Source organism: Streptomyces sp. WZ.A104 (genome assembly GCF_002382885.1).
In the GTDB taxonomy this organism is placed as follows: Bacteria; Actinomycetota; Actinomycetes; order Streptomycetales; family Streptomycetaceae; genus Streptomyces.
Genome location: NZ_NWVL01000023.1, coordinates 57,173 through 102,871 on the forward strand (window position 1 = coordinate 57,173; position 45,699 = coordinate 102,871).

Annotated in this window: 46 protein-coding genes, 1 pseudogene and 1 riboswitch (1 of these 48 running past the window's edge); of the genes and pseudogenes, 27 read left to right on the top strand and 20 right to left on the bottom strand. The window is 72.7% G+C overall.

Annotated features, from left to right (window positions below):
- From CIB93_RS14915 to CIB93_RS14930, 4 genes are all read right to left on the bottom strand, one after another.
- Positions 1 to 279, bottom strand: partial view of an isochorismatase family protein gene (locus CIB93_RS14915; protein WP_096627297.1) — the 5' portion only. The gene continues 300 nt to the left of window position 1, outside the view; the window shows 279 of its 579 coding nt (coding positions 1–279); the start codon lies at positions 277 to 279; its stop codon lies beyond the left edge, outside the window.
- Positions 280 to 414: 135 nt separating this feature from the next.
- Positions 415 to 1,464 (bottom strand): polyprenyl synthetase family protein, encoded by a 1,050-nt coding sequence (locus CIB93_RS14920; RefSeq protein ID WP_096627298.1) that lies wholly within the window; start codon positions 1,462 to 1,464, stop codon positions 415 to 417.
- The gene (locus CIB93_RS14925) at positions 1,461 to 2,519 is read right to left on the bottom strand and encodes a tetratricopeptide repeat protein (RefSeq protein WP_096627299.1); all 1,059 of its coding nucleotides are present in this window, start codon (positions 2,517 to 2,519) and stop codon (positions 1,461 to 1,463) included. The genes CIB93_RS14920 and CIB93_RS14925 overlap by 4 nt, the downstream gene beginning before the upstream one ends.
- Before the next feature lie 221 nt (positions 2,520 to 2,740).
- Complete coding sequence (locus tag CIB93_RS14930) at positions 2,741 to 3,106, bottom strand: VOC family protein (protein WP_096627300.1); 366 nt, start codon at positions 3,104 to 3,106, stop codon at positions 2,741 to 2,743.
- Between the two features lie 210 nt (positions 3,107 to 3,316).
- Between CIB93_RS14930 and CIB93_RS14935 the strand changes: the two genes are divergently transcribed.
- The 3 genes from CIB93_RS14935 to CIB93_RS14945 are packed head-to-tail and all read left to right on the top strand — an operon-like array spanning position 3,317 to position 5,647.
- Positions 3,317 to 3,994, top strand: a complete 678-nt coding sequence (locus tag CIB93_RS14935; RefSeq protein ID WP_096627301.1) for an ABC transporter permease — start codon at positions 3,317 to 3,319, stop codon at positions 3,992 to 3,994.
- Positions 3,995 to 4,022: 28 nt separating this feature from the next.
- The gene (locus CIB93_RS14940) at positions 4,023 to 4,694 is read left to right on the top strand and encodes an ABC transporter permease (RefSeq protein ID WP_096627302.1); all 672 of its coding nucleotides are present in this window, start codon (positions 4,023 to 4,025) and stop codon (positions 4,692 to 4,694) included.
- Entirely contained in the window at positions 4,691 to 5,647 is a 957-nt protein-coding gene (locus CIB93_RS14945; protein WP_096627303.1) for an ABC transporter substrate-binding protein, read from the top strand. The genes CIB93_RS14940 and CIB93_RS14945 overlap by 4 nt, the downstream gene beginning before the upstream one ends.
- Positions 5,648 to 5,660: 13 nt before the next feature.
- On the opposite strand, the gene CIB93_RS14950 is transcribed toward CIB93_RS14945, so the two are convergent.
- A complete protein-coding gene (locus CIB93_RS14950; RefSeq protein WP_096627304.1) occupies positions 5,661 to 6,575 on the bottom strand; it encodes a nitroreductase/quinone reductase family protein in 915 nt (304 codons plus the stop codon).
- Positions 6,576 to 6,957: 382 nt separating this feature from the next.
- Between CIB93_RS14950 and CIB93_RS14955 the strand changes: the two genes are divergently transcribed.
- Positions 6,958 to 7,263, top strand: a complete 306-nt coding sequence (locus CIB93_RS14955) for a DUF2087 domain-containing protein (protein ID WP_179500118.1) — start codon at positions 6,958 to 6,960, stop codon at positions 7,261 to 7,263.
- Between the two features lie 119 nt (positions 7,264 to 7,382).
- Here the strand turns inward: CIB93_RS14955 and CIB93_RS14960 are convergent, their stop codons facing one another.
- Positions 7,383 to 8,546 (bottom strand): ABC transporter ATP-binding protein, encoded by a 1,164-nt coding sequence (locus CIB93_RS14960; RefSeq protein ID WP_096627305.1) that lies wholly within the window; start codon positions 8,544 to 8,546, stop codon positions 7,383 to 7,385.
- A gap of 261 nt (positions 8,547 to 8,807) precedes the next feature.
- Between CIB93_RS14960 and CIB93_RS14965 the strand changes: the two genes are divergently transcribed.
- Entirely contained in the window at positions 8,808 to 10,103 is a 1,296-nt protein-coding gene (locus CIB93_RS14965; RefSeq protein WP_096627306.1) for an alpha/beta fold hydrolase, read from the top strand.
- Between the two features lie 47 nt (positions 10,104 to 10,150).
- Here the strand turns inward: CIB93_RS14965 and CIB93_RS14970 are convergent, their stop codons facing one another.
- On the bottom strand, positions 10,151 to 10,723 hold the full coding sequence (locus CIB93_RS14970; protein ID WP_096627307.1) for a rhodanese-like domain-containing protein: 573 nt from the start codon (positions 10,721 to 10,723) through the stop codon (positions 10,151 to 10,153).
- A 192-nt stretch (positions 10,724 to 10,915) separates the two neighbouring features.
- On the opposite strand from CIB93_RS14970, the gene CIB93_RS14975 reads away from it, so the two are divergent.
- The 15 genes from CIB93_RS14975 to CIB93_RS15045 all read left to right on the top strand — a co-directional run bounded on the left by CIB93_RS14975 (position 10,916) and on the right by CIB93_RS15045 (position 24,110).
- Positions 10,916 to 11,650, top strand: a complete 735-nt coding sequence (locus CIB93_RS14975) for a PIG-L deacetylase family protein (RefSeq protein WP_096627308.1) — start codon at positions 10,916 to 10,918, stop codon at positions 11,648 to 11,650.
- Between the two features lie 60 nt (positions 11,651 to 11,710).
- Positions 11,711 to 12,316 carry a helix-turn-helix domain-containing protein gene (locus CIB93_RS14980; protein WP_096627309.1) on the top strand — a complete coding sequence of 202 codons (606 nt, stop codon included), beginning with the start codon at positions 11,711 to 11,713 and terminating at the stop codon, positions 12,314 to 12,316.
- Positions 12,317 to 12,442: 126 nt separating this feature from the next.
- Positions 12,443 to 13,408 (top strand): NADPH:quinone oxidoreductase family protein, encoded by a 966-nt coding sequence (locus CIB93_RS14985; protein WP_096627310.1) that lies wholly within the window; start codon positions 12,443 to 12,445, stop codon positions 13,406 to 13,408.
- Entirely contained in the window at positions 13,405 to 14,595 is a 1,191-nt protein-coding gene (locus CIB93_RS14990) for an acyl-CoA dehydrogenase family protein (protein ID WP_096627311.1), read from the top strand. The genes CIB93_RS14985 and CIB93_RS14990 overlap by 4 nt, the downstream gene beginning before the upstream one ends.
- Positions 14,592 to 15,710, top strand: coding sequence for an acyl-CoA dehydrogenase family protein (locus CIB93_RS14995; RefSeq protein WP_096627312.1), 1,119 nt, complete (start codon positions 14,592 to 14,594; stop codon positions 15,708 to 15,710). Before CIB93_RS14990 ends, CIB93_RS14995 begins: the two co-directional genes overlap by 4 nt.
- Positions 15,711 to 15,857: 147 nt before the next feature.
- Complete coding sequence (locus CIB93_RS15000) at positions 15,858 to 17,474, top strand: ABC transporter substrate-binding protein (RefSeq protein ID WP_096627313.1); 1,617 nt, start codon at positions 15,858 to 15,860, stop codon at positions 17,472 to 17,474.
- Positions 17,475 to 17,497: 23 nt separating this feature from the next.
- On the top strand, positions 17,498 to 18,463 hold the full coding sequence (locus CIB93_RS15005; protein ID WP_096627314.1) for an ABC transporter permease: 966 nt from the start codon (positions 17,498 to 17,500) through the stop codon (positions 18,461 to 18,463).
- On the top strand, positions 18,456 to 19,313 hold the full coding sequence (locus CIB93_RS15010; RefSeq protein WP_096627315.1) for an ABC transporter permease: 858 nt from the start codon (positions 18,456 to 18,458) through the stop codon (positions 19,311 to 19,313). The genes CIB93_RS15005 and CIB93_RS15010 overlap by 8 nt, the downstream gene beginning before the upstream one ends.
- Positions 19,310 to 20,311, top strand: a complete 1,002-nt coding sequence (locus CIB93_RS15015) for an ABC transporter ATP-binding protein (RefSeq protein ID WP_096627316.1) — start codon at positions 19,310 to 19,312, stop codon at positions 20,309 to 20,311. Before CIB93_RS15010 ends, CIB93_RS15015 begins: the two co-directional genes overlap by 4 nt.
- Positions 20,304 to 20,978, top strand: coding sequence for an ABC transporter ATP-binding protein (locus CIB93_RS15020; RefSeq protein ID WP_096627317.1), 675 nt, complete (start codon positions 20,304 to 20,306; stop codon positions 20,976 to 20,978). Before CIB93_RS15015 ends, CIB93_RS15020 begins: the two co-directional genes overlap by 8 nt.
- A 326-nt stretch (positions 20,979 to 21,304) precedes the next feature.
- A complete protein-coding gene (locus CIB93_RS15025) occupies positions 21,305 to 22,183 on the top strand; it encodes a phosphatidylinositol-specific phospholipase C/glycerophosphodiester phosphodiesterase family protein (RefSeq protein ID WP_096627318.1) in 879 nt (292 codons plus the stop codon).
- Positions 22,184 to 22,300: 117 nt separating this feature from the next.
- Positions 22,301 to 22,495 (top strand): hypothetical protein, encoded by a 195-nt coding sequence (locus CIB93_RS15030; protein WP_096627319.1) that lies wholly within the window; start codon positions 22,301 to 22,303, stop codon positions 22,493 to 22,495.
- A 70-nt stretch (positions 22,496 to 22,565) separates the two neighbouring features.
- A complete protein-coding gene (locus CIB93_RS15035) occupies positions 22,566 to 23,306 on the top strand; it encodes a hypothetical protein (protein ID WP_096627320.1) in 741 nt (246 codons plus the stop codon).
- 146 nt (positions 23,307 to 23,452) lie between these two features.
- Positions 23,453 to 23,842, top strand: coding sequence for a hypothetical protein (locus tag CIB93_RS15040; RefSeq protein ID WP_096627321.1), 390 nt, complete (start codon positions 23,453 to 23,455; stop codon positions 23,840 to 23,842).
- Between the two features lie 88 nt (positions 23,843 to 23,930).
- Positions 23,931 to 24,110, top strand: a complete 180-nt coding sequence (locus CIB93_RS15045) for a hypothetical protein (protein WP_096627322.1) — start codon at positions 23,931 to 23,933, stop codon at positions 24,108 to 24,110.
- A 116-nt stretch (positions 24,111 to 24,226) separates the two neighbouring features.
- Here the strand turns inward: CIB93_RS15045 and CIB93_RS15050 are convergent, their stop codons facing one another.
- Together CIB93_RS15050 and CIB93_RS15055 are read right to left on the bottom strand one after the other, a co-directional pair.
- Positions 24,227 to 24,895, bottom strand: a complete 669-nt coding sequence (locus tag CIB93_RS15050) for an endonuclease (RefSeq protein ID WP_096627323.1) — start codon at positions 24,893 to 24,895, stop codon at positions 24,227 to 24,229.
- Complete coding sequence (locus CIB93_RS15055; RefSeq protein WP_096627324.1) at positions 24,892 to 25,086, bottom strand: DUF6480 family protein; 195 nt, start codon at positions 25,084 to 25,086, stop codon at positions 24,892 to 24,894. The genes CIB93_RS15050 and CIB93_RS15055 overlap by 4 nt, the downstream gene beginning before the upstream one ends.
- Before the next feature lie 116 nt (positions 25,087 to 25,202).
- Here CIB93_RS15055 and CIB93_RS15060 point away from each other — a divergent pair, with 116 nt between their 5' ends.
- Complete coding sequence (locus CIB93_RS15060; RefSeq protein WP_096627325.1) at positions 25,203 to 26,408, top strand: aromatic acid exporter family protein; 1,206 nt, start codon at positions 25,203 to 25,205, stop codon at positions 26,406 to 26,408.
- Between the two features lie 134 nt (positions 26,409 to 26,542).
- The gene (locus CIB93_RS15065; protein WP_096627326.1) at positions 26,543 to 26,740 is read left to right on the top strand and encodes a DUF6381 family protein; all 198 of its coding nucleotides are present in this window, start codon (positions 26,543 to 26,545) and stop codon (positions 26,738 to 26,740) included.
- Positions 26,741 to 26,748: 8 nt separating this feature from the next.
- Here CIB93_RS15065 and CIB93_RS15070 read toward each other — a convergent pair.
- The 5 genes and pseudogenes from CIB93_RS15070 to CIB93_RS15090 all read right to left on the bottom strand — a co-directional run.
- A pseudogene (locus tag CIB93_RS15070) lies at positions 26,749 to 26,871 on the bottom strand (hypothetical protein); the annotation flags it as partial.
- 105 nt (positions 26,872 to 26,976) lie between these two features.
- Complete coding sequence (locus CIB93_RS15075; RefSeq protein WP_096627327.1) at positions 26,977 to 27,465, bottom strand: hypothetical protein; 489 nt, start codon at positions 27,463 to 27,465, stop codon at positions 26,977 to 26,979.
- Between the two features lie 233 nt (positions 27,466 to 27,698).
- Positions 27,699 to 28,487, bottom strand: a complete 789-nt coding sequence (locus CIB93_RS15080; protein WP_257002200.1) for a hypothetical protein — start codon at positions 28,485 to 28,487, stop codon at positions 27,699 to 27,701.
- Positions 28,488 to 28,983: 496 nt separating this feature from the next.
- Positions 28,984 to 29,991 carry a PHP domain-containing protein gene (locus CIB93_RS15085; RefSeq protein ID WP_096627329.1) on the bottom strand — a complete coding sequence of 336 codons (1,008 nt, stop codon included), beginning with the start codon at positions 29,989 to 29,991 and terminating at the stop codon, positions 28,984 to 28,986.
- An 89-nt stretch (positions 29,992 to 30,080) separates the two neighbouring features.
- Positions 30,081 to 31,646: a transcriptional regulator gene (locus tag CIB93_RS15090; RefSeq protein WP_096627330.1), complete on the bottom strand. Its 1,566-nt coding sequence runs from the start codon at positions 31,644 to 31,646 to the stop codon at positions 30,081 to 30,083.
- A gap of 200 nt (positions 31,647 to 31,846) precedes the next feature.
- On the opposite strand from CIB93_RS15090, the gene CIB93_RS15095 reads away from it, so the two are divergent.
- Complete coding sequence (locus CIB93_RS15095; protein WP_096627331.1) at positions 31,847 to 32,461, top strand: hypothetical protein; 615 nt, start codon at positions 31,847 to 31,849, stop codon at positions 32,459 to 32,461.
- 87 nt (positions 32,462 to 32,548) lie between these two features.
- Entirely contained in the window at positions 32,549 to 35,224 is a 2,676-nt protein-coding gene (locus tag CIB93_RS15100) for a SpoIIE family protein phosphatase (RefSeq protein ID WP_257002201.1), read from the top strand.
- Positions 35,225 to 35,308: 84 nt separating this feature from the next.
- On the opposite strand, the gene CIB93_RS15105 is transcribed toward CIB93_RS15100, so the two are convergent.
- Positions 35,309 to 36,670 (bottom strand): FAD-dependent oxidoreductase, encoded by a 1,362-nt coding sequence (locus tag CIB93_RS15105; RefSeq protein ID WP_096627332.1) that lies wholly within the window; start codon positions 36,668 to 36,670, stop codon positions 35,309 to 35,311.
- A 451-nt stretch (positions 36,671 to 37,121) separates the two neighbouring features.
- Positions 37,122 to 37,311, top strand: a riboswitch (cyclic di-AMP (ydaO/yuaA leader).
- Positions 37,312 to 37,314: 3 nt separating this feature from the next.
- Between CIB93_RS15105 and CIB93_RS15110 the strand changes: the two genes are divergently transcribed.
- A complete protein-coding gene (locus CIB93_RS15110; RefSeq protein ID WP_096627333.1) occupies positions 37,315 to 38,169 on the top strand; it encodes a transglycosylase SLT domain-containing protein in 855 nt (284 codons plus the stop codon).
- A gap of 77 nt (positions 38,170 to 38,246) precedes the next feature.
- Here the strand turns inward: CIB93_RS15110 and CIB93_RS15115 are convergent, their stop codons facing one another.
- From CIB93_RS15115 to CIB93_RS15125, 3 genes are all read right to left on the bottom strand, one after another.
- Positions 38,247 to 39,758 (bottom strand): PucR family transcriptional regulator, encoded by a 1,512-nt coding sequence (locus CIB93_RS15115; RefSeq protein ID WP_096627334.1) that lies wholly within the window; start codon positions 39,756 to 39,758, stop codon positions 38,247 to 38,249.
- Between the two features lie 76 nt (positions 39,759 to 39,834).
- Complete coding sequence (locus CIB93_RS15120) at positions 39,835 to 40,641, bottom strand: SAM-dependent methyltransferase (protein WP_096627335.1); 807 nt, start codon at positions 40,639 to 40,641, stop codon at positions 39,835 to 39,837.
- On the bottom strand, positions 40,616 to 41,485 hold the full coding sequence (locus CIB93_RS15125) for a helix-turn-helix transcriptional regulator (protein WP_096627336.1): 870 nt from the start codon (positions 41,483 to 41,485) through the stop codon (positions 40,616 to 40,618). Before CIB93_RS15125 ends, CIB93_RS15120 begins: the two co-directional genes overlap by 26 nt.
- Positions 41,486 to 41,622: 137 nt before the next feature.
- On the opposite strand from CIB93_RS15125, the gene CIB93_RS15130 reads away from it, so the two are divergent.
- Positions 41,623 to 41,994, top strand: a complete 372-nt coding sequence (locus tag CIB93_RS15130; protein WP_373558754.1) for a hypothetical protein — start codon at positions 41,623 to 41,625, stop codon at positions 41,992 to 41,994.
- A 146-nt stretch (positions 41,995 to 42,140) separates the two neighbouring features.
- Complete coding sequence (locus tag CIB93_RS15135) at positions 42,141 to 43,784, top strand: GMC oxidoreductase (RefSeq protein ID WP_179500117.1); 1,644 nt, start codon at positions 42,141 to 42,143, stop codon at positions 43,782 to 43,784.
- A 76-nt stretch (positions 43,785 to 43,860) separates the two neighbouring features.
- Here CIB93_RS15135 and CIB93_RS15140 read toward each other — a convergent pair whose 3' ends face one another.
- Both CIB93_RS15140 and CIB93_RS15145 read right to left on the bottom strand, forming a co-directional pair.
- A complete protein-coding gene (locus CIB93_RS15140; RefSeq protein ID WP_096627337.1) occupies positions 43,861 to 44,340 on the bottom strand; it encodes a carboxymuconolactone decarboxylase family protein in 480 nt (159 codons plus the stop codon).
- Positions 44,337 to 45,416 (bottom strand): dihydrodipicolinate reductase, encoded by a 1,080-nt coding sequence (locus CIB93_RS15145; RefSeq protein WP_096627338.1) that lies wholly within the window; start codon positions 45,414 to 45,416, stop codon positions 44,337 to 44,339. Before CIB93_RS15145 ends, CIB93_RS15140 begins: the two co-directional genes overlap by 4 nt.
- Between the last annotated feature and the right edge of the window lie 283 nt (positions 45,417 to 45,699).

Below are 45,699 nucleotides of genomic sequence, written 5' to 3' on the forward strand. Positions count from 1 at the left end.
GCCGTCGTCCTCCTCCTTGCGGATCACGCTCTCGGCAGGGCCCGGGCGGACCGGAAGGTGCAGCTCCCACCCCGGGGTGTGCGGCTCGTCCGGCGCCCCGGCCGGTCCGTCGTTCTGGAGGTGCACCACGAGCGCCCCGGCCTCCCGGGCCCCGGCGACCAGATCCGTCACCCGGTCCAGCAGCCGGGGCGCGTCGGGCACGGCGTTCTTCCCGGTGACGAACGCCGACTGGACGTCGATGACGAGCAGCGCCTGCACGGGAGCGGGGAGAGCGGTCATATCGGGGGAGGGACTTCCGTCGGGGCGTACGCGGACGGACAGCCCCAAGGGCTGTCCGGACACGACCTGGCCCGCCCATCCTCCCAGGCGACGACCGGGGGCCGTCCACCGGTTTGCGCCGGTGGACGGCCCGGGTCAGCCGGTGCGGTCGAGGAGATACGGGATCAGCGTGAGCAGGTCTCCGCGCGCCTCCTCGGCGAGCTCCACCCGGTCCAGGCAGTCGTGGGCGGCGGTCAGGTGCTCCTGGGCCTCGGCCGCCGTGGCGCGGCGCCCCCCGGCGGCGTCGATCAGTTCGGCCGCCCGGCGGGCCGCCGGGCCGTCGAGGGGATCGGCGGAGGTGAGGAGGGCCTCCAGGCTCCGGGCCGCCGGGTGGTCGGCCGCGAGGGCCGCCAGAACCGGGTACGTCTTCTTGAGCCGCCGCAGATCGCTGTGCACCGGCTTGCCCGTGACCTGCGGATCACCCCAGATACCGAGCAGGTCGTCCACCGCCTGGAACGCCACCCCCAGATGGCGCCCCGCCCGGTCCAGCGCCTCGGTCGTGCTCGGCGGGGCGCCCGCGAGCACTGCGCCCACGGCGGCCGCGCAGCCGAGGAGGGAACCCGTCTTGTGCGTGGCCATCGCCCGGTACTCCTGTGGCAGGACGGCGTCGGGACCGGTCCACGGCCGGGACTCGAACAACAGGTCCTGCGCCTGACCGTGCACCAGTTCGCCCAGAGTGCCCGCCAGTTGCCGCACCGCCGCCGGACCGCCGGGCCCGGGAGACTCCGCGAGCGTCGAGACGGCCAGCGCGAACAGGGCGTCCCCCGCGAGGACCGCCGGGCCGGTGCCGTACGCCTTCCACAGGGCCGGGCGGCGGCGGCGTGTCTCGTCGCCGTCCATGATGTCGTCGTGGATCAGGGAGAAGGTGTGGATCAGCTCGACGGCGACCGCGCCGGGCACCGCGTCCGCCCCGGAGCCCCCGGCGGCCTCCGCGCCGAGCACCGCGAGGGCCTGGCGCACGCCCTTGCCCTGCGAGCCGGACACCGGGTCACCGCCGACCCCGCTCCAGCCCAGCGAGAAGGCCGCCGTCTCCGCATGCCAGGGATGCAGTCGGCGCACCGACTCCACCAGCGCCGGGCGGACGAGCTCGCGGCACCGGTCCAGTACGCGTGGTGCGCTCGTCCGGCGGGTCGTGGAGGGCGTCATCGTCGGCCGTTCCCCTCGTCCACCAGGGCCGGTTCCACGCCCAGTTCGGCGTACGCCTTCTCGACCATCTCGCGGGCGTTCAGCAGACCGATCCGGTCCAGCCGGACACGCAGCCCGTCCAGCTCGGCCGCCGTGGCCGCGCGGTCCCGGCCGAGCATGGCCCGCGCCTTGACCAGGCCGAGCGATGCCAGTGCCTCGCCGCGGAGCTCGTCCATCGCCCGGAACTCGCCGAGCGCCTGCTCGTAGACCGCGCGGGCCTCCTCGTAACGCCCGGCCCGGAACAGCACGTTGGCCCGCATCTTGTGGTTGTACGCCAGCGCGCTGGAGAGGTTCATCGCGCGGCAGGCGGCTTCGGCCTCGGAGAGCAGATCGAGTGCGCGCCCGGTCGCGCCGTCCCGGAGGGAAACGATGTCAGCGATGCCGCGCAGTGCCCAGGCCCGGCCGCGCCGGTCGTCCGCGTCGCCCGCCAGGGCGGCCGCCTCCTCGAACATCTCCAGCGCGGTGTCCAGGGAGCCGGTGTTGCGGTGGATCTGCGCTATTCCCTCCAGGGCCCACACCGTGTGCCGCGCCTCGCCCCGGGCGCGTGCCTCGGCCAGCAGCTGTTCGTGCAGCGTCGCGACCGTCGCGTAGTCGCCCTGGATACGGCCGGTCTCCGCGAGACCGGCCAGGGAGTAGCCCCGGGCGACCACGTCGCCGCCCCGCTTCCCCAGCTCCGCGGCGAGCCCCAGCAGCCGGAACGCCAGGCGCAGCGCCCCTCGCTGGCGCGCCAGCGTGCCGCCGCTCCACAGCGCCCAGGCCATCGCCCCGGTGTTCCCGGCCGCCCGCGCGGCCCGGTAGCTGGCCTTCCAGGCCCGGTCCGCCTCTGCCACCTGCCCCAGCCTGCGGTGTGCCTCGGCCACGGCGAGACCGGAACGCGCCACTTCCTCCTGCGATCCGGAGAGCTCGGCCTGCTTCAGATGATGTAGGCCCTCGGCCAGTACGTCGGTGAGGGAGGCGTTCACCGACATCTTGGTGAGAGCGCCCTGGTACTCGGGCGCCAGTGCCTTGGTCTGCATGGGTGCCTTCCGCGCGGTGCCGGGCCCGTACCCGGGGCGACTATACGCCCTGCGTATACAGGGAGCGTATAGTCAGCCGGTCGTCCGAGCCCGGAACATGTGGGGGTGGACGCCGCTGAACACCTGCGGCGAACCGTCCTGTCGTGGATCAAGACGGCAGCGGGACGGGGAGGGTTGCTCGCCCGGCCCAGGTCGTTCCGCTTTCGCTCGGCGGTCCCGCGTCAGACGGCTGTCGGCGGCTCGTGCAGGCCGAACGGCGATCCCTGGTCGTCACGGCAGAGCCGGAAGCGTCCGAACCGGGCGGCCGACTCCTCGTCGTCACCCGGGGACGCGTCGTCCACCGTGCCGCCGAGCTCGCGGACCTTCGCCACGGCGGCACCCAGGTCGTCGACCCAGAAGAAGACGTACGGTCCGGCTCCTCGGTCACCGCCGTGCACCCCGCCCGGAGTCCCGGGGGTCGTGATCGCGAAGCCGCCGCCGTCCGAGGGGCCCGGCTCGAAGGTCCAGCCGAACAGTTCGCCGTAGAAGGCGCACGCCCGCTCCGGGTCCTCCACGCCGAGCTCGAAGAAGGAGATCTCACCGGCCATCGCGGGTACCTGCCGTTCGTCCGGGGCCCGTACTCACGCCGCCACTCCACCGTACGTCGGCCGCCGGGCGCCCGCCCCCGGCCGCCCCTCCCCGTCCGCCGCAGCCGATGGTGCACGCCCTGAGCCTCGTGGGGTTGTCCGCCCCGCCCGCGCACCCCGAACGGCCGCCCCCGACCTGCGACGGCGCCACGGACACGCTCGAATGAACGGATGACGGCGCCCCCGGACGACTGCCTCGCCCGCAACGAGTGGATCTGCGGCGCCTATCTCTCCACCCGCCGCGAGATCCTGGTGGACGCGGTGATCCAGCACCTCCAGCTGACGGCCGCCGCGGTGGCCATCGCCCTGGTGCTCGCCGTTCCCCTCGCGCTGGCGGCCCGCCGGTGGCGCTGGGCGGCCGGGCCGGTGCTCGGACTGACGACGATCCTCTACACCATCCCGTCGCTGGCGATGTTCTCGCTGCTCCTGCCGGTGTACGGGCTCTCCGCCGCACTCGTCGTCGCGGGTCTCGTCCTCTACTCCCTGACGCTGCTCGTCCGCAACATCCTGGCCGGACTCCGGGCCGTCCCCGAGGAGACCCGGCAGGCCGCGCGCGGCATGGGCTACGGGCCGCTGCGCCTGCTGCTCGCCGTGGAGCTCCCGCTCGCGCTGCCCGCGGCGGTGGCCGGGCTGCGCATCGCCACCGTCTCCGCGGTCTCCTTGGTCACCGTCGGCGCGATCGTCGGCCACGGCGGACTCGGCAACCTCATCTACTCCGGCATGAACACGTACTTCAAGGCCCAGGTGCTCACCGCGTCCGTACTGTGCGTCATCATCGCCGTCGCCGCCGACCTGCTGCTCCTGGGAGCCGGACGGCTGCTGACGCCCTGGACCCGGAGGCGGGCATGAGGACGCGACCCGCGGCACGGAGGCCGGGATGAACACGCTTGCCGACACCTGGTCCTGGCTCACCACGGCCACCCACTGGTCCGGCCCGGACGGTGTCTGGCACCGGCTCGGCGAACACCTCTTCCTGACCGGCGTCTGCCTGCTCATCAGCTGTCTGATCGCCCTGCCCGTCGCCCTCGTCCTCGGACACCTCGGCAGGGGCGGCGCACTCGCCGTCAACCTCTCCAACATCGGCCGGGCCGTCCCCACCTTCGCCGTACTGGTCCTGCTGCTGCTCACGCCCATCGGCACGTACGGCCAGTGGCCGACGATCATCGCGCTGGTGCTGTTCGCCGTGCCGCCGCTCCTCACCAACGCCTACGTCGGGATGCGCGAGGTCGACCGCGATGTCGTACGGGCGGCCCGGGGAATGGGCATGACCGGCCGCCAGACGCTGCTGGGCGTGGAACTGCCTCTCGCCCTCCCGCTGGTCCTCACCGGCGTACGGATCGCCGCCGTGCAGCTGGTCGCCACCGCCACCCTCGCCGCACTGGCGGGCGGCGGGGGACTGGGCCGGATCATCACCGCGGGCTTCAACCTCGCCTCCACCCCGCAGGTGGTGGCCGGGGCGATCCTGGTGGCCGTCTTCGCCCTCCTCGTCGAGAGCCTCTTCGAGGCCGGGCAGCGCCTCGTGCCGCGGCGCGGACGGGAGGCCGCGTGAGGCCCGCCCGCGCCCGCCGGGCCCTGGCCGCGCTGGCGCTCCTCACCGCGACCGCCTGCACCACGGGCCCCAGCCTGGAGAACCAGGGCGAGGTCGCCGCACCGCCCGGCGACAGCAGGGAACTCACCGTCGGATCGGCCGGATTCACCGAGAGCGACCTGCTCGCCCAGATGTACGCCCTGCTCCTGGAGCACGCCGGATACTCCGCCGACATCATCTCCGTCACCAACCGGGAGATCTACGAACCCGCCCTGGAGAACGGCCAGATCGACGTCGTCGCGGAGTACGCGGCGACCTTCGCCGACTGGTTGAACGCCAAGGCCAACGGCGCCGACGCGACCCCCGTGGGATCGCCCGACCTGGCCGCCACCATGAAGGCGCTGCGCGCCCTCGCCGCCCCGCGCGGGCTGACCGTCCTCGACCCGGGCCTGGCCGTCGACCAGAACGCCTTCGCCGTCACCGCCGCGTACGCGAGGAAGCACGGCCTGAAGACCCTCAGCGACCTGGGCGCCGCGCGGCTGCCCGTGCGGCTGGCGGCGGGCGACGAATGCGTGCAGCGGCCCTACTGCGCCCCCGGGCTGCGCAAGACGTACGGCATCGACATCGTCGCCGTCGATCCGAAGGGCGTCGGCACCACCCAGGCGAAGCAGGCGGTCCAGAACGGTCAGGACCAGATGGTGCTGACCACCACGACCGACGCCACGCTCGACCAGTTCGGCCTGGTCCTGCTGGAGGACGACAAGAACCTCCAGAACGCGGACTACGTGGTGCCCGTCGTCAACCGTGCCCGCGCCGGGAGCACCGGGGTGCGCGATGCCCTCGACCGGCTCAACACCGTACTGACCACCGCCGACCTGGCGTCGCTGAATGAGCAGGTCGACAGCTGGCGCAGGCTGCCCGAGGACGTCGCGCGCACCTACCTGGAGTCGAAGGAACTCCTCCCGAAGGGCTGAGCGGCCCCGGAACTCAGGAAGCGGTCGCGGCGGGAGCCGCCGGAGGCCAGGGCACCTCGGCCAGCAACGGCAGGATCTGCTCCTCCTCGTAGTCGAGGTGGGCGGTCAGCTCCTCGGTCATCCGGGTCAGTTCGGCACGGAAGCGGTCCGGCTCCGCGATGGCGACGTCGGCCAGCAGCGCGGAGAGGGCCGTCTGGACGGACGCGATCCGGCGGTGCTCCTCCCGCAGCCGGTCGAAGACCTCCCGCAGGTGCGGGTGGTACCCCTCCATCGCGGGGAACATATGGCCGTCCTCGGCCGTGTGATGGAAGTCCAGAGCCTGGCAGAACGCCAGGCAGCGCTGCCGGATCTGGAGCCCGAGAGGCGGCGCGGGCGGTTCCCCGGCGTCCCGGTGGGCGGCCCGTGAGGCGAAGTGTGCCTCCGTCTCGGTGTGGACGTGGAGCAGTTGGGCGCGCAGCCAGGTGTGCACCTCCACGAGCTTGTCAGCGAGGGAGGTGACCGCGGGGGCCGTCGCCTCGGGATCGGGGAGTTCCAGGACCACGACCGGCAGCACCCGGTCGGTCGCCTCCTGGTACTCCGCGTACCCGGGCGCTTCGGCCACCACCCGGGCGAACAGCTCGTCGCGCAGGGCCCCTTCGGCGGGCACGGCGACGGTCTCGAACTCCTCTGCGCCCCACTCCACCCGGACGGACGGGCGGGCGAGGAGGTTGCGGTACCAGTCGGGGTGGCGCGGTGCGCCGAGGTTGGAGGCGACGACGAGCAGTCGGCGGCCGTCGCGTACGTATCCGATCGGCGTGGTGTGCGGGGTGCCGGAGCGGGCGCCGGCGGTGGTGAGCAGGAGGAGGTCGGAGCCCTCGAAGGGGCCGCCGACCTTCCCGGCGTTGGCGCGGAACTCGTCGATGACGGACTGCTGGAAGGCAGGGGGCATGGAGGTTCTGGGTCTCCTGGAAGGACGCGGGCGCACGAGGGCCCGGCAGACGGAACGGGGTGCATCACACGGGGGCGCGTCGGCGTGTACGCGCCCGGAGCGAACTGCTCAGGGCAGGTGGCTCAGCGGCAGGGGGCGATGAGTGTGCTCATGGCGGTGTCCCTGGAAGAAGGTGCTGGCTTGACTGCCGGCCGGCCCAGATCTCTTTGGCCGACGTCACGCTGCACGTGTCCCATCACAACCCGGGCCGTGCACGTCTGTCAACGCGATGGCCAAGAAGGGCAACGCGAGGACGGGCGACGCCGGTACGGGCAACGCGGAAATGGCGTTGCCCGTACTGCGGAAGCCTGCGACTCTTCCGACCATGCCTGCCACACCTGTCATGCCTGCTGAACAGGAAACCCTTCAGCCGCTGTCGCCGTCGCCGAGCCCTCGTACGCACCGCGTGGAGGCGCTCTTCTCGCACGGCCGCCTGGTCGCGATCCCGCGCAAGGAGGCCCGGCGGGAGCAGTTGCTCGTGCACCTCGCCGACACGCTGTTCGAGCGGGAGCGCTCGTACACCGAACGCGAGGTGAACGAGGCGCTGCTCACCGTCCACGAGGACTGCTCCGCGCTGCGCCGCTATCTGGTCGTCGCGGGACTGCTGGTCCGCCCCCGGGACGGCAGCAGCTACCGGCGAGGCCGCTGACCGTTCCCCTCCCTGATCCTGAGAAGTCGTCTGCCGGACAAGCGAGCTGGCGCACCACCACCTGGGGGCGCCAGTCCGTCGCCGGCCCGCCCCCTACTTCGATGATGACGGGACAGCCCTTACGCGTCCGCCACCGAGTCGAAGTCCACCTCCTCGCGCCCCACGCCCTGCGCGTCCGCGTCCACCGAGCGGCGCAGCGCTTCGTGCAGCTTGGCCGGGGTGAGCACCCCGAGGAACCGTGCCCCGTCCAGCACCGCCACCCACCCCGCGTCGTGCTGGAGCATCTCGCTGAACGCCTGCTTCAACGGGGCCCCGACCGGCACCCACGCGTCCATCCGGCGGGCCAGGGTGCCCACCGTCGCCCGTTCCCCGGCCGCCCGCAGCACGTCCGTGGCGACCCAGCCGTGCAGCTCGCCCGAGCCGCCGAGGACCACCGCCCACCGGGCCCCCGCCGCGACCAGCCGGGCAGCCGCGTCGCCGGCGGGCTCCTCCAGCCGGGCCACGGGCGGCTCCTCCAGGTCCTCCGGCTCGATCGCGGTGACCGACAGCCGCTTCAGACCCCGGTCGGAGCCGACGAACCGGGCGACGTACGGGGTCGCCGGAGTGCCGAGCACGGCGGCCGGGGTGTCGAACTGCTCGATGCGCCCCTCCCCGTACACCGCGATCCGGTCGCCCATCCGCACCGCTTCCTCGATGTCGTGCGTCACCATGAGCACCGTCTTGCGCACCCGCTGCTGGAGGCTCAGGAACTCGTTCTGCAGCCGCTCCCGCACCACCGGGTCCACCGCTCCGAAGGGTTCGTCCATCAGCAGCACCGGCGGATCGGCGGCGAGCGCCCGTGCCACGCCGACCCGCTGCCGCTGGCCGCCGGAGAGCTGCGCCGGATAGCGCGAGCCGTACGTCGCCGGGTCCAGGCCCACCAGGTCCAGCAGCTCCGCCGCCCGCTCCCGGGCCCGTGCGCGCTTCCAGCCGACCAGTGCCGGGACGGTCGCGGTGTTGTCCAGGACGGTCCGGTGCGGGAAGAGGCCGACTTGCTGGATCACATAGCCGATGCGGCGACGCAGCTTGACCGGATCGGTCCCGGCGATGTCCTCGCCGTCCACCAGGATGCGGCCCGAGGTCGGCTCGATCAGCCGGTTCACCATCATCATCGTGGTGGTCTTGCCGCAGCCGGACGGCCCCACCAGCGTCACCAGCTCACCCTCGGCCACCTCGAAGGACAGCCCGTCGACCGCCGTCGTCCCGTCCGGGTAGACCTTGCCGACCTGCTCGAACCGGATCATGTCTGCACGCTAGGAGCGCCCCGGCCGCCGCGCACACGGGCCGGGACCGTACGGGGCACGGCCGCCTCCGCCGTACGATCCCGCGCCGCCTTCGCCGTACGGTCCAGGCTCCCACTTCCGTACGGGCTTCGGCTCCCACCCACGTACGGCCCCGGCTCCCACCTCCGTACGGGCACGGCCCCTTCGCCGACCGGCCGTGGGCATGTGCTGAACTGGGCGCTTCGCCCGGATCAGCCCGCACCCCGGATTCAGGAGTTCCCCGTGAGCAGTTACCGGCAGCCCGGTGTCGTCCTCACCGACCGGCGTTTCACCGTGCCCCTGGACCACAGCGACCCCGGCGGCGAGCAGATCGAGGTCTACGGCAGGGAGGCGGTGGCGGCCTCCCGGGCCGGTGACGAGCTGCCCTGGCTGGTCTATCTGGAGGGCGGCCCCGGCTTCGGCGCGCGCCGGTTCGTCGGCACGGAGGCCTGGCTCGGCCGCGCCCTGCGCGAGTTCCGGGTCCTCCTCCTCGACCAGCGCGGCACCGGACTGTCCACCCCCGCCAACCGGCAGACCCTGCCGCTGCGCGGCGGCCCGCGCGAACAGGCCGACTACCTCGCCCACTTCCGCTCCGACTCCATCGTCCGCGACTGCGAGCTGATCCGGCCCCGGCTCACCGGCGGAGCCCCCTGGACGGTCCTCGGCCAGTCCTTCGGCGGGTTCTGCGCCGTCCGCTATCTCTCCTCGGCGCCCGAGGGCCTCGCGGCGGTGCTCATCACCGGTGGGCTGCCCTCGCTGGACGCCCACGCGGACGACGTCTACCGGGCCGCGTACCCCCGTATCGAACGCAAGGTCGCCGCCCACTACGCCCGCTACCCGCAGGACGTCGAGCGTGCCCGCGCCATCGCCGCCCACCTGGCCGAGCACCGGCCGGAGAGCGCCGGACACCGGCTGACGCCCGAGGGCTTCCAGTCGCTCGGCATCCTGCTGGGCTCGGGCAGCGGCAGCCACCAGCTCCACTACCTGCTGGAGAACGCCTTCGTCCGCACCCCGCACGGCACGGAACTCTCCGACACCTTCCAGGAGGCCCTGCGCACCGCCACGTCCTTTGCCGGGCACCCCCTGTACGCCCTGCTGCACGAGGCCATCTACGGGCAGGGCGAACGCGCCACGGCCTGGTCCGCCGAACGCGTACGGGGCGAGTTCCCGCAGTTCGACGCGGCGGCCGCGCTGAAGGGCGACGGGCCCCTCCTCCTCACCGGCGAGACCATCCACCCCTGGCACTTCGACGTCGACCCCGCGCTGCGCCCGCTGCGCGAGACCGCCGAACTCCTCGCGCGGCGCACGGACTGGCCCGTCCTCTACGACCCCGAGCGGCTCGCCGCCAACGAGGTCCCCGCCGCGGCGGCCGTCTACCACGACGACATGTACGTCGATACCGCCGACTCGCTGCGCACGGCGGCGGCGATCCGCGGGCTGCGCACCTGGGTCACCAACGAGTACGAGCACGACGGGGTGCGCGCGGGCGGCCCCCGGGTGCTCGACCGGCTGCTCGCGCTGGTGCGGGGTGAGGCCTGACCGCACGGCCGGAGCCGTCCGGGGGCCCGCGCGGCGCTGCCCCCGGATCAGCGCTGGAGGGCCTCCAGGGTGGCGTCCAGGTCGGTGGCCGAGCGCGGGGCCCGGTTGTGCGGCAGCTTCGAGAGGACCGAGGCCATCCCGCAGGTGTTGCTGAGCGCCGAGTAGACGAGGCCCGTGCCGATGCCGGCGGACAGCCAGCGCGCCGCCGGGTAGCGGACGCCCGCCGCGAGACCGGCCACCACCAGTGAGCCCGCGACAAGCCGCACCTGACGCTCCATGGGCCAGGTGGTGCGCGCGCCCTCGGGGCGGTCCAGGCCGCGGCCGTCGCCCTGCCAGGCCGAGGTGCCGCCGGTCAGGGTCGCGGCCTCGATGTCCGCGCCCGCGAGGATCTCGCAGGCCCGCGTGGAGCGGACCCCGGAGGCGCACACCACCAGCAGCGAACCGCGCGCCGAGGCGGACTTGAGGGCGGGCAGCGCGTCGGGAAGCTTGTCGAGCGGGATGTTCAGGGCGCCGGGCACATGTCCCGCCGCGTACTCGCCGGGAGCCCGCACGTCGATGACGGTGAACTCCTCCAAGCGGGCTGCGGCCTGGGCGGGGGAGAGAGATGCGGGGCTGGTCACGAGCGGGATTCCTTTCGTTCACCGGGGCTGCGCGAGAGGGCAGGGACTCTACACGTGAGTCCGGCACCGAGGGGCGGTCCCGCGTTCCGTATCCGGGCCGTGGGATGTGCGCCCCCTGGGCCCTGCCGAGAAGTCCGGCCGGACTTCGGGTGCCGTACTCCGGGCCCCGAGGCCCGTGGGTAGCCTGCCGGTATGACGCAGCATCGACTCGAACCCATGCCCGCCGACTGGCAGCGCGCCCTGGCCGTGGTCGCGCACCCCGACGACCTGGAGTACGGCGCTGCCGCCGCCGTGGCGGAGTGGACCGACGGCGGCCGCGAGGTCGTCTATCTCCTGGCCAGCCGAGGCGAGGCCGGGATCGACACCCTCCCGCCGGAGGAGTGCGCTCCGGTACGGGAGCGGGAGCAGCGGGCCAGTGCCGCCGTCGTCGGCGTACGGACGGTTGAGTTCCTCGACCACCGCGACGGAGTGATCGAGTACGGCATCGGGCTGCGCCGCGACATCGCCGCGGCCGTCCGGCGCCACCGCCCCGAGCTGGTGGTCACCCTCAACCACCGGGACACCTGGGGCGGGGTCGCCTGGAACACCCCGGACCACCGCGCGGTCGGGCGCGCCACGCTGGACGCGGTGGCGGACGCGGGCAACCGCTGGATCTTCCCGGAACTGGCCGAGCAGGGCCTCCAGCCGTGGAACGGGGTGCGCTGGACGGCCGTGGCGGGCAGCGACCGGCCCACCCACGCGGTCGACGCCACGGCGGGCTTCGAACGCTCGGTCCGGTCGCTGCTGGAGCACCGCGCCTACATCGAGGCGCTGACGCAGGAGGACCCGGAGCGGTACTGCCGGTCCTTCCTGGAAGGCATGGTCGGGGGCGCCGCGGAGCGGTTCGACGGCCGGCCGGCGGTCACCTTCGAGGTCTTCGCCCACTGAGCGGGCCAGAAACGCTGTTCCCGGATTGACAAACCAGCTTGCCGATCCTGCAATTGCGATATGAAAGAACACGACCGGGACGATCCGGAACTCGAAGCGGTGCTCTCCGGCGTCGGCCCCAGGCTGCGCCGTCTGCGCAAGGATCGCGGAGTCACCCTCTCCGCGCTCTCGGACGCCACCGGAATCTCCGTCTCCACGCTCTCCCGGCTGGAGTCCGGCGGTCGCCGCCCCAGCCTTGAGCTGATGCTTCCCATCGCCCGCGCCCACGAGGTGCCGCTCGATGACCTGGTGGGCGCTCCCGCGGTCGGCGACCCCCGGGTACGGGCCACGCCGATCGTGCAGCACGGCCGGACGATGGTGCCGCTGACCGCCCGTCCCGGCGGGCTTCAGGCGTACAAGATGATCCAGGAGCCCGGCAGCGGCGAGGCGCCGGAGCAGCGCACGCACGAGGGGTACGAGTGGCTGTTCGTGCTGTCCGGGAAGCTCCGGCTGCTGCTGGCCGAACACGATCTGGTGCTGGAGCCGGGGGAGGCCGCCGAGTTCGACACGCGACTGCCGCACTGGTTCGGACCGGCGGAGGGCAAGCCGGTGGAGTTTCTCAGTCTCTTCGGCCCGCAGGGCGAGCGCATGCACGTGCGGGCGAAGCCGAAGCCGAAGCGGGGCTGAGGAGTCCCGCCGTCGGCGGTGTGAAGGTGTTCCCAGACGGGCAAGCGACCGCTTAGTATGCGCCGGAGCAGTGGTAATGCCGACAGCGGCAGCGGTTCGATGCCGACAGTGTTGTGGAGGCCCCTCATGCAGGCATGGCGAGTACACCGGAACGGTGAGCCGGGCGAGGTGATGCGCCTGGAGGAGACGGACCGGCCCACGCCCGGCGAGGGGCAGGTGCTCGTCGAGGTCCGCGCCGCGAACGTCAACTTCCCCGACGCCCTGCTCTGCCGGGGCCAGTACCAGGTGCGGCCGCCACTGCCGTTCACCCCGGGCGTCGAGGTGTGCGGCACGACCGAGGACGGGCGGCGCGTCCTCGCCACCCCCGCCCTGCCGTACGGCGGCTTCGCCGACCACGTCGTCGCGGACCAGGCGGCCCTGCTGCCCGCCCCCGAGGCCCTGGACGACGCCGAAGCGGCCGCTCTGCACATCGGCTACCAGACCGGCTGGTTCGGACTGCACCGCCGCGCGCACCTCCAGCCCGGCGAGACCCTGCTCGTGCACGCGGCGGCGGGCGGCGTCGGCAGCGCCGCCGTCCAGCTCGGCAAGGCGGCGGGCGCCACCGTCATCGGCGTCGTCGGCGGACCGGAGAAGGCGGCCGTCGCCCGCGAGCTCGGCTGCGACCTGGTCGTCGACCGGCGGAGCGAGGACATCGTCGGCGCGGTGAAGGAAGCCACCGGCGGGCGCGGTGCGGACGTCGTCTACGACCCGGTCGGCGGCGACGCGTACGCCAAGTCCGTCAAGTGCGTCGCCTTCGAGGGCCGCGTCCTGGTCGTCGGGTTCGCCAGCGGCGCGATCCCCGCCCCGGCCCTCAACCACGCCCTGGTGAAGAACTACTCGATCGTCGGGCTGCACTGGGGCCTCTACAACACCAAGGACCCGGCCGCTGTCCGCGCCTGCCATGACGAGCTGACCGAGCTGGCCGCCCAGGGCATCGTCAAACCCCTGATCAGCGAGCGTGTCGCCATGGCCGGGGCCGCCGACGCCGTCCAGCGCGTCGCCGACGGCACCAGCACCGGCCGCATCGTCGTCCTGCCCGGAGGCACCCGATGAGCCCCGCCGCCGACGCCTCCGAGGTCCGCCGCCGCACCCGCGAGCTGCTCGCCGCCCATCCGCCCGCAACGACCGACCGCACCGACTTCCTGAAGGCCCGGTTCGACGCGGGCCTCGCCTGGGTCCACTACCCGGTCGGCCTCGGCGGGCTCGACGCGCCCCGCTCCCTCCAGCAGGTCGTGGACGCCGAACTCGCCGCCGCCGACGCGCCCGACAACGACCCCCGCCGGATCGGCATCGGCCTCGGCATGGCCGCGCCGACCATCCTCGGCTTCGGCACCGACGAGCAGAAGCAGCGCTTCCTGCGCCCCCTGTGGGTGGGGGAGGAGGTCTGGTGCCAGCTCTTCAGCGAGCCCGGCGCCGGGTCCGACCTCGCGGCGCTGGCCACCCGGGCGGTCCGCGACGGCGATGACTGGATCGTCGACGGGCAGAAGGTCTGGACGTCCAGCGCCCACCTCGCCCGCTGGGCCATCCTCATCGCCCGCACCGACCCCGGCCTGCCCAAGCACCGGGGCATCAGCTACTTCCTCTGCGACATGACCGACCCCGGCGTCGAGGTCCGGCCGCTGCGCCAGATCACCGGGGAGGCCGAGTTCAACGAGGTCTTCCTCTCCGGCGTACGCATCCCGGACAGCCACCGGCTCGGACCCGTCGGCGAGGGCTGGAAGGTCGCCCAGACCACCCTGATGAACGAGCGCGTCTCCATCGGCGGCTCCCGCATCCCGCGCGAGGGCGGCATGATCGGCCCGGTCTCCGCGACCTGGCGCGAACGCCCCGACCTGCGCACCCATGACACCCACCAACGCCTGCTCACCCTCTGGGTGGAGGCCGAGGTCGCCCGGCTCACCGGGGAGCGGCTGCGGCAGCAGCTCGTCGCCGGACAGCCCGGACCCGAGGGCTCGGGCATGAAGCTCGCCTTCGCCCGCCTCAACCAGGAGATCAGCGGCCTGGAAGTGGAACTGCTCGGCGACGAGGGCCTGTTGTACGGCGACTGGACCATGCGCCGCCCGGAGCTGGTCGACTTCACCGGACGCGACGCCGGCTACCGCTATCTGCGGTCCAAGGGGAACTCCATCGAGGGCGGCACCAGCGAGGTCCTGCTGAACATCGTCGCCGAGCGCGTCCTCGGCCTGCCCGCCGAACCCCGCAACGACAAGGACGTCGCCTGGAAGGACCTGAGCCGATGACCGCGACCGCCCAGCCGCCCGCCACCCCCGACCTCCTCTACTCCCAGGACGAGGAGGACCTGCGCTCCGCCGTACGCGCCCTCCTCGCCGACCGGGCCGACGCGCCGACGGTGATCGCGGCGACCGAGTCCGACACGCCGTACGACCCGCGGCTCTGGGAGGCACTCGCCTCCGGCATCGGCGCCGCCGGACTCCTCGTGCCGGAGAAGCTCGGCGGCCAGGGAGCATCCCACCGCGAGGCCGCCGTGGTCCTGGAGGAGCTGGGCCGCAGCGTGGCCCCGGCCCCCTATCTGACCAGCTCCGTGGTGGCCACCGAGACGCTGCTCGCACTCGGCGGGGACGACGGACCGGCCGCCGCTCTCGTCGGTGAACTGGCCTCCGGCGCCCGTACGGCGGTGCTCGCCGTGCCCTTGGGGACCGCGCCCGCAGGCTCCCAGAAGGCCACGGCCTCGCTGGACGGCACGGTCCGGGGCGTCGCGGACGCGGCCGTGGCGGACGTCCTGCTGGTGCCGACCGCCGAAGGCCTGTACGCGGTCGAGGCGACGGCCCCCGGGGTGGCGGTCGCCCCCCTCGTACCGCTCGACCTGACCCGCCCGCTCGCCACCCTCACCCTCTCCGGTGCGACAGGGACCCTGCTCGCAGACGCGGACGCGAGCGCCGCCGCCGTACGGCGCGGGCTGCTCGCCGGGGCCGGGCTGCTCGCCTCCGAACAGCTCGGGATCGCCGAGTGGTGCCTGACCGAGACCGTCCGGCACACCCGCGAACGGCACCAGTTCAACCGGCCTGTGGGCTCGTTCCAGTCGCTCAAGCACCGGATGGCCCGGCTCTGGCTGGAGGTCGTCTCGGCCCGTGCCGCCGCCCGCGGCGCCGCCGACGCCCTCGCCACCGGCAGCCCGGACGCCCCGCTCGCCGTCGCCGTGGCCCAGGCGTACTGCTCCGGCGTCGCGGTCCACGCCGCCGAGGAGTGCGTACAGCTGCACGGCGGGATCGGGATGACGTGGGAGCACCCGGCGCACCTGTACCTCAAGCGCGCCAAGGCGGACTCCATCGCCTACGGCACGGCGGGCAGCCACCGTGCGGCCGTCGCGGAGCTGGCGGAACTCCCGGCTCCGTAGCCCTCACGGCTGCCGCGCGCATCCGGACCACCGGCCCCGGTACCCCCGTCCCACCTGCTGAGGCGGGGTGTACCGGGGTCTTTTACGTGCTGTTTAATTGCGTACTGTTCGCAACAACAGTCGATCTTGAACAGGGATGTGCAGAGTATGACGGCCCGATCGATACGGGGGGCGGTCGCCGCCACGCTGGTGACCGCACTGTCCTTGACCGCGGCGGCCTGCTCCAACCCGGACAGCTCCACGGGCGGCTCCGCGACCGGCTCCACCTCGGCCGTCGTCGGCATCGCCTACGAGCCCGAGAGCCTGAGCCCGCTGCTCGGCTACGGCAAGGACGGCAACTCCAAGATCTTCGACGGGCTGCTCGCCCTGGACGCGGACATGCAGCTCCGCCCGGCTCTGGCCGCCGCGCTTCCCGAGGTCAGCGCCGACGGACTCACGTACACGTACAAGCTGCGCAAGGGCGTGAAGTTCAGCGACGGCGAGGCGTTCAGCGCCGAGGACGTCGTCTTCACCTACCGCACCATCCTCGACGAGAAGACCAACAACGCCTCCCGCGCCGAGCTGGACGCCGTCAAGGACGTCACGGCCAAGGGCGAGGACACCGTCGTCTTCACTCTCAAGTACCCCTACGCGCCCTTCGCCCAGCGCACCGTCCTGGCCATCGCCCCCAAGCACATCGCGGGCAAGCAGGACGTCAACACCGGGGCCTTCACCACCCGGCCCATCGGCACCGGACCCTACGTCCTCACCAAGTGGTCCAAGGGCGAGAAGCTCAGCTTCACCGCCAACCCCCACTACTGGGACGGCGAGCCCGAGGTGAAGAAGTTCACCATGGCGATCATCAAGGACGACGACGTGCGCGCCACCCGGCTGCGCTCCGGCGACCTCGACGGCGCGATCCTGCCGCCCAACCTCGCCAAGGGCTTCGCCGACGACAAGGCCAAGAAGACCTACGCCGCGACCACCTACGACTACCGCACGGTGACGCTCCCCACGCACAACAAGGTCGCGGGCGACACCGCCGTACGCCGCGCCCTCGACGTCGCCGTCGACCGCGAGACCATGGTCAAGGCCATCCTCAACGGCGACGGCAGGCCCGCCTACGGGCCCGTCCCCACCGACAGCGAGTGGTTCACCAAGGGCACCGAACGCCCCCACGACCTCGCCGCCGCGAAGAAGATCCTGGACGAGGCGGGATGGAAGCCCGGCAAGGACGGCATCCGCGTCAAGGACGGCGTGCGCGCCGCGTTCCCGCTCTGGTACCTCAGCGGTGACAAGCTCCGCCAGGAGCACGCCCTCGCCTACGCCTCCGACGCCAAGAAGGCGGGTATCGACATCCGCACCGAGGCCGGGACCTGGGAGGTCATCGAGCCCCGGATGAAGCACGACGCCGTTCTCGCGGGCGGCGGATCGCCCGCCGACCCCGACTTCGACCAGTACACCCTGCTGAAGTCCTCCCTCGCGGGCGACGGCTTCAACAACATGGCCTGGTACGACAACAAGGCCGTCGACGCCGCCATCGAGGCGGGCCGCAGGAGCGGCGAGCCGGCCGAGCGGAAGAAGGCGTACGACACCGTCCAGCGCGAGCTGGTGAAGAACCCGGGCTACACCTTCCTCACCCACATCGACCACCTCTACGTCGTCGACGACCGCTTCGGCGCGCTCACCACCCAGGTCGAGCCGCACGACCACGGGCTGGCCTCCGGCCCCTGGTGGAACGTCGAGAAGTGGAAGACCGAGAGCGCCGGAGGCACGGACAAGTGAGCCGCCGCCTCCCCTGGGGGCCGATGGCACGGATGACGGGACGGCGGGCCCTGTTCGCCGTCCCGGTCCTCCTCACCGTCACCTTCGGTGTGTTCGCCGTCGCCGCCGCGTCCCCCTTCGACCCGGTCAAGGCGTACGCGGGCACCGCCGGGCTCACCGCGTCCCAGGAGAACCTGGACCAGCTCCGGGCCAACCTCGGCGTCGACGAGCCGCTGGTGGCCCGCTGGTGGAACTGGCTGACCTCGGCCCTCCAGGGCGATCTGGGCGACTCCAGCGTGATGCGCCAGCCCGTCGCCGACGTCATCGCGGAGCGCCTGGGCTGGTCCGTCCTGCTGGCCGCCACCGCCTTCCTCATCGCGATCCTGCTCGGTACCGGACTCGGCGTCCTCGCCGCCCGCAGGCCCGGTGGCTGGCTCGACCGGGGCGTCAGCTCCGCCGCGTACACCCTGGAAGCCGCCCCCGCCTTCTGGCTCGGGCTGCTCGCCATCTGGGTCTTCGCCCTGAAGCTGGACGTCCTCCCGGCCGGCGGACTCACCGACACCGCCAGCGAGACCATCACCTTCGGCCAGGTCGCCTCCCACCTCGTCCTGCCCGCGGCGGTCCTCGGGGTCTCCCAGCTGCCGTGGTTCTTCCTCTACGTACGGCAAGGGGTCACCGACGCCCTGGCCGAGGACCCGGTCCGCGGTGCCCGCGCCCGGGGGCTGAGCGAGCGCACCGTGCTCCTCGGCCACGCGCTGCGCTCCGGGATGCTGCCGATGCTCACCCTGATCGGCTCCCGCGTCCCCGAACTCATCACCGGCGCCCTGCTCATCGAGACCGTCTTCAGCTGGCCCGGCATCGCCGCCGCCACCGTGCAGGCCGCCACCTCCGTCGACTTCTCCCTGCTCGCCGCGCTCACGGTGCTCGCCACCGCCGCGGTCCTGCTCGGCAACCTGCTCTCCGACCTCCTCTACGGGCTCGCCGACCCCCGGGTGGCCTTCGATGGCTGAGACCGCACTCGCCCCGCCGGGCCGCACCACCCGCCGCGTCCGGGTCGTCACCTCCGTGGTGATCGTCGCCGCCGTCGCGCTGGCCGTCCTGATCGTGCCGCCGCTGGCCCAGCTCGACCAGCAGGCCGTCGACCTCTCCAACAAGCTCCACCCGCCGTCCTGGGCCCACCCCTTCGGCACCGACGACGTCGGCCGCGACCTGCTGCTGCGCTGTGTCTACGGACTCCGCGTCTCGCTGCTCGTCGGCCTGGTCGCCGCCCTCACCGCCACCGTCATCGGCACCGCGATCGGTGCGCTCGCCGGGGCGTTCGGCGGCTGGCCGGACCGCGTCGTGATGCGGGTCGTCGACGCCCTGTCCTCCATCCCGCATCTCCTGCTGGGCATCTTCATCGTCGCGATGTTCCGGCCCGGCGTCTGGCCGGTCGTCGTCTCGGTCGCCCTGACCCACTGGATCTCGACCGCCCGGATCGTCCGCTCCGAGGTGCTCTCCCTGCGCTCGCGCCCCTTCATCGACGCGGCCGTCTCCGGCGGGGCCTCGCGCACCCGGGTCATCGTGCGGCACCTGCTGCCCGGGGTGCTCCCGCAGGCCGGTCTCGCGGCGGTGCTGATGGTGCCGCACGCGATGTGGCACGAGTCCGCGCTGTCCTTCCTCGGCCTCGGGCTCCCGGCCCATCAGGCGAGCCTCGGCAACCTCGTCCAGTCCGCGCGCGGTTCGCTGCTCGCGGGGGACTGGTGGCCGACGCTCTTCCCCGGCCTCTTCCTGATCATCCCGACCCTTGCGCTGGCCGGTCTCGCCGGAGCGTGGCGCGACCGGATCAACCCGCGCCGGAAATCGGAGCTGATGCTGTGACCGACGACCGCGAGAACACCGGTGCGCCGGTCCTCGACGTCCAGAACCTCTCCGTCCGCTTCCGGATGCGCGGCGGCCGGGACATCGCCGCCGTCAGCGACGCCCGCTTCTCCGTCGCGGCGGGGGAGTGCCTGGCCCTGGTCGGCGAGAGCGGCTGCGGCAAGTCCGTCCTGGCCTCCGCCCTGCTCGGGCTGCTCCCCGCCAACGCCGAGACCACCGGCAGCGCCGTCCTCGGCGGGGACACGGACCTGCTCACCGCCGACGAACGCACCCTCGCCCGTACGGTACGGGGACGGCGCATCGGCCTCGTACCGCAGAGCCCCGCCGCCCACCTCACGCCCGTACGCACCGTGCGGGCCCAGCTGGAGGAGACGCTGCGGGAGCTGACCGGGGCGAGGGGGAGCGCCCTGCACAAGGCGGCCGTGGCAGCCGCCGCCCGCGCCTCGTTCCCCGACGGCCACCTCGACCGCTACCCCCACGAACTCTCCGGCGGCCTCGCCCAGCGCGCCGCCACCGCCCTCGCCCTGATTGGCGACGCCCCGCTGCTGCTCGCCGACGAACCGACCACCGGACTCGACCGGGACCTCGTCGTGCGGACGGTGGACGAACTGCGCCGCCACACCGACGAGGGCCGGGCGCTGCTGATCATCACCCATGACCTGGCCGCCGCCGAACGCATCGCCGACCGGGTCGCCGTGATGTACGCGGGACGGATCGTCGAGATCGCGGACGCCCCCGGCTTCTTCGGCGCCCCGGGCCCCCGCCACCCCTACGCCAAGGGCCTCCTGGACGCCCTGCCCGAACGGGACTTCGCCCCGATCCCCGGCATGCCCCCGGAGCTGGGCGCGCTGCCCGACGGTTGCGCCTTCGCCGCCCGCTGCGCGTACGCCGACGCCCGCTGCACCGGCGAACGCCCGGCCTTCACGGCGGACCTCGCCTGCCACCACGGGCTGACCGGGCGCGCACACTCCCCGACGAAGGAGTCCGCCGATGCTTGAGCTGACCCGGATCACCGCCGGATACGACCGCCGCGACCCCGTCGTCCGCGAGGTCTCCCTGTACGTCGGCCCGGGCGAAGCGGTCGGACTCCTCGGCCCCAGCGGCTGCGGCAAGTCCACCCTGGCCAAGGTCGCCGCCCTCCTCCACCGCCCGGACTCCGGAACCATGACCCTGGACGGCACGGTGGTACGCGGCTGGCGGCACCGCGCCCCGCAGGAGCAGCGCACGGCGATCGGCGTCGTCTTCCAGCAGCCCCGGCTCTCCGCCGACCCCCGGCTCAGCCTCCGCGAGCTGATCGCCCAGCCGCTGCGTTCCACCGGGCGCCGCCACGAGGTCCCGGAACGGGTGGCCGAACTCGCCCCGCTGGTCGGCCTCTCCGACGAACTCCTGGAGCGCCGCCCGCACGCGGTGAGCGACGGCCAGCTCCAACGGGCCTGCCTGGCCCGGGCCCTGGTACTGCGGCCCCGGCTGCTGATCTGCGACGAGATGACCGCGATGCTCGACGCGTCCACGACGGCCGCCCTGGTCGCCGTGGTCGAGCGCTACCGCTCCGACTCCGGGGCGGCCCTGCTGGCCGTCGGCCACGACCGGGTGCTGCTGGAGCGCTGGTGCGACCGTACGGTGCGCTGGGGCGAGCGGAGCGCGCAGAGCGTTCCTGCCGGGTGAAGGGCTCTGGTGCCTGCTGCGCCTGCTGCCGTCAGCCCTTGAGGGACTCGTCCGTCGGGTTCTCCGGCAGCGGCGACGCCCCGCCGGGGCGTGTGACGGCCATGGTGAAGGGCGTGCACGGAGTGCGGAAGATCCGTGGAACCTCAGGTCAGGGCAGCTGAGTCGACGCGGAACGCGTCCATCGGGAGACGCGGGGCACAGGTGGCCGGGGCGTGAAGCATCGCCGAACTAATGTCAGGTACCTGACGTATTGGCGGGTGCGCCTCCATACTCGTCGCGACCGTCCCCCTCCTCTGTCCCCTCGCCCGTCCGCTCAGGGAGTCTCCATGGCCCACCCCACCCGCCGCCGTGCGCTCACCGTCGCCCTCGCCACCGCCGCCGCGGGCGTCGCCGTCCCCACCGCGACGGCGACCGCCGCACCCGCCCGCCCACGCGGCCCGCGTCCGTTACGTCACGCCCACGCGCACAACGACTACCTGCACCCCCGCCCGCTGCTCGACGCCCTCGCGCACGGGTTCACCAGCGTCGAGGCGGACATCTTCCTGGTCGACGGGGAGCTGCTCGTCGCCCATGAGCCCGCCGGGCTCGACCCCGCCCGGACCCTCGCCTCGCTCTACCTGGACCCGCTGGCAGCCCTGGTCCGCGCCGGGCACGGCAGTGTCCACCCGGGCCACCGTGCCCCGCTGCAACTCCTCATCGACATCAAGGCCGACGGCGTCGCCGCCTACCGCGAGCTGGACCGGCAGCTGCGCCGCCACCGCCGCATCCTGACCCGTTGCAGCCACGGCCGCGTCCATCCCGGGGCGGTCACCGCCGTGATCTCCGGCGACCGGGCCGCCCGCGTTCCCATGGAGGCCCAGAGCACCCGCTACGCGTTCTACGACGGCCGCCTCGACGATCTCGGCACCCCGGCCCCCGCCTCCTTCGCCCCGCTCGTCAGCGCCAACTGGACCCAGACCTTCGGCTGGCTCGGCGCGGGCCCCTTCCCCCGGGCCGAGCGCGACCGGCTCCGCACCCTCGTCGCCGCCGCCCACCGCGAAGGCCGCCGCATCCGCTTCTGGGCCACGCCCGACCTGCCCGGCCCCGAGCGGACGGCCGTCTGGACCGAACTGCTGGCCGCCGGGGTCGACCACCTCAACACCGACGATCTGGCGGGGCTGCGACGCTTCCTGCGCGCCCGACGGGACGTCGGCCCGACCCCGTAACGCGTCACCTCCCGGAAGTACCCGTTCGGCGGACACGCCAGTCCGCCGAACGGTCCCTCCGCTACGCCACACTGGCGGCCGAATGCCGCAAAACAGGCGCGGCGGAGGAGGTTGGTCATGGCCATTTCGATCTCACTGGTGCTGCTCCTGGTGATCCTCGCGGTGATCTTTCTGCGCAACGGCGGTCTGAAGGTCTCGCACGCACTGGTCTGCGCCCTGCTCGGCTTCTTCCTGGCCGGAACGAGCATGGCGCCGACGATCCACGACGGCGTCGGCGCCACCGCCGACCTGGTCAGCAGCCTGCACCCCTGACAGCGGCGGGTTCCGGGGAGCGGTGGGGGATCGTCCGCGAGCGCACCGGCGGATCCCGCACAATGGGCAGATGTCTTTTCCGCCTCCCGGCCGGCACTCCGGCGCCGCCCACCACGAGCACTGCGACACCGGCCTCTGCTGCCGGTGCCAGATGCGGATCTGGACCACCAAGGCGGGCAACGAACGGCTCTGCGGTCCGTGCGCGGCCTGCTGCCACGCGTGCGGCAGGGCCCCCGCCCCGCATCTGGACGGGCTCGACGGCGGACTGTGCGCCGAGTGCCGCGGACTGTGCGGCCGCTGCCACGCACGGAAGCGGCCCGACGGGTCCTGCGGCTGCGACCGCTGGCGGGAGAGCGCCAGGAGCAACCCGCGCGGCTACGTCCTCCAGGCCCTGCCGCCCCAGCTCCTCCAGGCGCTCGGCGGCCGCGTGCCGAGCACCGTCCACGACCTCATCCACCAGGAGATCGCCACCCGCAGCGCCGGCCAGCTCCGCGAGCGCATCGAACGCCGCTGGAACCTGCGCTGGGCCCACGCGCTGGGTGAGCTGGACGAGGACGGCCGCCGCCGCTGGAGCGCCCAGGACATCGCCGAACAGCTGCTGCGGCCCGGCTCGTGTTCCGACCGGCAGTGCGAGGACGGGTACCTGCTCACCACCGACGCGGCCTGTCCCCGCTGCCGTCAGCCCCTGCACCGCTTCGTCACCTCGGTCGCCGACCACACCGCCACCCCGGAGCGCGCGCGTGCCACCGCGGCCGAAATCCGCCAGGCGATGCGGGACAGCCGCTCGCGCAAGCGGATCCCGCCGCGCTGAGCGGCCACGGGGTGCCCGCGCGGCCGGTCGGGCTGATCACGGTTGCCGCTTGCACGAGAGGGAGCCCGAACGGCATCGTCGCCTTCCGCGACACCGCCCGGGGTACGGGCGTGCGGACCGGACGTGGTGCCCGGGCCGTACGCCCTATGCTCGCGCCCATGGAGCAACGGGAAGTCGTGAAGCGCGTGATCGGCATCCTCACAGAGGCGCGCGAAATGCAGCGCCTGCTGGAGGCGGACCTCGAACGGGAAGACCTGGACGCGGGAGCGGGCGCCGTCACGGCCCTGCTGAACGAGACAATGCCCCACATCGCCATCCCCGACGACTTCTCCGTCGAGGATGTGGTGGCCGTGGTCGGACGCGAGGTGGGCGGCGCGGTCGAACAGCTGGTGAGCGCGTTCACCCTCGCGTTCACGATGCTGGCACAGGTCCACGACTCCGGGCAGACGGACGTGTCCTCGGCCGACGTCCTCCAGGACCTCGCCCTGCGGGTCGAGGGCGGCGGGCCGGACGAAGGCGAGGAGCCGCTGCTGTAGCCGCCGGGCCGCGGCCCCTGCGTTCCGCCGCGCGGGTACGCATAGTGGAGGGACAAGCGCGTATCTCCCTCGCGCCATGGAGGCAGCTGTGGGAAAGAACACCGACATGGCCCGCGCCAAGGCGCGGAGGCTCAAAGGCATGATCAAGGAAGCGGACGGTATCGCCCTCGACAACGAGCGGATGAAGGCCGAGGGCAGAAGGGAACAGGCCGAGGCCCGCCGCGAGGAGGCCCGGGCGCGCGCAGCGCGGAGTGCCTCCCACGGCTGAGGCCGGTGCGTATGGGGCCGCCCCGCAGGGGTGTCCGGCGGACCCGGTCATGATCCGCCGGACACCCCCTGGCGCCGCGTGCGGTACGGGCGGCCCTTTCGCTGATCGACGGACCTTCAGTCGATCCGTGCCCTCTCCCTGACCGCGTCGGCGAGGTCCTGGTCGAGGGCCACCCGGACCAGGGCCGCGGCGAACGCCGCCCCGTCCCGGCCCCTCGCCACCTCCGCCAGCCTGTCAGGGGAGGTGGGCAGACCGATCCGCTCGGCGCCCTGGATTCCCTTCGCGCCGATCCAGGGTCCGGTCTCCGGCCAGACCGCCTGCACCTCGCGCACGAAGATGTCCGCTCCGGCCGGTCCGATGCCGCGGACCCCCTGGAGTCCCTCCCGCAGCTTCTCGCCGTCGCCGTCGGCCTCCCGGCGCAGTCGCCGCAGATCCCCTCCCCAGACGTCGAGGACGAGTTCCGCACCCTCCCCGAGCTGGGTGGAGGTCCGTTCGTCGTAGCGCCGGTAGCCGCCCTCGCCCAGCGCGTCGACCCGCTGTTGCAAGGTCGCCTCCGCCATCCGGCGCGGAGTGCGCATGCCGTGCGCGAACAGCGCCTGCGCGGCCGCCACCGCGACCGAGGCGCGGATGCGTGCGCTGAGCAGGTGGCTCAGCGCCAGGAGCTGATACAGGGGCTGCGGTGTGTCCCGCAGCCGGATTCCCGCCTCCGCCGCGTACGTCCGCCCGCACTCCGCCAGCAGCGCGTCGGTGGTCCGCCGCGCCGCCGCGGACACCCGGGAGCTCATCCGTAGCCGAAGATCCGGGCGATGAAGAACCCGGCGACCACCAGCGCGCCCACCACGATCAGGCCGGTCCACACGGCCGGGTGCTCCCAGAGGCCGCCGTCCGCGCGTTCCTCGTGGGCCTCGCTGATGGAGCCCTCGGCCGGTGGGGTCTCACCGGGAGGACGCAGTTCTTGGGAGTGCGAAACAGCCATACCTCCAGGGTCTCTCCGTACGCTTCCGCGCGCACGCCGTCCGGGTGCAGGGCCGTACGGGCGCACCGGCGGGGGAGAAGCGCTGCCACGCCTGGAGATCGGGGCACCGCCAAGGAATGCCTGGAGTCTCCGCCCCTGTCGTCAAACTTGTGCAACGCACCACGGAACCCTTCGGGGTACAGACCCTGCGGTCCACGGCGGCCGCCGTCATCGCCTACTCCGCGGCCGTGTGGACGCTGCCCGAGCCGGCCCCGCTGACCGCGCCCCTCACCGCGCTCCTGGTCGTCCAGGTGACCCTGTACGCGACCCTCACCACCGGGGTCCGCCGGGTGAACTCCGTCGTCGTCGGTGTGCTCATCGCCATCGCCTTCAGCTCCCTGGTGGGGCTGACCTGGTGGAGCCTCGGCCTCACCATCTTCACCTCGCTCCTGATCGGGCGGCTGGTGCGGGTCAACGAGTTCGTTCCCGAGGTGGCGATCAGCGCCATGCTCGTGCTCGGTGTCTCCCAGGTCGCCGACACCGCCTGGGACCGGGTCTGGGAGACGCTGATCGGCGCCGTCGTGGGCCTGCTGTTCAACCTGGTGTTCGCCCCGCCGGTCTGGGTGAGGACGGCGGGCTCCTCCATCGAGTCGCTGGCCACCCGTATGGGCACGATGCTCCGCAGCATGGGCGAGGAAGTGGTCGGCAACAACCCCGTACCCAGGGCCGCCGCCCGGCTCCACGAGGCCCGCAGGCTCGACCACGACATCGTCGAGGTCGACGCTTCCCTGCGCCGGGCGGAGGAAAGTCTCACCCTCAATCCCAGGGTGAGACAAGGGCTGCTCCACCGGGTCGTCCTGCGGTCCGGGCTCGACACCCTGGAGATCTGCGCGGTCGTGCTGCGGGTCCTCTCCCGCACCCTCACCGACCTCGCCAAGGCCCGTACGGAGGAGTCGCTGTTCCCGGCCGATGTGGCGGAGCTGCTCCAGGAGCTCTTCGGCCGGCTCGCCGAGGCGATCGAGAGCTTCGCCGTCCTGGTCACCACCCAGCTCGCCGCCGACGCCGAGGAGGCGGAGCAACGCCTCGCCGACGCCCTCGTACGCAGCCGCGCCACCCGCGACCGGGTCGCGGACCTGCTTCTGGAGGACGTCCAGGAGCACCCTCGGCAGTGGCAGCTGCACGGGGCACTGCTCGCCGAGATCGACCGGGTGCTCGCCGAACTCGACATCGACGAGCGCACCAAGCGCCTGGGCGAGGAGCTGGACCGCCGCTCGGCCGAGGCCCACGCGCACCACCCCCGGCTGCGCGCCCTGCTGAAGCGGCTGGCCAGGCAGCCCGACTGACCGCCGCCGGGCCCGGCACCCCGCTTCCGCCGTGGCCGGCGGGCGGCGCGGGATGCGGATGCGGCCGGTCACTGGTTCGCTTGGGGGCAGTGGTCCCCGGCGTCCCCGGCGCCCCCAGCGTCCAAGGAGTGGTGATGAGCGGTTCGGACGAACCCGCCGACCTGGCTCGGCAGATGCGTGAGAAGGCCCAGCAGCTCGCCGAGGCCGCGGAGCACGCGAGCGACCCGCAGGAGAGGGAGCGGCTGGCGAAGAAGTCCCGGACGATCCGGGACCGGAGCGAGCAGCAGAACTCGACGGCGGCGGGGGAATCTACCCCGAGACCGCGGAGGTAGGACTTGCCGATCAGGCACACGACCGTATCCACCGAGACCCGGTGGCCCTGCCGGGTCGGCTCGGCGGCCAGGCGCCGGGTCGACTTCGTCGTCCACCGCAGCGGCGGCATCGGGTCGCCCCGCTCGTCCGGCGGCCGGTCGTACTGTCGAACCGGTGAGCCAGACGATCACGCAGAGGCGAGCCGCACCCCGGTCGGAGATGCGGCCCAGCCTGCTGTACGGCGGTAGCGCGAGGATCAGCTGATGAAGCTGCCCGCGCGGCAGTCGCCGGCGGTTACCCAGCGGTGGGAGGAGATGGAGTTGTTCATGTTGTAGCGAGTTCCGCTGGGGGCCGGAGTGAACCGGTTACGGCTCAGGTCGTCCACGTAGAACTCGCCCGGCTTCAGGCAGCCGTAGCCGAACTTCCACGGCTCCGAATTGTCCCCGATCCAGTAGAACGCGACGACGTCCCTGCCACCGTAGTAGCCGCTGTTCATGACGGACGACGCCCTGTTGTCGTCGGACCCCCGGAACGCGCCGGCCCCATCGCCCCAGTCGCCGTCGTTCCCCTGCGTCCCGCCCAGGAGGGTACCTTGGCAGTCCTTGCCGTCCCAGGCACGGACGTAGCCGTCGCGGCCCGGCCATTTGCTGTTGCAGCCGTCCGCGGCTTGAGCAGTGCCGGCCGAGGCGGTGAGGCCCAGGGCTGCCAAGCCGAAGGCGGCGAATGCTGCACCAACCTTGCGCATGTCTGTACTCCTTGGTTGTTTGCCGACCTGCCTCACTCGGGGCAGGGGATCCGCGCCCTTTGGCGCGGAGGCTTGTAGGGGGAGGGAACGCCCTCCGGGTCTGCCGCGAGCCGATGCCGTTTCCATCGGCCGCGTCGGCCGCGTCGGTCGCACTGCTCGGGGCGCACCGGTGCGCGGCTCCACATCGCCGAGGCGGGGCAGGAGGGAAGGTGACGCGCGGGGAGCGCGACCGGTCACTCGCGCGGTTCGACGATCTGCTCGGCGCGGGTCAGGGCCCGGTGCCGCAGACGTTGGGCCGTGTCCAGGGCGCCCCCGAATTCGGTCCTCAGCTGATCGACGTAGTGGGCCTCCCGCTGTCGGCCAACTGTCTTCAGCGAGGTCTGGCGAGCGCAGGTGGCGGCAGCGACGGCGATACGCAGTTCGGTCCCGAAGTCTGCCTGCCCTGCTGCCTGCCGGGCCTCGCCCGGGTCCCGATAGGGATGCCCGGCGCTCTGCATACAACGGGACCAGGCGCGGACCGCGCGGGCGAACTTCTTGTCCGCCAGCAGTTCTCCCACGTAGAGAGGCCGGATGCTGTCGGCGGCCTTCTCGGCGACGAACCAAGTCTCCAGATCGCCGTACAGCTTCCGCTCGGCCTCGCCGATGCAGCCGTCGGCGCGTTTGCGGATCGTGCCTCCGCCTGGGACGTCGGCGACGATGACCCGGGCCGTCGGGCCGCCGTCGAGCGCTGTGTCGAAGGCCCTGCGACGCTCAGCGGAGAGGCCTTTGCGGTAGGCGATGTTCGGGTCCGTCGCCCGGGCGCGGCTGCTCTTCTCGGCGATGCGGCTGCCATAGCCGTGCTTGCGGGCCCACGCCACATCATCCTGGACATAGCCGGTCGGGCGGCTCTCCTCCAGGGTCAGTGGCCTGCGTTCGTGGTAGGTGAAACCCTGTCGCTCCATGCACTTGCTGATCAGCCGCTGGACTGCGTCATCGATGCGAAGCTGGTCCGCGTGGGTGAGCTCGCGGACAGGGCGTGACACGCGCCCCTGCTCGGTGTTCATCCCATCGGCCCGGGAGAGCCCCTTGGCCTTTGTCCCGTTGCTGTCGGTACACCCGGTCGTGGCGGACAACGCAGCCATGACGAGGCACACTGAAGCGAACACGCGCTTCATGGAAATTCCCTCCCCCGTCGCGGTGTTCCTTGTTGGCACCGCAGGAACACCATGACCCGCGGAGCCGCTTCCAGCTACCTCGTACCTCAGAGGAACGGCGTCGGGCATGGGCGTGACAGAGTGGAAGTCTTGGCCCGGGCACAGGACTTGACCACGATTCCTTCACGCCAGGCGGGCACCTGAACCGCCCCGGGTTCGGTGGAGATCCCAGTCTGTGCACGTGTTCCCGTGCGTATGGTCCCTCGCGTACGCAGTACAGCCATCGCGCGCGCCGCGTCCCCGTGCACACGCGTCCCGGTCCCGCCCGGGGCGGGTGTCGTCGCTGCCTGCGTACCGTACGCACCGCACGTGCCGTGCGTACGCGTCACCCGGCCCACTCCAGCAGCCGCTCCGCGCTCCACGTCGTCACCACACGCTCGGCCGGGATCCCGCACTCCTCGGCGCGGGCACAGCCCGACAGCTGCCAGTCCAGCTGCCCCGGAGCATGCGCGTCCGTGTCGATCGAGAACAGCACGCCCGCCGTTTCGGCCTCGCGCAGCAGCCGCAGGGGCGGATCCTGCCGTTCCGGGCGGCAGTTGATCTCCACCGCCGTCCCCGCCTCGGCACAGGCGGCGAAAACCCGGCCCGCGTCGAACCGCGACTCCGGCCTCCCGCGACCGTCCAGGAGCCTGCCCGTGCAGTGGCCGAGCACATTGGCCTGCGGATGACGCACCGCCGCCTCCAGGCGCCGGGTCATCGGGCCAGGGTCCATGCGCAGCTTGGAGTGGACGGAGACCACCACCACATCGAGCCGTTCCAGCAGCTCGGGCTCCTGGTCGAGCGAACCGTCCGGCAGGATGTCGCACTCGATGCCCGTCAGCAGCCGGAACGGAGCCCACTCCTCGTTGAGCCGCTCCACCACCGTGAGCTGCTGCCGCAGCCGATCGGGCGACAGGCCGCCCGCCACCGTCAGCCGGGGCGAGTGGTCGGTGAGCACCGACCACGCATGCCCCAGTTCCGCCGCCGTCCGGCCCATTTCCCCGATCGGGCTGCCGCCGTCCGACCAGTTCGAGTGCAGATGGCAGTCGCCGGTCAGCAGGGCGCGGAGTTCCCGGCCGCCCTCGGGGACCGGTTCCGCCGCGGCCTCCCGCTCCAGCCGGTCCAGATAGGCGGGCACCGCACCGGCCAGGGACTCGCGGATCACCTCGGCCGTACGGGGTCCGATCCCGGCGACCCTCTCCAGGGAGTTCGCGGCCGCCCGCTCGGCAGCCTCCCCGTCGTCCATCGCGTCCACGACGGCGGCTGCCGTCCGGAAGGCCTTCACCCGGTGGGTGGAGGCTTGCGAGCGTTCCAGCAGGAAAGCGATCCGCCGCAGAGCGGTGACAGGGTCCATCCGCACCTCACCTCCAGCCGTGCGCGCGCCGCCTGTCACCAGCATGGCCGCACCCGGGCCCGTACGCCTCCGCGATGCCGCTCACCGCGTCAGGAGGACGGCGGCTCCTCCGCCTCGTCGGCTTCCTCCCGTGTGACCCAGCGCCCGGTGTCCGTGTCGTAGTCGTGGACGGGCCGCCCCCGCGCCCCGCTCGTACGGAACGGGCGCCCGTCGTCGTCGATGCGCACCGCCCCGGACCTGCCCCCGCTGCTCCACACCAGCTCGGCGAACCAGTAGCAGTCGCAGCGGACCGTGCGGCCGGTGACGAGGAAGACCTCCGGGTCCGAGGCCGAGACGCGGTACGGGAAGGCGACCGCCTCGATCGGCACGCCCGAGTCGTTGCCCGGCACCGATCGCGCCACGGGACGGGGGACGTCGAGGTCGACGTCGAACACCCGCGGGGTCAGCGCCCCGCCGCACCCGGGGCTCATCCGGTACACCCGGCCCCCGACGGGCGCCCCCCGCTCGACGACCCGGATGCGCAGCGCCTCCAGCACCACGGCCCGCTCGTCCCGGCCCTGAACGGTGATCCGGACCCCGGTGTCGCCGGCGTGCACCGCGCCCAGAGCCTTCGCCCAGGCTGCCCCGTCGGCCTCGACCGGGGGCGGCGGGACGGCCGCGGGCGCGCGGTCGACGAGATAGGAGTGGCCGCAGCCGGACTTCCACACCTGGTCGTCGCTGGTCCAGGTGAACGGCACCCGCCCGGCTCCGGTCCCCGGGTCCGGCCCCGGCCCCGGGGAGGACCCCGGCGGCCCGGGTACCCCTTCCTGCCGTGCGACCCCGGGCGGCGCTGTCGACCGGGGACCGCCCGACGGACCGCGCGACGGAGCGCCTGACGGTGTCCCGGGTGCGGGTGTGCCGTCCGTGGCGGACGGCTCCGGGACGCCCCCCGGGGGGATGCCCGGCCCCTGGGCCGCCGACGGTTGCCGTTCCTGCCCCGGCAGGAACGGCAACCGGGTCCCGCCGAAGCCCGTGACCAGGGCGAGGACGGCCACGGCCGCGGCGAGGGCGGCGACCGCCTGCCCGTACCGGCGCACCCGCCGCGAGCGACCCGGCGCGGCCGGGAGGGCCCGGCCCTCGGCGCCGTACGACGCCGAGGGCCGGGGCCCCTCGCCGTCGCCGGGTCCCGGCGCGGAGCTCTCACGTGCGGCCTTCGCCACCGTCCCGGGCTCCCCGGCCCGCACCGGCCCCGCGCCGGGAGTCTTTCGTACAGCGTCTGTCTCCCCACCGGCGGTGGGCTCAGCGCCGGGAGTCTCCCGTGCAGCGTCTGTCTCCCCACCGACGTGCGGCCCCGCGCCGGGGGTCTCCCGTACGGGTTCCGCCGCAGCGTCTCCCGCCCCCTGCCGGTCGAGGCGCTCCGCGTCCGCCAGGAGCCACAGGCGGTGCAGGGCCTCGCGTTCCCCGCCCGGCGCTCCGCACAGCCGGGCCAGCCGTTCCACCGCGGCGAACTCCGCCGGCACCGTCCGTCCGGTGCAGTAGCGGTGCAGCGTCGATCCGCTGACCCCGACGCGACGGGCCAGCGAGGCATACGTCCGGCCCGAGCCCTCCCGCAGCGCGTTCAGCCGCTCCGCCAGTGCGTCACGCGCGCACCCCTCGGCCTCGTCACCCTCGCTCAAGCCGCTCGCCCTCCTCACAGCCGTCCCAGGGCGTTCCAGCCCTCCGGAAACACCCACGTCACCGGGGGTGGGACGGTTCCAGCCCGGCCGGAAGCAGTGTCGTGCTTGTCCGGAGCCTGGGCGGCCGCCCAGGCTGGTGCCCGTTCCCCTACGACTCCCGTACGGGAACACGACCGACCGCCCGAACGGGGAGCTTCACCATGCAGATGATCCGCACCGCACTCCTGACCGCCGCAGCCGCGGGCCTGGCCGCCACCGCGCTGGCTTCCGTGCCCGCCGCCGCGGCTCCCGCCCCCGCCCCCGCTCCGAAGTTCCTCAGCGCCGAGGAGCTGCCCGCGTCCCACACCCCGTGGACCGCGGGCCCGGTGCGCAAGGGCCTGCCCGAGTACGGGGCCGTGTGCACCGGCGAGACCACCCCGGCCGCCGGTACCCGCCACCGGGAATTCCGTACCGAGCTGGACACCGGCGCCCGCCAGATCATCACCGTCGCCCCCACCGCCGCGAAGGCGAAGGCGCTCGCGGCGAAGCTGCGGACCTCGTTCGAGACCTGCCTCGACCGGCTCAAGGAGCAGGACCCGGGGCTGGAGGGCGAGGCCTTCTACCACGGCCGCGTGAACGTGGCGGACGGCGCGCACGTCTACAGCATCGACACCTCCTACCCGGAGGTCGGCTCCACCGACATCGGCCTCTACTCCGTGGGCCGCGACGGCCGCGCGGTGACCGTCGTCGAGTGGGGCCAGCTCGGCGATCTGGACGGCGCGCCGTTGGAGGGATTCAGGAAGACGACCCGCACCGCCGTCGCCAAGTTGTACTGACCCCCGCACCCGCGACCGGCCGCCGACGGGGGGCGGCCGGTCGCGCCGGAGGTGCGAGGCCCCCCTGACCGGGAGCATCCTGGCTGTGTGACCCGGCACGGTACGACCCGGCACACCCCGCCCGCCGGAAGCGGGGACACGGACGGGGCGGGCGAGGACGGCCGCGTACCGGACGAGCTTTCCCTCGTCCTCGCACAGTCCCTGGTGAGCGCCGTCGAGTCGTCCGACGGCTACGCGGGCGGGGTGTACCTGCGCACGGGGACGCCGGGGCTGCTGCGCCTCGCGGTACTCGCCGGACTGCCGGGCCCGCTGTTCCGGCCCTGGTGGCGGATGCATGTGAACCGCCCCTTCCCGGTCTCCGAGGCCTACCGCTCAGGGCGGCCCGTACTGCTCGCCGACGCGGAGGAGGCGATGCGCCGCTTCCCACAGCTGATGGCAGGGCTGCCGTTCCCGTTCGGTTCGCTGTGGGTCCCCGTCACCGGGCCCCTCGGCAGCATGGGCGTACTGACCGTTCTGCGGGCCTCCACCCCGGGGCGGCCGATCGCCGCGGCCGACGGGGACCGGCTCCACCGGCACGGCCAGCGGCTCGGTGACGCGCTCACCGATCTGGAGCGGCGGGGCATCGACTGCGTGTGGGAGAGCGAGCCGGTCCCCGTGCAGCTGCCCGCCGCCACCGCGCCCCCGGTGCGGGTCGGCCGCTTCGACTGGGACCTGCACTCCGGGCAGGTCGCCGCCGACGACGAACTGTGCGCGATCCTCGGCTTCGAGCCCGCAGCCTTTCCCGGCACCGTCGACGCACTGGCCGCACGGCTGGTCCCCGAGGACGTGTACGGGTTGTGGGCCCTGGCCCGGCAGACGGTGGAGTCGGCACAACCGGTCGTCCGCCGCATGCGGCTGCGCGGCCCCGACGGCCGGTCCCATCTGCTGGAGCTCTCCGGCCGCTGGACCCATCCGCAGGGCGACGCGGACTCCAGCCATCTGACCGGGTTCCTGGTCGACCTGGGCGCGGGCCCCGTCGAGCCGGAGGCCGCCGACCGGCTGCCCCGGGGCGTCCTCTCCCTGGACCGGCTCGGCCGGATCACCTATGCCAACGGCCTCGCCGAAGAGCTGCTCGGCCACTCCCGTACGGAGCTCGTCGGCCGCCTGGTGTGGCAGGCCCTGCCGTGGTTCGGGCACGAGGCGTACGAGGACCACTACCGGGCCGCCCTGATCGCCGACGAGCCCGTCCACTTCCTCGCCCGCCGCCCGCCCTCCCGCTGGCTGTCCGTCTCCCTGTATCCGGGCCACGACGGGGTGAGCGTCGTCCTCCAGGCGACCGACCGGCCTGCCTACGCCCCCGGATCCGTCACCGCGCCGGGCCTGGGCATCGGTTCCACCGCCGACCGCTCCTCCGCGCTCTACCGACCGGTGGCCCTCGCCATCGCGCTGACCGAGGCGGTCACGGCCCGTCAGGTCTCCGCGGTGGTCACGGAGGAACTGCTGCCCGCGTTCGGCGGCCGCCAGCTCGCCATCTATCTGCTGAACGAGCGTCATCTGCACCTGGCGTGGGAGACGGGGTTTCCCAAGGGCTTCCTCGACCGCTTCGACGGGGTCGGGCTCGACGTCAGGATTCCCGGGGTGGAGACCCTGACCACCGGCCGCCCGATCTTCTTCGAGTCCATGCAGCGCCTGGCCGAGGCCTACCCGGGCATCCCCATGGACGCGGACGTCGGGGCCCGGGCCTTCCTGCCGCTGATCGCCTCGGGGCGGCCGGTGGGCTCCTGCATCCTCGGCTTCGACCGGCCCCGCGGCTTCAGTCCGGAGGAGCGCACGGTCCTGACCGCGCTGGCCGGGCTCATCGCGCAGGCGCTCCAGCGCGCCCAGCGTTACGACAGTGAGTCGGCCCTCGCCCGCGGACTCCAGGACGCCCTGCTGCCCCACCGGCTGCCGGAGGTCGACGGGGTGGACACGCTGGGGCGCCATCTCTCCGGCACCCAGGGCATGGAAGTGGGCGGCGACTGGTACGACGTCATCGAGACCGGTCACGAACTCGCCCTGATCATCGGCGATGTTCAGGGCCACGGCGTCGCCGCCGCCGCGACGATGGGGCAACTCCGCAGTGCGGTCAGGGCGTTCGCGCTGAGCAACCATGATCCGCAGGAGGTGATGAGTGGGACGAACCGGCTGCTCATCGACCTCGACCCGGGCCAGTTCGCCAGCTGCTGCTACGTGGCCCTCGACCCGGCGACCGGGGTGGCCCGGGTCGTACGGGCGGGGCATCCGCAGCCCGTGCTGCGACGGCCCGACGGCCGGACGGAGGTGCTGGACCTGCCCGGCGGCATCGTGCTCGGGATCGACGGGCAGGCGGCCTATCCGGTCACCGAGATGCGGCTCGAACCGGGCGCCATGCTCGCGCTCTTCACCGACGGCCTGATCGAACGCCCCGGTACCGACATCGACGAGGGGATCGAGCGGCTGCGCGCCACCGTCGAACGCATCGGCGCCGTCCCGCTGGCCGACACGGCCGACCAGGTCATCGGGGAGGCACGAGCGGCCATCGACCGCCCCGACGACATCGCGCTTCTGCTGGCCGCCCGCTGGGCCGGGACCTCGGCGGTCCGTCCGCCCGCAGAGGCGCACACCCCCGGACCGGACCTGTGGCGGACGTTCCGGGGTACGGAGTCGGGGCGCACGACCGAGGCCCGGGGCCGACCCCGCACCGATGACGGCACGGCGGCCCCGAGTCCGGCCCGGACGGACGTCAGCCCCGGTCGGGACCGGTGAGGGCCCCGACCAGGGCTGGGCGGTGTCCGCCGGGACGTGCCCGGCCGCCGGTCAGGTCCGACGCCCGAGGTGCCCGGCCGGCGATCAGGCGCCCGAGGCCTTCAGCATGCCCTCGCGCTCCACGACCTTGATCCGCTCCCGGCCCTGGGCCGCGCCGAGCGCCTGCTCGTGCGCGTCCAGCCTGTGCCAGCCCTCCCAGGTCGTGTACCGCACGCCCCGGTCCTCCAGGAAGGCCTCGACGGCCTCGGGGGCGGGCGTCGCCGGCTCGGGCAGCCGGCCGGCGGCGCGGTCCTCCAGGAGGCAGGCCACCGTCTCGTTTGCGTCGCCCTTCGTGTGGCCGATCAGGCCGATCGGACCGCGCTTGATCCAGCCCGTGACGTAGACCGAGGCCATGTGCTCGTCCCCGGAGATGACCCGGCCCGCCTCGTGCGGGACGGTGCCGGAGGCCACGTCGAAGGGGAGCTTGGGCAGCTCCTCCGAGTAGTAGCCGACGGCGCGGTAGACGCTCTGGACGTCCCAGTCGGTGAACTCTCCGGTGCCCCGGACATTGCCGGTGCCGTCCAGCTCGGTGCGCTCGGTGCGCAGCGCCGCGACCTTGCCGTCCTCGCCGAGGATCTCGACGGGGGACTCGAAGAAGTGCAGGAACAGCTTGTGCGGGCGGTCGCCGACATCGCGGATCGCCCAGTTCTCCAGGGTCTGCGCGACCATGTTGGCCTGCTTGTTCTCCCGGCGGGTCGCGATGGAGCCCTCGTCGTACTCGATGTCCTCGGGGTTGACGATGACCTCGATGTTGGGGGAGTGGTCCAGCTCCCGCAGCTCCATCGGGCTGAACTTGGCCTGCGCCGGGCCACGCCGCCCGAAGACGTGCACCTCCAGCGCCTTGTTCGCCTTGAGGCCCTGGTACACGTTGTCCGGGATCTCGGTGGGCAGCAGCTCGTCCGCCGTCTTGGCCAGGACCCGGGCCACGTCCAGCGCCACGTTGCCCACGCCGAGGACGGCGACCTTCTCCGCGGTGAGCGGCCAGGTGCGGGGGACCTCGGGGTGACCGTCGTACCAGGAGACGAACTCGGCCGCGCCGTAGGAGCCGTCCAGTTCGATGCCGGGGATGTCGAGCGCCCGGTCGGCCTCGGCGCCGGTGGAGAAGATCACGGCGTCGTAGAACGAGCGCAGGTCGTCCAGGCCGATGTCGTTCGGGTAGCTGACGTTCCCGAAGAGGCGGATCTGCGGCTTGTCCAGCACCTGGTGGAGGGCCTTGACGATGCCCTTGATCCGGGGGTGGTCGGGGGCGACGCCGTAACGGATCAGGCCGAAGGGCGCGGGCATGCGCTCGAAGAGGTCGATGGAGACCCCCGGGTCCTGGCAGACCTCGGATTTGAGCAGCGCGTCCGCAGCGTAGATACCGGCGGGGCCGGCTCCGACAATGGCGACGCGGACGGGGCGTGTCATGGCGTGGTGTTCCTTCGGGGCGGGCGAACGCGGGCAGGTACAGCGTACGTCGGAGGTAAGGGTTGGCTTACTAGTCTCCACCCCACACCGTAAGCGATCGCCCGGCGAGCCCTTCGACCGGCCCTGGCCAGTGTGCCCGATAAGTCCATTTCATCATGTCGATATGGTCGATTTACCTCCTTTGGAAACTCTCATCCATAAAAGGCTTATTGGGGTGCTTGAGGCTTTTGCCCGCCCGTGTTTTCGCCATCTCCGGTGGACGTGGTGAGCGTCACGTCGTGGGACGCGGACGGTGATCCGGAGGGTTCGGTTCCCTTCTGCGCGAAGAAAGTTGACGCGGTGACGGTGCGGCCCTCGACGGAGATCCCCTGTTTCGATCATGTGGAAAAACAGCAATGCGGAATGCGGGGCTTGTTCTGTTCGGCGTTTCTCGCCTACCGTCACCGTCAATCCGGATGGAACGCCGAATCCTGCCGCCGTCCGGGAATCCGAAACCCACTCACGTACGGCAGGAGCGGGGGACCCAGGTAAGTCGCCGAACCGTTACCGGAACGGCTTGGGGTGAAGTCGCATGCCCATGCGGCCAGACATCTCCCGTCTGAACCCGACAGCTCACCTCGCAGGCGCCGGAGAGGAAATTCCCCATGCCCGCACAGGGTAAGCACCGCCGTCCCAAGTCCACCTCGCTGAGCCGCGGCATCGCCGCTGTGACCACGGGCGGAGCCGTTCTCGCCCTCCCGGTGATCGGCGCCACCACCGCCTTCGCGGCCCCCGCCCCGGCCGCCCAGCAGCAGGCCGTGGCCCCGGTCTCCGTGGCCGCCCAGGCGAATTCCGCCGCCAAGGCCGCTTCCGGGGCCACCGTGAAGGCCGCGCCCGCCAAGCATTCCGTGGCGGCCGGGGAAAGCCTTTCCAAGATCGCCCGCGAATATTCCGTCAGCGGCGGCTGGAAGAAGCTCTACGAAGGGAACCGGAAGGTCATCGGCGGTAATCCCGACCTCATTCACCCGGGTCTCACGCTGACCATCGGAGCCAAGGCTGCCGCCCCGTCGGAGAACAAGTCCGGCAAGGCTTCCGCGAGCGCCGCCCGCGGTGAGTCGGCTGACCGCGCCGACCGTTCCGAGCGCGCCGCAGCCCCGGTGGCGAAGGCCGCCCCGGCCGCCGAGAAGCCGACCGCGTACACGAACGACCTCGACGGCTGGATCAAGGAGTCGCTGGCGATCATGGCCGAGCGCGGCATCCCCGGCAGCTACGAAGGCATCCACCGCAACATCATGCGCGAGTCCTCCGGCAACCCGAACGCCATCAACAACTGGGACTCCAACGCCGCCAAGGGGACCCCGTCCAAGGGCCTGCTCCAGGTCATCGACCCGACCTTCCAGGCCTACCACGTGCCCGGCACCTCGACCGACAGCTACGACCCGGTCGCCAACATCACCGCCGCGTGCAACTACGCCGCCGACCGCTACGGCTCGATCGACAACGTCTTCGGCGCCTACTGACCGAGGCGCGGAGACCGGAAGGCGGTGCCACCCGTTCGCGGGGTGGCACCGCCTTCCGCCGTTTCCCGCTCCCGCCGTCAGGTACGCCGGTAGGTGCGGCCGCCGCGCCGGGGCAGGGCCCGCGGGTCGTCCGCGCCGTCGGAGGCCGCGGTGGTTTCGAGAGCCAGGTGGAGCTCGGCGCGGACGGCGGCGTCATCGAGGTTCCGGTCGAGGTGCTCGGCGCACTGGGCGAGCCAGACCGTCAGAGTGGTGCGGTGGACGTGCAGTTCGGCCGCGGCGGGCGCGGTCTTCGCGTGGTGGCGCAGCCAGCAGGCCAGCGCGATCCGCAGGTGCGGTTCGAGACCGCCGACCAGAGCGGTGGCCCAGGCGAGGGCGGGGGCGGTGTCGAGGATTCCGGCGGGCAGGGTCTTCAGCCGGGCCGGACCGTAGGGGCCTGCGGCCGCTTGGCTTCCCGGCGGCGTCCGGCCCGAGCCCTCCGGCCCGCCGTCGTGACCGTGGTGGTCGCCGGAGGCGGGAGCGCGCAGGGCGAGGAGGAGATGGGCCCGCACGGTGGCGTCGTCGAGGTCCGTGCCGAGCAGGGCGGTCAGCTCGCGCAGCCGGGTGCGGAGGGTACCGGCGGAGAGGCCGAGCGCGGCGGCGGCGCGCGGGGTGCTGCCGGTGCGCAGCCACACCAGGAGCAGGTGCCGGTGCTGCGGCGTGAGCGGGCCGAGGACGGCGGCCGCCCACCGGCTGTAGGAGCCGGGGTCCAGGAGACGCACGAGCTGCGTGGCGCCCACGGCATCGGCGGGGACGACACGGTGGGCGGGGGTGGCGCTGTGCCGGGCTGCGGCCGCGTCCGCGTGCGCGGTGGGCATGTCCGCGAGCGGGAGCGGTCCGGCGAGGCCCGCGAGGAGGTGGTGGCGTTCACTGACCCGGGAGACCAGGCGGAGGATCCGCCCGTTGTCCTGGCCGCGGTGGAGTTCGGCGACCAGGAGCTCGCCGTCCAGCTCGCCGATCAGTGCGCAGGAGCCGCTGTGCCCGGCGAGGGAGGGGCGGGCGGCGCGCCAGAGGACCTGGTGGGCGGTGGGTACGTCGGGGCCGGTGAGCCGGTAGACCGTGACATGCGTGAGGCCGTCGGCGCCCAGGGTGTCGGTGACGGCGGTGGTGTGGCCGCCCAGGAGCAGCCGGAGCAGCGTGGAGTGCAGCCGCATCTGCTCGGCGCGCAGTTCGGCGGCGCGCTGCCCCCGGACCTCCAGCAGGGCCGCGGTGGTGGTGGCGACGAGGGCGGTGTGCTCGGCGCGGACGACGGGCGCCGGGTGCAGGACGAGGACGGCCCCGGCCGCCGGGCGCAGGACGTGGTGCGGGTGGTCCTGCGGGTGGGACGCGGCCCGGACGCCGGTGGCGGCCGCGATGGCGGGGGTGCTGTAAACGGCTCCGGCGATCGGGTCGGCCAGCACCGCCGAGCCGTTGATCAGGGTGGCGGCCTCGCTGATCAGGTGAGCACCGGAGCGCATCGCGGCCCGCAGGAGCCGGTCCGCCGCGGCCTCCCGCGTATCGCGGGCGCGGAACGGATCGGCTTCGAAGGGCTCTGCCGTACCTCTGGTGCTCATGCTGTACGCCTCTGCGGGCCGAGCGCGCCGCGCACCGGCCCATCCCGGTGCGCGGCGCGGCGGTTGCGGACAGGGGTTACGGGATGCGGGCGACGGCCCCCCACCCGGCCCGGGCCGTGGTGGTGCCGGTGTTCGCGTCGGGCCGCCAGTTCGGCCAGGACACCATCCCCGGCTCCACCATCTCCAGCCCGTCGAAGAACGCGATCGTCGTCTCCGGCTCCCGGAAGATGTACGGGATGGCGCCGGAGGAGTTGTACTCGTCCTGCACGGCTCGGTGCGCCTCGTCCGAGGCGGTGGAGTGCGAGAGCGAGAGGTAGCTGCCGGAGGGGAGCCGCTCCACCAGCCGCCGTACCAGGGACAGCGCGTCGTCCCAGTCCACGATGTGCCCGAGCACGTCCGAGATCACCAGGGCGACCGGCCGTGTCAGGTCCAGGGTCTCGGCGGCCCCGGCCAGGACGGTGTCCGTGTCGCGCATGTCCGCCTCGACGTACGCGGTCGCGCCTTCGGGGCTGGACGTCAGCAGGGCATGGACGTGCAGCAGTACGAGGGGGTCGTGGTCGACGTAGACGATCCGCGACTCCGGGGCGATCCGCTGGGCGACCTCGTGGGTGTTGTTCGCCGTGGGCAGGCCCGCGCCGACGTCCAGGAACTGCCGTATCCCGGCGTCCCGGGCGAGGTAGGTGACCGTCCGGCGCAGGAAGTCACGGGACTCCTTCGCGAAGGTTTCGATCAGCGGGTACTTGCTCTTGTACGCGTCGCCCGCCGCCCGGTCCGCCGGGAAGTTGTCCTTCCCGCCGAGCCAGTAGTTCCACACCCGGGCGCTGTGCGCGACGGACGTGTCGATCTGTGCGGGCAGTTCAAGCCCATTCCCGGTCGTACTCATCCTGCAGAATCTCCCTAGTTCGGGCCGGGCGTATCGCCATCACGCACGACATGTCCAGCATTGCTTGGTATTCCTGTACGGACGGATTGGTGTCCCAGACCTCCGCCGTCCCGGGCAGCCCGCCCTCGCGGACCACGTGGTCCGCGATCTCCCGGATCTCCACCCGGTACAGACTCAGCGCCGGAACCCCGGTGAGCGGGTGCGGCGGCGCGCCGTCGGGGTGCAGCTGCACCGTCACCTCCCGCCGCCCGGCGGCCCTCTGAAGCGCGTTCAGCTGCTCGCGCATCACCTCGGGGCCGCCGACCCGGCAGCGCAGCGCGGTGACCGGCAGCACCGCCCACACCCGCGCCTGCTGTTCACGCAGCCGCTTCTGACGCTCCGCCAGCAGGTCGGCCCGCCGCTGCCGCGCCCCGGCGCCCAGTTCGGGCCGCAGGGCCGCGTCCACGGCCATGGCGTAGGCCGGGGTCCGGAGCAACAGGGGCACGAGCGCCGGGTCCCAGGTGCGGACGACGCTCGCGGCGGACTCCACGCTCATCAGGTCCATGAGCCAGGGGTCCATCGCGTCCCGCCACGGGTGCCACCAGCCGGGCATGTTCGCGGCGTTGAGCCGGCCCATGATGTCCTCGGCCTCCGCCGCGCCCGCCCCGTAGAGGCCGAGCAGCGCGGAGACCTGCCCGACATCGAGGGAGGTCTGCGCCTGCTCCAGCCGCCGCAGCGTCGTCGGATGCCAGCCGAGCTGCCTCGCGGCCTGCGGCACGGACAGACCGGCGCCTTCCCGCAGGTGCCGCAGGCGCGCCACCAGGACCAGGTGCTGCGCCGTCCGGCCCGACCGTTCACGCGCCACGTGGTGCTCCCTCCCCGCTCCGGCTCGATCTATTCGACACTCCGCGCAGTCTGAGCGCAATGCATACAACGCACCTTGCGACGACCGCACGCCGCTCTCATGGTGAGTATCTCCGACGCCACCCTGGAGCCCACCCCGTGAACCATCCGAGTCCGCTGCGCGCTGTTCCCGCCCCGATGCCGGCCCCCGCCCGCCCGCTCGATCTCCGCGTACGCGCGCAGCGGATCCAGATCGACGAACTGATCGTCGACGACCCGCACGAAGTCCTCGCGCACGCCTGCCGGGCAGCCCGCACCGCCCCGGACACCGCGGCCCTGCTGGGGCACGGCCCCGGCGCCGACCTGACGCTCCCGGCGGCCGCCGCGCTTCTCTGCGCCCTCTACGAACCCGACGAACTCGCCACCATGGGCCTGCGCTTCACGCGGCACACCACGCACGTCACCGCCCACAACCAGCAGAGCGAACCCGTCTCGCTGGAGCTGTCCCACGCCCCGGAACAGGGGCGCTGACCTGCCCGGTCGCCTCGCCCGGCAACGCCGCGCGACCCGGCTTCGGATGCCGGAGGCCCGCCGGAAGTTACCCCTAAGTTTCTAGTGACTTACCACACGATTGACAGTAGAACCTGTTGCACTCTGCCGAGAGTGAGGGATGTCACATGGGTGACACTGCCATGCGCAATAGCGGGGCCAAGGGTGTCTCGCGTCGAAGATTCATCACTGGAACAGGTTCTCTTCTGGGTGCTGCGGCGGTCGCCGGGCACGCCGCTCCGACGTGGGCGAGCGTCCGTCCGGCGGCGGCGCCGATCGGCTCGGGGGCGCATGTACCGGTCCTCGTCATCGGCACCGGATACGGCGGCTCCGTGGCCGCCCTCCGGCTCGCCGAGGCCGGCACGGACGTCCACATGATCGAGATGGGCATGGCCTGGGACACCCCGGGCGCGGACGGCAAGATTTTCGCCAACACCACCAAGCTCGACGACCGCTCCTTCTGGCTGCGCACCCGGACCAAGCAGCCGCTGAGCAACTTCCTCGGCTTCCCGCTCGACAAGAACGTCAACTGCTACACCGGCATCCTCGACGCCGAGGAGTTCGGCGGTATCACGGTCTACCAGGGGCGGGGCGTCGGCGGCGGATCGCTGGTCAACGGCGGTATGGCCGTCACTCCCAAGCGGGAGCACTTCGGGGCCGTCCTCCCCACGGTGAACGCCGCGGAGATGTACAGCACCTACTACCCGCGCGCCAACAGCGGGCTCGGCGTCACCACCATCGACCCCGACTGGTTCGACACGGTCGACTGCTACCAGTACGGCAGGGTCGGGCGGAAGCACGCCCAGCGCTCCGGCTTCCCGTTCCTCTTCGTACCCGCCGTGTACGACTGGGACTACATGAAGCAGGAGGCGGCCGGGGCCGTCCCCAAGTCCGCCCTGGACGGCGAGATCCTCTACGGCAACAACTACGGCAAGAAGTCGCTCCAGAAGACCTACATCGACCGGATCAGAGCCACCGGACGGGTCACCATCTCGCCGCTCCACAAGGTCACCTCGGTCGCTCCGGCACCGGGCGGCGGCTACACCGTGCTCATCGACCAGCTCAACACCGGCGGCCGGACCACGGTCACCAAGTCCGTCACCGCGGACAAGGTGTTCTTCGCGGCGGGCAGCGTGGGCACCAGCAAGCTGCTGGTCGCACTGAAGGCCACCGGTGCCCTGCCCCTCCTCAACAGTGAGATCGGCAAGGGCTGGGGCGACAACGGCAACGTCATGTGCGGCCGCGCCAACCACCTGTGGGACCCGACCGGGAAGGTCCAGTCGTCCATCCCCACCGGCGGCATCGACAACTGGGACGCCGGAGGAGCGTTCGCCGAGATCGCCCCGCTGCCCACCGGGATCGAGACCTGGGCCTCGTTCTACCTGTCCATCACCAAGAACCCGCACCGCGCGCAGTTCACCTGGAACGCGGCGGCGGGCAAGGCCGAGCTGAACTGGCAGACGGCGTGGAAACAGCCGTCCATCGACGCCGCGAAGACCATCTTCGACAAGATCAACCAGAAGGAAGGGACGATCTACCGCACGGACCTCTTCGGCGTCCACAAGATCTGGGGCGACCACCTCACCTACCATCCGCTGGGCGGCGCGGTCCTGGACAGGGCCACGGACAACTACGGCCGTCTGCACGGCTACCCGGGGCTGTACGTCATCGACGGCGCGCTCATCCCCGGCAACACCAGCGTGAACCCCTTCGTCACCATCACCGCGCTGGCCGAACGGAACATCGAACGGATCATCGCCGCCGACCTGTAGAGCAACCGGCGGGCGAAGAGCCCGGGGCCGGGAGTGCCAACCCGGCGGCCCCGGACTCCGTCAGTGACCGGCTCCCTCAGTGACCGGGCAGAACGCACACCGCGTCGATCCCCAGCACATGGTTGAGCCGCCCGAACGCCAGCCACGAGCCGATGCTCATGCTCAGCTCCACGATCTCCGCCTGGCTGTAGTGCGCCGCCATCCGTTTCCAGAAGGCGTCGTCCAGACCGTGGTGGTCGAGCGTGTACCGCTCGGCGTACTCGGCCGCGAGCCTGGTCCGCTCGTCGAAGGCCTCGGTCGTACGCCACTGGGTCACCGCCTCGGCGAACTCCTCCTCGACCTTCGCCCCGTCCCGCTCGGTACGCCAGTCCAGGCAGAACAGACACCCGTTGATCTGCGCCACCCGCAGCCTGGCCGCCTCGAACTCCCGCAGCCCCAGGGTCGTGTGCTCGTACACGGACATCGAGAAGGCGGCCGCGGCCACGCCGATGCCGGGGACCATCTCCCCCCACACGTAACCGATGGGCTCCTGGCCCTCCGGGATGTCGATGATCATGCCGGTCTCCTTCCCAGCCTGCCGACCGCAGGCCGCAGCGGGACGTCGAGTGCGTCGTACAGGCCCGGCTCCGCCTCCACCAGCCAGTCGATGGCCGAGACGAGCCGCCCGACGGCCGTGGCGTTCCCGCCCGCCGACCGGTTCTCGCCCTCGTCGGAGGCCTCGACCGTCACCTCGATGCGGGGGCGGCCCTCGATCACCACACGGTGCGCGCCCACCCCGTCGGGCGGGGACGGCCAGTCCGGCGCGCACGAGGCGTGGATCCGGGTGATGTGCTCGATGACGATGCGTGGCTCGCCGCCCACGATGCCCTGCACCTCGAACCGCACGGCCCCCTGGGTGCCCGCGGCGAACTCGCCCATCGTGCGCGTACTGACCGTCGTCTCCAGCACCCGGCGGTCCGATGTCTCGCGGATCTCGTCGAGTTCGACGCCGAGCGCCCGGGCCATCAGACGTATCTGACCGCCCCACACCATGGTCGGGACGCTCTCCGCCAGCATCAGCGGCTGGTAGTCCATCGGGTGCCCCATGCCGATCAGGTGGCGTACCGAATCCTCCTGCTCGTACGTGGAGTAGTCGAAGATCTCCTGGCAGCGGATCACGTCCACCTCGGTGCCGAGACCGCTGACCAGCAGCGGCAGGACGTCGTTGCCCCAGCCGGGGTCGACCCCGGAGACGAAGAGGGAACCGCCGCCCTCCGCGACGGCGGCCAGGACCGGGTCCCGCAGTTCTGGAGGGGCGTTGCGCTGATCGTAGAGCGGATAGAGGGAGGGCGTGACGACCACCGCCCCGGCCCGGATCGCCCTGCCGATGTCGGCGAGGGCGTCGTCGGGGCGGATGTCGCCGGACGCCGCGTAGACCACTGCCCTCGGCCGCTCGGCCAGGACCGCGGTGGTGTCGACGCTCGCCGCCACGCCGAGCGGGTGCCCGAGCCCGGCCAGTTCGCCCGCGTCGCGGCCGGACTTGGCGGGGTTGTGGACGAGGACGGCGGTGAGTGCCAGTGCCGGATGGGCCGCGACGGCGCGGATCGCCGCGCGGCCGACGTTGCCGGTACCCCAGACAACCGTGGGAATCATGCGCGGAGGGTAGCGGCCCGGCCATGCACTTCCCAGAGCCGCGGCGGGACCAGAACAGGCGGGACCAAAGGGTGTTCCCGGGCCGGTGACGAGCCGCCGGCGCGGGAGTTCAGCGTGCGGCCGGGCCTCCGGCCAGCAGCAGCGCCACATCCACCGCCGCCACGGCCACCGCCCCCGCCAGCGCGGCCTTGCGCCATCGGTGGCCGAGGGCGGGTCCCACCAGCGCCGCCGCCCCGGCCAGGGCGAGCGCGGCCGCGCCTCCGGCATTCGGCGGGCCGGACGG

Bases quoted from the DNA above. Each gene is read 5' to 3' on its own strand.
- CIB93_RS15105 (WP_096627332.1), bottom strand. From the start codon at position 36,670: ATGACACGCCCCGTCCGCGTCGCCATTGTCGGAGCCGGCCCCGCCGGT.
- CIB93_RS15120 (WP_096627335.1), bottom strand. From the start codon at position 40,641: ATGAGTACGACCGGGAATGGGCTTGAACTGCCCGCACAGATCGACACG.
- CIB93_RS15025 (WP_096627318.1), top strand. From the start codon at position 21,305: ATGGCCCACCCCACCCGCCGCCGTGCGCTCACCGTCGCCCTCGCCACC.
- CIB93_RS14985 (WP_096627310.1), top strand. From the start codon at position 12,443: ATGCAGGCATGGCGAGTACACCGGAACGGTGAGCCGGGCGAGGTGATG.
- CIB93_RS14960 (WP_096627305.1), bottom strand. From the start codon at position 8,546: ATGATCCGGTTCGAGCAGGTCGGCAAGGTCTACCCGGACGGGACGACG.
- CIB93_RS14975 (WP_096627308.1), top strand. From the start codon at position 10,916: ATGACGCAGCATCGACTCGAACCCATGCCCGCCGACTGGCAGCGCGCC.
- CIB93_RS15115 (WP_096627334.1), bottom strand. From the start codon at position 39,758: ATGAGCACCAGAGGTACGGCAGAGCCCTTCGAAGCCGATCCGTTCCGC.
- CIB93_RS15050 (WP_096627323.1), bottom strand. From the start codon at position 24,895: ATGAGCTCCCGGGTGTCCGCGGCGGCGCGGCGGACCACCGACGCGCTG.
- CIB93_RS15145 (WP_096627338.1), bottom strand. From the start codon at position 45,416: ATGATTCCCACGGTTGTCTGGGGTACCGGCAACGTCGGCCGCGCGGCG.
- CIB93_RS15005 (WP_096627314.1), top strand. From the start codon at position 17,498: ATGGCACGGATGACGGGACGGCGGGCCCTGTTCGCCGTCCCGGTCCTC.
- CIB93_RS14980 (WP_096627309.1), top strand. From the start codon at position 11,711: ATGAAAGAACACGACCGGGACGATCCGGAACTCGAAGCGGTGCTCTCC.
- CIB93_RS14990 (WP_096627311.1), top strand. From the start codon at position 13,405: ATGAGCCCCGCCGCCGACGCCTCCGAGGTCCGCCGCCGCACCCGCGAG.
- CIB93_RS14995 (WP_096627312.1), top strand. From the start codon at position 14,592: ATGACCGCGACCGCCCAGCCGCCCGCCACCCCCGACCTCCTCTACTCC.
- CIB93_RS15055 (WP_096627324.1), bottom strand. From the start codon at position 25,086: ATGGCTGTTTCGCACTCCCAAGAACTGCGTCCTCCCGGTGAGACCCCA.
- CIB93_RS15020 (WP_096627317.1), top strand. From the start codon at position 20,304: ATGCTTGAGCTGACCCGGATCACCGCCGGATACGACCGCCGCGACCCC.
- CIB93_RS15040 (WP_096627321.1), top strand. From the start codon at position 23,453: ATGCTCGCGCCCATGGAGCAACGGGAAGTCGTGAAGCGCGTGATCGGC.
- CIB93_RS15095 (WP_096627331.1), top strand. From the start codon at position 31,847: ATGCAGATGATCCGCACCGCACTCCTGACCGCCGCAGCCGCGGGCCTG.
- CIB93_RS14955 (WP_179500118.1), top strand. From the start codon at position 6,958: ATGCCTGCTGAACAGGAAACCCTTCAGCCGCTGTCGCCGTCGCCGAGC.
- CIB93_RS14935 (WP_096627301.1), top strand. From the start codon at position 3,317: ATGACGGCGCCCCCGGACGACTGCCTCGCCCGCAACGAGTGGATCTGC.
- CIB93_RS15010 (WP_096627315.1), top strand. From the start codon at position 18,456: ATGGCTGAGACCGCACTCGCCCCGCCGGGCCGCACCACCCGCCGCGTC.
- CIB93_RS15140 (WP_096627337.1), bottom strand. From the start codon at position 44,340: ATGATCATCGACATCCCGGAGGGCCAGGAGCCCATCGGTTACGTGTGG.
- CIB93_RS14950 (WP_096627304.1), bottom strand. From the start codon at position 6,575: ATGCCCCCTGCCTTCCAGCAGTCCGTCATCGACGAGTTCCGCGCCAAC.
- CIB93_RS15075 (WP_096627327.1), bottom strand. From the start codon at position 27,465: ATGCGCAAGGTTGGTGCAGCATTCGCCGCCTTCGGCTTGGCAGCCCTG.
- CIB93_RS14940 (WP_096627302.1), top strand. From the start codon at position 4,023: ATGAACACGCTTGCCGACACCTGGTCCTGGCTCACCACGGCCACCCAC.
- CIB93_RS15030 (WP_096627319.1), top strand. From the start codon at position 22,301: ATGGCCATTTCGATCTCACTGGTGCTGCTCCTGGTGATCCTCGCGGTG.
- CIB93_RS15085 (WP_096627329.1), bottom strand. From the start codon at position 29,991: ATGGACCCTGTCACCGCTCTGCGGCGGATCGCTTTCCTGCTGGAACGC.
- CIB93_RS15135 (WP_179500117.1), top strand. From the start codon at position 42,141: ATGGGTGACACTGCCATGCGCAATAGCGGGGCCAAGGGTGTCTCGCGT.
- CIB93_RS15110 (WP_096627333.1), top strand. From the start codon at position 37,315: ATGCCCGCACAGGGTAAGCACCGCCGTCCCAAGTCCACCTCGCTGAGC.
- CIB93_RS15000 (WP_096627313.1), top strand. From the start codon at position 15,858: ATGACGGCCCGATCGATACGGGGGGCGGTCGCCGCCACGCTGGTGACC.
- CIB93_RS15035 (WP_096627320.1), top strand. From the start codon at position 22,566: ATGTCTTTTCCGCCTCCCGGCCGGCACTCCGGCGCCGCCCACCACGAG.
- CIB93_RS14920 (WP_096627298.1), bottom strand. From the start codon at position 1,464: ATGACGCCCTCCACGACCCGCCGGACGAGCGCACCACGCGTACTGGAC.
- CIB93_RS14930 (WP_096627300.1), bottom strand. From the start codon at position 3,106: ATGGCCGGTGAGATCTCCTTCTTCGAGCTCGGCGTGGAGGACCCGGAG.
- CIB93_RS14925 (WP_096627299.1), bottom strand. From the start codon at position 2,519: ATGCAGACCAAGGCACTGGCGCCCGAGTACCAGGGCGCTCTCACCAAG.
- CIB93_RS15065 (WP_096627326.1), top strand. From the start codon at position 26,543: ATGAGCGGTTCGGACGAACCCGCCGACCTGGCTCGGCAGATGCGTGAG.
- CIB93_RS15060 (WP_096627325.1), top strand. From the start codon at position 25,203: ATGCCTGGAGTCTCCGCCCCTGTCGTCAAACTTGTGCAACGCACCACG.